The 50,852-nt window shown below is 70.8% G+C and carries 36 protein-coding genes, 5 tRNA genes and 1 pseudogene; 20 read left to right on the forward strand and 22 right to left on the reverse strand.

Features of this window, described 5'->3' with window-relative positions:
* On the forward strand, positions 1-940 hold a 940-nt coding region (locus IH45_RS0127235; protein ID WP_030673887.1), incomplete at its 5' end, for an AIR synthase related protein.
* On the opposite strand, the gene IH45_RS0127240 is transcribed toward IH45_RS0127235, so the two are convergent.
* Complete coding sequence (locus IH45_RS0127240) at positions 897-2,483, reverse strand: MFS transporter (RefSeq protein ID WP_030673890.1); 1,587 nt, start codon at positions 2,481-2,483, stop codon at positions 897-899. The two genes, IH45_RS0127235 and IH45_RS0127240, sit on opposite strands and share 44 nt — an antisense overlap.
* A 286-nt stretch (positions 2,484-2,769) precedes the next feature.
* On the opposite strand from IH45_RS0127240, the gene IH45_RS0127245 reads away from it, so the two are divergent.
* The 4 genes from IH45_RS0127245 to purM all read left to right on the forward strand — a co-directional run bounded on the left by IH45_RS0127245 (position 2,770) and on the right by purM (position 7,309).
* A complete protein-coding gene (locus tag IH45_RS0127245; RefSeq protein WP_030673892.1) occupies positions 2,770-3,417 on the forward strand; it encodes a TetR/AcrR family transcriptional regulator in 648 nt (215 codons plus the stop codon).
* A 10-nt stretch (positions 3,418-3,427) separates the two neighbouring features.
* The gene (locus IH45_RS0127250; RefSeq protein ID WP_030673896.1) at positions 3,428-4,234 is read left to right on the forward strand and encodes a maleylpyruvate isomerase family mycothiol-dependent enzyme; all 807 of its coding nucleotides are present in this window, start codon (positions 3,428-3,430) and stop codon (positions 4,232-4,234) included.
* Positions 4,235-4,619: 385 nt separating this feature from the next.
* Positions 4,620-6,179: an amidophosphoribosyltransferase gene (purF, locus tag IH45_RS0127255; protein WP_030673899.1), complete on the forward strand. Its 1,560-nt coding sequence runs from the start codon at positions 4,620-4,622 to the stop codon at positions 6,177-6,179.
* Between the two features lie 35 nt (positions 6,180-6,214).
* Positions 6,215-7,309 (forward strand): phosphoribosylformylglycinamidine cyclo-ligase, encoded by a 1,095-nt coding sequence (purM, locus tag IH45_RS0127260; RefSeq protein WP_030673902.1) that lies wholly within the window; start codon positions 6,215-6,217, stop codon positions 7,307-7,309.
* A 110-nt stretch (positions 7,310-7,419) separates the two neighbouring features.
* Here purM and IH45_RS0127265 read toward each other — a convergent pair whose 3' ends face one another.
* Together IH45_RS0127265 and IH45_RS0127270 are read right to left on the reverse strand one after the other, a co-directional pair.
* A complete protein-coding gene (locus IH45_RS0127265; protein ID WP_030673904.1) occupies positions 7,420-7,680 on the reverse strand; it encodes a DUF3073 domain-containing protein in 261 nt (86 codons plus the stop codon).
* 561 nt (positions 7,681-8,241) lie between these two features.
* The gene (locus tag IH45_RS0127270; RefSeq protein WP_030673907.1) at positions 8,242-9,357 is read right to left on the reverse strand and encodes a Leu/Phe/Val dehydrogenase; all 1,116 of its coding nucleotides are present in this window, start codon (positions 9,355-9,357) and stop codon (positions 8,242-8,244) included.
* A gap of 265 nt (positions 9,358-9,622) precedes the next feature.
* Here IH45_RS0127270 and IH45_RS0127275 point away from each other — a divergent pair, with 265 nt between their 5' ends.
* A complete protein-coding gene (locus IH45_RS0127275) occupies positions 9,623-10,459 on the forward strand; it encodes a hypothetical protein (RefSeq protein WP_030673910.1) in 837 nt (278 codons plus the stop codon).
* Between the two features lie 621 nt (positions 10,460-11,080).
* Positions 11,081-11,287: a developmental transcriptional regulator BldC gene (gene bldC / locus IH45_RS0127280; protein WP_003980577.1), complete on the forward strand. Its 207-nt coding sequence runs from the start codon at positions 11,081-11,083 to the stop codon at positions 11,285-11,287.
* 503 nt (positions 11,288-11,790) lie between these two features.
* On the opposite strand, the gene IH45_RS0127285 is transcribed toward bldC, so the two are convergent.
* The 3 genes from IH45_RS0127285 to hrpA all read right to left on the reverse strand — a co-directional run bounded on the left by IH45_RS0127285 (position 11,791) and on the right by hrpA (position 16,553).
* Positions 11,791-12,108, reverse strand: coding sequence for a DUF6274 family protein (locus IH45_RS0127285; RefSeq protein WP_030673912.1), 318 nt, complete (start codon positions 12,106-12,108; stop codon positions 11,791-11,793).
* A 192-nt stretch (positions 12,109-12,300) separates the two neighbouring features.
* A tRNA-Asp gene (locus IH45_RS0127290) sits at positions 12,301-12,375 on the reverse strand.
* Positions 12,376-12,485: 110 nt separating this feature from the next.
* On the reverse strand, positions 12,486-16,553 hold the full coding sequence (hrpA, locus tag IH45_RS0127295) for an ATP-dependent RNA helicase HrpA (protein ID WP_030673915.1): 4,068 nt from the start codon (positions 16,551-16,553) through the stop codon (positions 12,486-12,488).
* A 196-nt stretch (positions 16,554-16,749) separates the two neighbouring features.
* Here hrpA and IH45_RS0127300 point away from each other — a divergent pair, with 196 nt between their 5' ends.
* Positions 16,750-17,847 (forward strand): ABC-2 transporter permease, encoded by a 1,098-nt coding sequence (locus tag IH45_RS0127300; RefSeq protein WP_030673918.1) that lies wholly within the window; start codon positions 16,750-16,752, stop codon positions 17,845-17,847.
* A 145-nt stretch (positions 17,848-17,992) separates the two neighbouring features.
* Here IH45_RS0127300 and IH45_RS0127305 read toward each other — a convergent pair.
* The 4 genes from IH45_RS0127305 to IH45_RS0127320 form a co-directional block, all read right to left on the reverse strand.
* A tRNA-Phe gene (locus IH45_RS0127305) sits at positions 17,993-18,069 on the reverse strand.
* A 4-nt stretch (positions 18,070-18,073) separates the two neighbouring features.
* A tRNA-Asp gene (locus IH45_RS0127310) sits at positions 18,074-18,148 on the reverse strand.
* Positions 18,149-18,187: 39 nt separating this feature from the next.
* Positions 18,188-18,260 (reverse strand) — tRNA-Glu (locus IH45_RS0127315).
* Positions 18,261-18,457: 197 nt separating this feature from the next.
* On the reverse strand, positions 18,458-20,074 hold the full coding sequence (locus IH45_RS0127320) for a metallophosphoesterase family protein (RefSeq protein WP_032918527.1): 1,617 nt from the start codon (positions 20,072-20,074) through the stop codon (positions 18,458-18,460).
* A gap of 223 nt (positions 20,075-20,297) precedes the next feature.
* Between IH45_RS0127320 and IH45_RS0127325 the strand changes: the two genes are divergently transcribed.
* The 4 genes from IH45_RS0127325 (at position 20,298) to IH45_RS0127345 (ending at position 25,823) form a co-directional block, all read left to right on the forward strand.
* Positions 20,298-20,648, forward strand: coding sequence for a metallopeptidase family protein (locus IH45_RS0127325; protein ID WP_030673924.1), 351 nt, complete (start codon positions 20,298-20,300; stop codon positions 20,646-20,648).
* Between the two features lie 1,145 nt (positions 20,649-21,793).
* Complete coding sequence (locus tag IH45_RS0127335; RefSeq protein WP_030673929.1) at positions 21,794-24,064, forward strand: DEAD/DEAH box helicase; 2,271 nt, start codon at positions 21,794-21,796, stop codon at positions 24,062-24,064.
* Between the two features lie 230 nt (positions 24,065-24,294).
* Positions 24,295-24,370 (forward strand) — tRNA-Lys (locus tag IH45_RS0127340).
* A gap of 367 nt (positions 24,371-24,737) precedes the next feature.
* Positions 24,738-25,823 (forward strand): PP2C family protein-serine/threonine phosphatase, encoded by a 1,086-nt coding sequence (locus tag IH45_RS0127345; RefSeq protein WP_032918523.1) that lies wholly within the window; start codon positions 24,738-24,740, stop codon positions 25,821-25,823.
* Positions 25,824-25,950: 127 nt separating this feature from the next.
* Here the strand turns inward: IH45_RS0127345 and IH45_RS0127350 are convergent, their stop codons facing one another.
* The gene (locus IH45_RS0127350) at positions 25,951-26,991 is read right to left on the reverse strand and encodes a DUF2332 domain-containing protein (protein WP_030673933.1); all 1,041 of its coding nucleotides are present in this window, start codon (positions 26,989-26,991) and stop codon (positions 25,951-25,953) included.
* A 629-nt stretch (positions 26,992-27,620) separates the two neighbouring features.
* On the opposite strand from IH45_RS0127350, the gene IH45_RS0127355 reads away from it, so the two are divergent.
* The 3 genes from IH45_RS0127355 to IH45_RS0127365 all read left to right on the forward strand — a co-directional run bounded on the left by IH45_RS0127355 (position 27,621) and on the right by IH45_RS0127365 (position 31,782).
* Positions 27,621-28,835 (forward strand): M23 family metallopeptidase, encoded by a 1,215-nt coding sequence (locus tag IH45_RS0127355; protein ID WP_030673935.1) that lies wholly within the window; start codon positions 27,621-27,623, stop codon positions 28,833-28,835.
* Between the two features lie 281 nt (positions 28,836-29,116).
* The gene (locus IH45_RS0127360) at positions 29,117-30,730 is read left to right on the forward strand and encodes an MFS transporter (RefSeq protein ID WP_030673937.1); all 1,614 of its coding nucleotides are present in this window, start codon (positions 29,117-29,119) and stop codon (positions 30,728-30,730) included.
* Between the two features lie 110 nt (positions 30,731-30,840).
* On the forward strand, positions 30,841-31,782 hold the full coding sequence (locus tag IH45_RS0127365) for an aldo/keto reductase (protein ID WP_030673939.1): 942 nt from the start codon (positions 30,841-30,843) through the stop codon (positions 31,780-31,782).
* A gap of 80 nt (positions 31,783-31,862) precedes the next feature.
* On the opposite strand, the gene IH45_RS1000000150190 is transcribed toward IH45_RS0127365, so the two are convergent.
* The 4 genes and pseudogenes from IH45_RS1000000150190 to IH45_RS1000000151095 all read right to left on the reverse strand — a co-directional run.
* Complete coding sequence (locus tag IH45_RS1000000150190) at positions 31,863-32,168, reverse strand: hypothetical protein (RefSeq protein ID WP_078897802.1); 306 nt, start codon at positions 32,166-32,168, stop codon at positions 31,863-31,865.
* Between the two features lie 178 nt (positions 32,169-32,346).
* A complete protein-coding gene (locus IH45_RS0127370) occupies positions 32,347-32,547 on the reverse strand; it encodes a hypothetical protein (protein WP_030673941.1) in 201 nt (66 codons plus the stop codon).
* Between the two features lie 187 nt (positions 32,548-32,734).
* Positions 32,735-32,866, reverse strand: a complete 132-nt coding sequence (locus IH45_RS1000000150680) for a hypothetical protein (RefSeq protein WP_267885159.1) — start codon at positions 32,864-32,866, stop codon at positions 32,735-32,737.
* A 333-nt stretch (positions 32,867-33,199) separates the two neighbouring features.
* A pseudogene (locus tag IH45_RS1000000151095) lies at positions 33,200-33,430 on the reverse strand (helix-turn-helix domain-containing protein); the annotation flags it as partial.
* An 853-nt stretch (positions 33,431-34,283) separates the two neighbouring features.
* Here IH45_RS1000000151095 and IH45_RS0127380 point away from each other — a divergent pair.
* From IH45_RS0127380 to IH45_RS0127395, 4 genes are all read left to right on the forward strand, one after another.
* A complete protein-coding gene (locus tag IH45_RS0127380) occupies positions 34,284-34,973 on the forward strand; it encodes a hypothetical protein (protein WP_030673947.1) in 690 nt (229 codons plus the stop codon).
* Between the two features lie 54 nt (positions 34,974-35,027).
* Positions 35,028-36,440, forward strand: coding sequence for a ParB N-terminal domain-containing protein (locus tag IH45_RS0127385; protein WP_030673950.1), 1,413 nt, complete (start codon positions 35,028-35,030; stop codon positions 36,438-36,440).
* A gap of 6 nt (positions 36,441-36,446) precedes the next feature.
* Entirely contained in the window at positions 36,447-38,273 is a 1,827-nt protein-coding gene (locus IH45_RS0127390) for a DEAD/DEAH box helicase (RefSeq protein ID WP_030673953.1), read from the forward strand.
* 319 nt (positions 38,274-38,592) lie between these two features.
* Positions 38,593-39,813, forward strand: coding sequence for a DNA cytosine methyltransferase (locus IH45_RS0127395; protein ID WP_030673957.1), 1,221 nt, complete (start codon positions 38,593-38,595; stop codon positions 39,811-39,813).
* On the opposite strand, the gene IH45_RS1000000146960 is transcribed toward IH45_RS0127395, so the two are convergent.
* The 6 genes from IH45_RS1000000146960 to IH45_RS0127425 form a co-directional block, all read right to left on the reverse strand.
* A complete protein-coding gene (locus IH45_RS1000000146960; RefSeq protein ID WP_078897804.1) occupies positions 39,748-40,239 on the reverse strand; it encodes a very short patch repair endonuclease in 492 nt (163 codons plus the stop codon). The genes IH45_RS0127395 and IH45_RS1000000146960 overlap by 66 nt on opposite strands.
* A complete protein-coding gene (locus tag IH45_RS1000000146965; RefSeq protein ID WP_078897805.1) occupies positions 40,232-41,209 on the reverse strand; it encodes a NaeI family type II restriction endonuclease in 978 nt (325 codons plus the stop codon). Before IH45_RS1000000146965 ends, IH45_RS1000000146960 begins: the two co-directional genes overlap by 8 nt.
* Before the next feature lie 126 nt (positions 41,210-41,335).
* On the reverse strand, positions 41,336-42,688 hold the full coding sequence (locus IH45_RS0127410) for a PrsW family intramembrane metalloprotease (RefSeq protein ID WP_050515216.1): 1,353 nt from the start codon (positions 42,686-42,688) through the stop codon (positions 41,336-41,338).
* Positions 42,689-42,716: 28 nt separating this feature from the next.
* A complete protein-coding gene (gene trmB, locus IH45_RS0127415) occupies positions 42,717-43,661 on the reverse strand; it encodes a tRNA (guanosine(46)-N7)-methyltransferase TrmB (protein ID WP_030673966.1) in 945 nt (314 codons plus the stop codon).
* Positions 43,662-43,803: 142 nt separating this feature from the next.
* Positions 43,804-45,378 carry an L-2-hydroxyglutarate oxidase gene (lhgO, locus tag IH45_RS0127420; protein ID WP_030673968.1) on the reverse strand — a complete coding sequence of 525 codons (1,575 nt, stop codon included), beginning with the start codon at positions 45,376-45,378 and terminating at the stop codon, positions 43,804-43,806.
* A 225-nt stretch (positions 45,379-45,603) separates the two neighbouring features.
* The gene (locus tag IH45_RS0127425) at positions 45,604-47,076 is read right to left on the reverse strand and encodes a hypothetical protein (protein ID WP_030673971.1); all 1,473 of its coding nucleotides are present in this window, start codon (positions 47,074-47,076) and stop codon (positions 45,604-45,606) included.
* A gap of 1,103 nt (positions 47,077-48,179) precedes the next feature.
* On the opposite strand from IH45_RS0127425, the gene IH45_RS0127430 reads away from it, so the two are divergent.
* Positions 48,180-50,261, forward strand: coding sequence for an asparagine synthase-related protein (locus IH45_RS0127430; RefSeq protein WP_030673973.1), 2,082 nt, complete (start codon positions 48,180-48,182; stop codon positions 50,259-50,261).
* A 56-nt stretch (positions 50,262-50,317) separates the two neighbouring features.
* Here the strand turns inward: IH45_RS0127430 and IH45_RS0127435 are convergent.
* On the reverse strand, positions 50,318-50,852 hold a 535-nt coding region (locus IH45_RS0127435), incomplete at its 5' end, for an NPCBM/NEW2 domain-containing protein (RefSeq protein ID WP_199810730.1).

Below are 50,852 nucleotides of genomic sequence, written 5' to 3' on the forward strand. Positions count from 1 at the left end.
CGTCGATGTGGATCCGAAGACGGTCGCGCACGAGGGCCCGGTCTACGAGCGCCCCTACGCCCGCCCCGCGTGGCAGGACGCGCTGCAGGCCGACGACGCCAACCAGCTGGCGCGCCCGGCGAACGGGGCGGAGTTGCGTGAGCAGGTGCTGGCGCTGGTGGGCTCGCCCAATCAGGCGTCCAAGGCGTGGATCACCAGCCAGTACGACCACTTCGTGCAGGGCAACACGGTGCTGGCGCAGCCCGAGGACGCCGGCATGATCCGCATCGACGCGGACTCCGGCCTGGGCGTGGCCATCGCCACCGACGGCAACGGCCGCTACGCCAAACTCGACCCCTATGCGGGGGCGCAGCTGGCGCTGGCCGAGGCCTACCGCAACGTCGCCGCCACCGGCGCCAAGCCGCTGGCGGTCTCGGACTGCCTGAACTTCGGCTCGCCGGAGGATCCGGCGGTGATGTGGCAGTTCGCCGAGGCCGTCCGCGGCCTGGCCGACGGATGCCTGGAGCTGGGCACGCCGGTCACCGGCGGCAACGTCTCGCTGTACAACCAGACCGGCGAGGCCGCCATCCACCCCACCGACATCCTGATCTCGGCGTCCCGCGACGGCATGATCGACGCCGCGCACGACCTGTCCGACGGCGGCCTGGTGCAGGCGCTGGTCGAATCGTGCCTCAAGGGCGGCCGCGGCGCCCGCATCGTCGTCCCCGACGACCAGGACCCCTTCGTCCTGCTCTTCTCCGAGTCCGCGGGCCGCGCCATCGTCGCGGTGCCGCGCAGCGAGGAGCTGCGCTTCACCGACATGTGCGGCGCGCGGGGCCTGCCGGCCACCCGCATCGGCGTCATCGACGGCGACACCCTCGATGTCCAGGACCAGTTCACCATCTCGCTGAGCGACCTCAGGGAAGCTCATGAGGCGGCGATCCCGGCGCTGTTCGGCTGAGTCCGGTCCGGCCGGGCCGATCCGTTCGCGTGTGGTGGTCCGTCCCTTCCCGGGGGCGGGCCACCGCGTCGTCGGAAGGCCGTACGGACGTCCGCTCGGCGCCTGTCGGCGCGTCAGTCCGTATGCGCAACGACAGGAGCAGCGCCAGCACCAGCACCCCCGCCGAGCAGAGGAAGACCACGCCCGTGGATGAGCTGAAGGCATCCACGGCTCGGGTGTGGGCCTCACCCTTCAGGGCCGGTATGGCGCTGGTGGAGCCGCCGGGGCCGCGGTCGGCGTAGACGCGGGCGAGCACCGTACCGAAGAAGGCCGTGCCCAAGGAGCTGCCCAGCGTCTGGAAGAAGCGGACGCCCGTCGTCGCCACTCCGAGCTGGTGACGCGGCGCGGCCTGCTGCACCAGCACGATCAGCTGTCCCAGCGTCTGACCGAAGCCGGCGCCGAGCAGCAGGAGTTCGGCCCGCACCGCCCACAGGCCGGTGTCGGCGCCGTTGGTCGAGAGCAGCAGCGCGGCCACGGCGGCGCAGGCCGTGCCGCTGATCACGAATGCCTTCTCCGACCACCCGCGGGCGGCGAGCCTGCCCGTCAGCAGGCCCGAGCCGGCCATACCGAGCGCTACCGGGATCATGAACAGGCTCGCGGAGGTGGGGGCGATGCCGCGGGCCAGCTGGAGGTAGATCATCACGTAGACCAGCGAGCCCATCAGGGCCACACCGACCAGTCCCTGCACGGCGAAGCCGATACGCAGTGCGGGTATGCGGAACATGGTCAGGGGGAGCAGTGGCTCGGCGGCGGTGGCCTGCCGCCACAGGAACAGAACGAGCAGCGCCACGGCCCCGCCGGTCAGGCCGAGGATCACCGGCGAGCCCCAGCCGTACTCCCGGCCGCCCCACTCCGTCACCAGCAGCAGCGCGGTGGAAAAGGCCGCCGCCAGCGCCGCACCGAGGAAGTCGATCCGGTGCCGCTCGCCGTGGTGCGGGAGCTTGAGGACGAGCGCGGAGGTGACGAGGACGGCAATACCGACCGGCAGGTTGACGTAGAAGATCCAGCGCCAGTCGGCGTGATCGGCGAGCAGACCGCCGACCACCGGCCCCAAGGCCATGCCGGCCCCCGCGACCAGCCCGCCTATCCCGGCGCCCTTCCGCGTGCCCTGTCGGCCCGGCCCCTTGAGCTGGGCGATGACGACCATGGTGACGCTCATCAGCCCGCCGCCGCCCAGTCCCTGCACCGCGCGGAAGGCGATGAGCTGTTCCATCGACTGGGCGGCCCCGCACAGCGCAGAACCCAGCAGGAAGGTGGCGATGGCGCCGAGGAACACCTTCTTGGCGCCCAGGGAGTCGCAGAGCTTTCCGTACAGAGGCAGGGCCGCGGTGGCGGCCAGCGAGAACGCGCTGATGAGCCAGGGGATGCGGTCGACGCCGTGCAGCGGGTCCAGTTCGCGGGCGATCGGGACCGTCACGGCCGAGACGATGTTCGTGTCGAGGACGGCGAGCAGCATCGTCGCGAGGCAGACGGCGAAGCCGATGCGGAGCCGGGCCTGCGACATACCGCCGGGCGCGGCGGGGGAGCCCGCAACCCCCGGCAAACGCCCTGCCGCACCGGCCGCACTGGCCGAACCCGCCGCACCCGCCGTGCCGACCGCGGACACATCGTCGCCCGTGGCCGCACCGTCATCAGCGGCAGCACCGCCATCGGCAGCCGCACTGCCCGGCGAAGTCCGCGGAGAAGCGGTGGAAGTGGTGGAAGTGGTCATGGCAGCACCATGCCCGCGGAGCGTGGACCGAGTCAATGTTTAGTCCGGTATTATTTTTTGCCCTGGTACAGTGGTGGCCATGGTTGAGGAGATGGGGCTGCGCGAACGCAAGAAACTCCAGACCGAGCAGCGTGTCTGGCGGACCGCCGTCGAGCTGTTCCTGGAGCGGGGCTTCGAGAAGGTCTCCGTGCAGGAGATCGCCGCTGCCGCGGATGTGTCCAAGATGACCGTCTTCAACTACTACGGCTCCAAGGAGGACCTGGTCCTCAAGCCGATGGAGCACCACACCGGGGACGCGGCCCGGGCCGTCCGCAACCGCCTGCGGGGCGAGTCCGCGGTCGCCGCGGTCTGCCGCCAGTTCGTCGAGATGCTGGAGCTGCGGGACCCGTCCGTCGGCCTGTGCGACCAGGCGGAAGTGCTCAGCATCCGCCGGATGATCGTGGAGTCCCCGGCCCTGCTGCTCCGTGCGTACGCCAACCGGCTGCACGGCCTCCAGCAGCTCGCCGAGGTGCTGGAGGAGGAGGCCGGCGGCGACCGGATGGACGCCCAGGTCGCCGCGGGCCAGTTGATGGCCGCCCGTAACGCGCTCATCAACGAGAACCACCGCAGGCTGCTGGACGGCGAGTCCGCCGACGCCGTGTACCCGGACGCGGTCGTCGCCGCCCATCGCGCCTTCGAGCTGGTGGAACGCGGTCTGGGGAGCTACGCCACACGGCCTGCCGAGTAGCCTCGACGCCATGCCCAGTGCCCGCAAGCCGTCCGGCAGGTCCCGCGCCCGCAGCTACGACTCCGCCAAGACCCGTGCCGCGGTCGTCGCGCAGTTCGGCCACGTACGCGCCGCCGTGGAGCGTCTGGCCCCCGAGCAGTTCGCGCTGCCCACCCGCCTCGGCGACTGGACGGTCCGCGAACTGGTCGCCCACCTGGCCATGGCCGTCGAACAGGCCCCGGCGGCGCTGGCGCGGCCCGCGCCGCCTGCCCAGGAGGTCACCCTCGCCACCTGGCCGCCCGCGACCCGCGCGCTGGCCGGAAAGGTCGACGAGACCGCCCGCGCGACGGCGGCCGAGGCCACGCCGACGGACCTCATGGACCGCGCCGCGGCCCGTTACGCCGAAGCCGTCCCCATGGCTCCCGACGACCGGCTGCTGGACGTCCGTATAGGCGCGATGCGGCTGGCCGACTTCCTGGTGGTCCGGTGCGTCGAACTGGTCGTGCACACCGACGACCTGGCCGCCGCCACCGGCCTGGAGATCCCGTACGACCGCCAGGCCCTGGCCACCGCCACCCGGCTGCTGGCCGACGCGCTCGCCACCAAGGCGCCGGGCGGCTCGGTCGAGGTCCGGGTGCCGCCGTTCGCCGTCGTGCAGTGTGTCGAGGGCCCCCGGCACACCAGGGGCACCCCGCCGAACGTCGTCGAAACCGACCCGCTCACCTGGCTGCGCCTGGCCACCGGCCGTACGACCTGGCCGACGGCGGTCGAGGACGCGGCGGTGAACGCCAGCGGCGAACGGGCCGATCTGGCACCGTACTTGCCCCTTATGGGCTGATTGCGGCAGGCGGTCGGCCGGGCAGGGCGACAGCTGCCCCGCCGGAGGGTGAGCGCCGGCGAGCTGGTCCGTTACGTCCGGGAATCACCGGAAGCGTTCACCTGAACGTCACGCGCGGTCGCGCGAGTGGCGCATCTCACGCCGGGCCCGGGCGGCGGGGCGTACGGCACCGGACGCAGCGGGGGTGGTGCGTGCCCGCCCAAGGCCCGAATCGGGCGGGTCCCGAGTGCGAAGAGCATGGCCGCGAGCCCTCCGCGGAGCGCGATTCCGTCTGTGAGCGGGCGCTCACGCCCGGCATTCCTCCACCCGGACCAGGGCCCTCGGCGCCCGTCCGGGTTCGATCCCCGGTTCGGATGAATCGCGGACCTGCCCTAGACTCGGTGTCGTGCCACGTGGTGACGGACGACTCAGCCACGACCTGCTCCCCGGCGAGAAGGGCCCCCAGGACGCATGTGGCGTCTTCGGTGTCTGGGCTCCGGGTGAAGAGGTCGCCAAACTCACCTATTTCGGGCTGTATGCCCTGCAGCACCGCGGACAGGAGTCCGCGGGCATCGCAGTGAGCAACGGCTCCCAGATCCTGGTCTTCAAGGACATGGGCCTGGTTTCCCAGGTCTTCGACGAAACCTCCCTCGGCTCCCTCCAGGGCCACATCGCCGTGGGTCACGCCCGCTACTCCACCACCGGCGCCTCGGTGTGGGAGAACGCCCAGCCGACGTTCCGTGCCACCGCGCACGGCTCGATAGCCCTGGGCCACAACGGCAACCTGGTCAACACCGCCGAGCTGGCCGAGATGGTCGCCGCGCTCCCCAGGGAGAACGGCCGCGCGACCCAGGTGGCGGCGACCAACGACACCGACCTGGTAACGGCCCTGCTGGCCGGCCAGGTCGACGAGGACGGCAAGCCGCTGACCGTGGAGGAGGCCGCCCCGCGCGTCCTGCCCAAGGTCATGGGCGCCTTCTCGCTGTGCTTCATGGACGAGCACACGCTGTACGCGGCCCGTGACCCGCAGGGCATCCGCCCGCTGGTCCTCGGCCGCCTGGAGCGTGGCTGGGTGGTGGCCTCGGAGACGGCCGCCCTGGACATCTGCGGCGCCAGCTTCATCCGCGAGATCGAGCCCGGTGAGCTGATCGCCATCGACGAGGACGGCCTGCGCAGCTCCCGCTTCGCCGAGGTCAAGCCCAAGGGCTGCGTCTTCGAGTACGTCTACCTGGCGCGCCCGGACACCGACATCGCGGGCCGCAACGTGTACCTCTCCCGGGTGGAGATGGGCCGCAAGCTGGCCGCCGAGGCCCCCGCCGACGCCGACCTCGTCATAGCGACACCGGAGTCCGGGACCCCGGCCGCGGTCGGCTACGCGGAGGCCAGCGGCATCCCGTACGGCGTCGGCCTGGTCAAGAACTCCTACGTCGGCCGGACCTTCATCCAGCCCTCGCAGACCATCCGCCAGCTGGGCATCCGCCTCAAGCTCAACCCGCTCAGGGAAGTCATCCGCGGCAAGCGCCTGGTGGTCGTCGACGACTCGATCGTCCGCGGCAACACCCAGCGCGCCCTGGTCCGGATGCTGCGCGAGGCCGGCGCCGCCGAGGTCCACATCCGGATCTCCTCGCCGCCGATCAAGTGGCCGTGCTTCTACGGGATCGACTTCGCCACCCGCGCCGAGCTGATCGCCAACGGGCTGACCGTGGACGAGATCGGCACCTCGCTGGGCGCCGACTCCCTGGCGTACATCTCGATCGACGGCATGATCGAGTCCACGACGATCGCCAAGCCGAACCTGTGCCGCGCGTGCTTCGACGGTCAGTACCCGATCGAGCTGCCCGACCCGGAGCTGCTGGGCAAGCACCTCCTGGAGTCGGAGGCCGCGGGCCAGTCCAAGCCGGACCTGGACGGCGTCGAGACGCTGACGGCCGGGGTCGGCGGCGCCGACGCGCTGCGCCGCCCGTAGAGCTCGTACCCACCGACAGGAAAGATCTCAACGCCATGTCTGCCGAGTCTTTTGAGCGTGCCCCGCACGCGGGCACCAGCGCCAGCTACGCAGCAGCGGGCGTGGACATCGAAGCGGGCGACCGCGCCGTCGACCTCATGAAGCAGTGGGTCAAGAAGGCCACCCGGCCCGAGGTCGTCGGCGGCCTCGGCGGGTTCGCCGGCCTCTTCGACGCCTCGGCCCTCAAGAGGTACGAGCGTCCGCTGCTCGCCTCGGCCACCGACGGCGTCGGTACCAAGGTCGACATCGCCCGCCGGATGGGCGTCTACGACACCATCGGCCACGACCTGGTCGGCATGGTCGTGGACGACCTGGTCGTCTGCGGTGCCGAGCCGCTGTTCATGACCGACTACATCTGCGTCGGCAAGGTCTACCCGGAGCGGGTCGCGGCGATCGTCAAGGGCATCGCCGAGGGTTGTGTGCTGGCCGGCTGCGCGCTGGTCGGCGGCGAGACCGCCGAGCACCCCGGGCTGCTCGGGGCGGACGACTTCGACGTGGCGGGTGCCGGTACGGGCGTCGTCGAGGCGGACCGGGTGCTGGGCGCGGATCGTATCCGTACGGGTGACGTCGTCCTCGCGATGGCCTCCTCCGGCCTTCACTCGAACGGGTACTCACTCGTTCGCCATGTGCTGTTCGACCGGGCCGGGATGTCCCTGGACCAGCGGGTCGAGGAGCTCGGCCGCACCGTCGGCGAAGAGCTGCTGGAGCCCACGAAGATCTACTCGCTGGACTGCCTGGCGCTGACCCGCACCGCCGAGGTGCACGCCTTCTCGCACATCACCGGCGGCGGCCTGGCCAACAACCTGGCCCGCGTCATCCCGGACCACCTGCACGCCACGGTCGACCGGTCCACCTGGACGCCGGGCGCGGTCTTCGACCTGGTCGGAAAGGCCGGCGACGTCGAGCGGCTGGAGCTGGAGAAGACGCTGAACATGGGCGTCGGCATGATCGCCGTCGTCCCGCAGGAGTCGGTGGACGTGGCGCTGGCCACCCTCGCGGACCGCGGCGTGGAGGCCTGGGTCAGCGGCGAGATCGTCGAGCGTGGTGACCACACCGAGGCAGTGACCCTGACCGGTGACTACTCCGCCTGACCCGGCCGCCCACAGGGCAGCACAGAACCCGGTCCGAGGTGACTACCCCGGACCGGGTCCGTGGAAATGCTGTGCACACCGTGCACGTACGACAGAGGAGACGTCGTACGTCAGGCGCGACGACGCTGCTGGGACGAGTTGCCCTCGTCCTCGTCATCGTCGTCGTGGTTGTAAAGGTCGGCGTACCGCGCGTACGGGTCGTCGTCCTCGTCATCCTCGAACGGCTCGCCGTTCGGCGGCTGCTGCTGTGCCGGCTGTTGCGGCGATGCACCCAGCTCTTCGGCCAGGCGTGAGAGATCAGTCCCACCGCTGTTGTACTTCAGCTGGCGGGCGACCTTCGTCTGCTTGGCCTTGGCCCGGCCGCGCCCCATGGCTCGACCCCCTCAACGACGGGGCTCGACGGCCCCAGAGTCTTGACACGCGTTCATGATTCAGAGCGGACTCTCGACGGAGAGACCGGCCCGTAGGGCTTTAACGGTACCTGCTTCCGCGGCCATACGGTACGTCGCCCGCACCACCGACCGCTCGGCACGACCGGCAGGACGCCCCGTCCCTGCTGGTCAGCTGCGATTTTAACCTGTTCGGTCCGGCGACCCGCCGACGGGTGGTGAGCGATGTCTCCTTCACGACCCGTGATCCCTTACGCAGCGCTCAGAGATCGTTACGCGAACGACCCGGCTCCGCTTCCCGCACCCTGCGTCACGCGGCCCGGCACGGTCCGTGACCGGTGCCGCGTTCGCAGGGGCATATGGGCCATCCCGGGACCGTCCGACAGCGTGATCGGATCGCGAATAGCTTCGGTCGGACCCGAGCATTGATGGGCATTGACGGTCGGAAACGGTCGACATCGCTCGCTCGACCGGCCGGAAAAATGGCCTGAATTCGTTGTTCCGGGCCGACGGGCGCTGCCGTCCGCCGGCCCGGCGTACGGGTCAGGACCGCCGGGCATCCGCCATGCGCTGCTCGGCCAGCCGGTCCGCGGCGGCGGCCGGCGGAATGCCGTCCTCCTTCGCACGAGCGAATATCGCCAGCGTGGTGTCGAAGATCTTTGCCGCCTTGGTCTTGCAGCGGTCGAAATCGAAACCGTGCAGCTCATCGGCGACCTGGATCACACCACCGGCGTTCACGACGTAGTCCGGCGCGTAGAGGATGCCCCGGTCGGCGAGGTCCTTCTCGACGCCCGGGTGCGCCAGCTGGTTGTTGGCCGCGCCGCAGACCACCTTCGCGGTCAGCGCCGGCACCGTCCCGTCGTTCAGGGCGCCGCCGAGGGCGCACGGCGCGTACACGTCCAGGCCCTCCGTCCGGATCAGCGAACCGGTGTCGGCGGCCACACCGACCTGCGGGTGCCGGGAGCGGATGCGCTCGATCGACTCGGCGCGCACATCGGTGATCACGACCTCCGCGCCGTCCTGGAGGAGGTGCTCGACGAGGTGGTGGCCCACCTTGCCGACGCCCGCGACGCCGACCTTGCGGCCGCGCAGCGTCGGGTCGCCCCACAGGTGCTGGGCGGAAGCGCGCATTCCCTGGAAGACGCCGAAGGCGGTCAGGACCGAGGAGTCGCCGGCGCCGCCGTTCTCGGGGGAGCGGCCGGTGGTCCACCGGTTCGTACGGGCGACGACGTCCATGTCCGCGACGTACGTGCCGACGTCGCACGCGGTCACGTAACGCCCTCCGAGGGACGCCACGAACCGGCCGTACGCGAGCAGAAGTTCCTCAGTCTTGATCAGCTCGGGGTCACCGATGATCACGGCCTTGCCGCCGCCGTGGTCGAGACCGGCGAGGGCGTTCTTGTACGACATGCCACGGGAGAGGTTCAGGGCGTCCAGCACGGCCTCGTCTTCGGAGGCGTACGCGTGGAAGCGGGTGCCGCCGAGGGCCGGGCCCAGGGCGGTGTCGTGGATGGCGATGACGGCCCGCAGGCCGCTGGCGCGGTCCTGGCACAGGACGACTTGCTCGTGGCCACCCTGTTCGGAACGGAACAGGGTGTGCAGGACGCCGCCGTCGGCGCTGACGGGAAGACGTACGTCGGTCACGGTGGTGACTCCCATAAGTCGCGGAGGACGCCCTCCGGTGGCTCCCACTTACTTGTGGCAGGGGGGAGGGCGGGAGGGCCGGTCGGGAAGAGAGTAAGACCTGAAGGGGGCGCTGATCGGTGCAGTGCGGAGGATCACCCTCTCCTGGGGGACGGGCGTGGGACGATTTGCCGTACCTCGGGCCGGGCGGCGTGAGCCAACTCCCGGCACTTTGCACCTCTTTGCCATTCTTTGCTGTTGTTTCCGTGGGCGGCATCGTGAAGGAATCGAAGGAGCGGGCGTGGCCCTGGCGTCGTCGGTGATGGTCCCGTACGCGGCATATCTACGGGTCTACGAGCCGCTGGCAGCGTTCCCCGAACCGGAGCGTGCCTACTGGGCGCGCTACGCCCGGCGCACCGGGACCCCTACGGTTCAGGACGAACTTCGGCGGTCTCTGGCCGATTTGCTGCCCACTCCGCCCGTTCCGGTGCCGGTCCACGAGAGCCGCGACGCCTTCGTCACGGTCGTGGACGGCGTGACCTGCGTCTGCCCCTGGCGGACGCGGCTGCGCGGCTGGCAGGCCCTGGAGGAGCTGTCCGAACTGCTGCCGGCGCCGGTGCTGGACGCGGCGCTGCCGCCGGTGGTACGGCGGCAGGCGGCCGCGGACTACGAGGAGTGGCTGGAGCGCAACCCGGACGCCCGGCCGTGGATCCGTACCGCCACCTGGCACGTTCCGGTGCGCTGGTTCGCGCTCTTCAACGACGACGAGCGGGAGTACACCAAGAGCGAGCAGGGCCCGGTGCTGCGCTACCGCACGCCCATGGTGCAGGCGCGGCGCCGGGTGGCGCGGGGGCTGCGGACGCTGCGGGACTCCCTGGAGGAGGGCCCGCTGATCGACGGCCTGGTGGACGTGGGCCGCTGGCTGGAGGAGTTCCACCCGCGGGCGCTGGTGGAACTGGACTACGGCGGGCTGGTGCACGCGGTGCCCGAGGGGCAGCTCGCCGAGGACCGGTCGGCCGCCGAGGTGGCGGAGGGGCTGGCGGCGCTGCGCGAGGGTGACAGCGACCGGGCGGGCGAGGCGTACGAGAAGTTGTCGGACCGGTGGCGTGAGGTGCGCGAGCGGCAGTTCGCCAGCTGAGACGGCGGGTGCGGGAGGGGTGCGCGGGGCCGCTGCGCTGCGTACGGTCTTGCGATGCGGTCCGTAGGGTGTCCCGACGCGGCCCGTACGGGCTCCGGCCGGCCCCGCCGTTCCCGCGGAACGACAAAATGATCAGCGGCCGACGAGGTTCGTGCACACTACTGAGACGAAGGTGTGGGACGTAGGTCCCGATCCGGACGATTACCTCAAGCGTGACCTAAAGCACTGACTTCGGGCCTTGCGGCCAAGCCATACCCTCGTGCCAAAATAGGACAAGGAGCCCGACAAGGGCCCCTTCCGCCCTACTAAGGGCGGATAGTTCGGTATTGCGCTCCTTGGTGGGTCTGATGGCGGGTGGTCACTGTGTGACTGATCGTCACGGTGGGGTGACTGTCCGCTATGGCATGGTCCATCGGCTTCCGCCGAGGTTGAACACCTGAGAGGGCAATTCCATCGGTTTGGCCGACGTGGCTGGACAGATGGTGTAGTTGTAGTGCCGAGGACAAGCCGTTCGTCCTATAACCGACTCGGCCCGCGTCCGCCATTTCGGGCAACGCGGGTCAAGGTGCAGAATTTAGAGGAAAGAACCGTGATGGTTCGGTTCTCGCGAGGAGGCCGCTCATGACCGCTCGCACCCCTGACGCCGAGCCGCTGCTTACCCCCGCCGAGGTCGCCACGATGTTCCGCGTGGACCCGAAGACGGTGACCCGCTGGGCCAAAGCAGGCAAGCTCACGTCCATCCGCACGCTCGGAGGGCACCGGCGCTACCGCGAGGCCGAGGTTCGCGCACTGCTCGCGGGCATTCCGCAGCAGCGCAGCGAATCCTGAACAACCGCATGACCGGGCTGTTTTCGGGCCCCCCAACCCGATCCCGGCCCATGGAGCCGCAGCCGGCTCCGCTCAGCACCACCTAGCACCACAAAGCTCCATATGACGCGGTGTCTGCCCCAACAGGCGCCTCACCCGCACCATCTGGGTACGTCAATGATCGCGCTGGACTCCGCCGGGTCCAGCGCGATTTTTTTTGCGCGCGCCGAGCCCCGCCCGGTGCCGGTCCGGCCGGCTGGGCACCGCCCGCGGGGGCCGCCGGGAGCGGGCCCCCGCCGTTCTCCGGTCCAGTCCGCGGACTGCCGGGCGGGCGGTGCAATTGCACATATTAAATTGACCAGGTGTAGGGCGGCCGTAAGCTTCCCGGTTCCCGAAAGTCGTCCGGTGACACCCGTCACAGGCCCGGACGCTTGTGGCGTCAACGCCGCTGCGATAAAGGGCCGGTGCGCCGCTCTCTCCTCAACAGCCTCCCACCGTGGGGCCGGTGGGAAAGCCGCCGTTGGTCACCGGGCGGAGGGACTTTCGTCCCAGGCCGATGCGCCCGGGAGTGCGTCGTCCGCCCCCGTCGTCGCCCCGGGGGACGCCGGGTCCGTACGCGGCGGGGCGTCGGAGGCCGTGGAGGGGGCCGTGGCGGACCTGGCGGGCGGTCGAGCGGCGGAGTCGGCGGCAGGGGCGTCGGCGGCGCGGCTGCGGGGCTCCATGGCGAGCCGCAGGAGGCGGGCGCACACGGGGCAGTGGCGGGTCAGGTGGCGATAGCCCGTGGCGGCCGAAAGATGGGCCCGCAGCAGTGCTCTGGTCTCGTGCCTGGCGGCTGTCGACATCGCACACTCCTCCCGGCCCCGCGCTTTGCCTCGTGACTATCGGTGGTGCGTGCGCCAGTCAATACGCGGAAAGGCCCCGGTCCGTACGCCCCCGGCCTTCAGGCCACGGGGAGACGGCACTCCCGTCCACACTCCCCGGCCCGGGGGCAACGCAAACGGCCCGCATCCGGAAGGATGCGGGCCGATCAACTGCGGTCCTGACGGGATTTGAACCCGCGGCCTCCACCTTGACAGGGTGGCGAGCACTCCAAACTGCTCCACAGGACCTTGGTGCGGCTTCCGCTTGCGCGGTGCTGCGAAGCAAGACTCTACAGCAGGTCAGGGGGTGCGGTCGAACCCGGTCCCGGTGGCCCGCCCGGGAGGGGCCCCGGGACCGGTCATGCCTTGGGCACCGCCGCGTCGACGGCCTTCACGATCCGCTTGTCGGAGACCGGGTACGCCGTGCCGAGCGCGTGCGCGAAGTAGCTCACCCGCAGCTCCTCGATCATCCAGCGGATCTCCCGGGCCTCGGCGGGCACCGGCCGCCCCTGCGGGAACTGCTCCAGCAGCCAGGCGTACTCGTCCTGCATCTCCTTGACCTTGGCCATGCGGGAGCGGTCCCGCTCGGCGTTGTTCGGGAGCTGCTGGAGCCGGCGGTCGACGGCAACCAGGTAGCGCATGAGGTCCGGCAGCCGCTTCGTGCCGTGCGCGGTCACGAAGCCGGGCTTGATCAGGGCGGCCAGCTGCTCCTTGATGTCGGTGAGGGAGGGGAGCAGGGAGGGGAAGGCGGTGGTTTTGAGACGGCGCTCACACGCCTGCCAGGCCGCCAGCACCTCCCGGGTCTGCTGGACCGTCCGCATCGTCGCGTCCACCAGGTCGGCGCGCACCGCGTCGAAGAGCTTGCGGAAGGACTCCTCGTCCCAGGCCGGCCCGCCGTGGGCGGCGATCAGCCGGTCCGTGGCGGCGGTCACACAGTCGTCGAAGAGGGCCTGGATGGAGCCGTGGGGGTTGGCCGACAGTGCGAGCTTCTGTTGATTGGTGAGCTTTCCCTGCGCGAACTTGGCTGGGTTGCTCGAAATATTCAGCAGAATCAGACGGCGGGTGCCGACCCACATTGCGGCCTGCTGCTCCGCCTCGGTGTCGAAGAGGCGTACGGCCACGCTCGTGCCCTCGTCCACCAGCGCCGGGTACGCCTTCAGCGGCTGTCCGCCGCGCCGGGTCTCGAAGGTGCGCGGCAGCGTGCCGAGCGTCCAGGACGTCAGCCCGGTGCGCTGTTCGAGGGCGGTGGTCGCCCCGGCCCCGGGACCCTTGCCGTCCTTGGCGGGCCGTTCGGCGGCCTGCGTGAACGCCTTGGTCAGGGCCGCCTGCGTCTTCGGCTTCAGCTTCAGCCGCAGCGCTTCGAGGTCCTTGGCCTCGGCCAGCTTGCGGCGCCGCTCGTCCACCACCCGGAACGTGATCTTCAGATGGTCGGGGACCCTGGCCGGGTCGAAGTCGGCCGGGTCGACCGGGACGCCGACCATCCGCTGGAGCCCGGCCGCCAGGGACGTGGTCAGCGAGCCCTGGAGGGGCACCGTCGTGTCCAGGAAGCGGGCGGCGAAGTTCGGCGCCGGTACGTAGTTGCGGCGGATCGGTTTGGGCAGCGAACGGATCAGTTCGGTCACCAACTGCTCGCGCAGGCCCGGAATCTGCCAGTCGAAGCCTTCGGAAGAGACCTGGTTGAGCACCTGGAGGGGGATGTGGACGGTCACGCCGTCCGCGTCGGCACCCGGCTCGAACTGGTACGTGACGCGGAACTTCAGCTTTCCCTGCCGCCAGGAGTCCGGGTAGTCGTCCTTGGTGACGGCTTCGGCGGACTCGTTGATGAGCATGGAGTGCTCGAAGTTGAGCAACTCCGGCTCCTCGTGGCGCTTCTTCTTCCACCACGAGTCGAAGTGCGCACCCGATACGACATCTTCGGGCAGCCGCTGGTCGTAGAAGTCGAAGAGCGTCTCGTCGTCCACGAGGATGTCGCGCCGGCGCGCCCGGTGCTCCAGCTCCTCGACCTCGCCGAGCAGTTTGCGGTTGTCGTGGAAGAACCGGTGGTGGGTGCGCCAGTCGCCCTCGACCAGGGCGTTGCGGATGAACAGGTCACGGGAGGTCTCCGGGTCGATCCGCCCGTAGTTCACCTTCCGCTGGGCGACGATCGGTACGCCGTACAGCGTGACCCGCTCGTACGCCATCACCGCGGCCATCTTCTGTTCCCAGTGCGGCTCGCTGTACGTCCGCTTCACCAGGTGCTGGGCCAGCGGCTCGATCCACTCGGGCTCGATCTTCGCGTTCACCCGCGCCCACAGGCGGGACGTTTCGACCAGCTCCGCCGACATGATCCAGCGCGGCGGCTTCTTGAAGAGCGCCGAGCCGGGGAAGACCGCGAATTTCGCGCTGCGGGCGCCGAGGTATTCGTTCTTGGCGTCCGTGTCCTTCAACCCGATGTGCGAAAGCAAACCGGAGAGGAGGGACGTGTGAATGGGGTCGGGCGCCGCGTCCTGCTCGCTGAGGTGGACGCCCATCGTCTTGGCGACCGTACGCAGCTGCGAGTAGATGTCCTGCCACTCGCGTATCCGCAGGTAGTTCAGGTACTCGTTGCGGCACATCCGGCGGAACGCCGAGGACGACAGCGCCTTCTGCTGTTCGCGGACGTACCGCCACAGGTTCAGATACGCCAGGAAGTCGCTGGTCTCGTCCTTGAAACGGGCGTGCTGCTGATCGGCCTGCTGCTGTTTCTCGGCGGGCCGCTCGCGCGGGTCCTGGATCGACAGCGCCGCCGCGATCACCATGACTTCGCGTACGCACCCGTTGCGATCGGCCTCCAGCACCATCCGGGCCAGCCGCGGGTCCACCGGCAGCTGGGACAGCTTGCGCCCCAGCTGGGTGAGCCGCTTCTTCGGATCCTTCTGCTTCGGGTCGAGCGCGCCCAGCTCGTGCAGCAGGTCGACGCCGTCCTTGATGTTGCGGCGGTCCGGCGGATCGATGAACGGGAACTTCTCGATGTCGCCGAGGCCGGCCGCGGTCATCTGGAGGATGACGGAGGCCAGGTTCGTCCGCAGGATCTCCGCGTCGGTGAATTCCGGGCGGGTGAGGAAGTCGTCCTCGGAATACAGCCGGATGCAGATGCCGTCGCTGGTCCGGCCGCAGCGGCCCTTGCGCTGATTGGCGCTGGCCTGCGAAATCGGCTCGATCGGCAGCCGCTGGACCTTGGTGCGGTAGCTGTAGCGGGAGATCCGGGCCATACCGGGGTCGATCACGTACCGGATGCCCGGCACGGTCAGCGAGGTCTCCGCGACGTTGGTGGCCAGAACGATCCTGCGGCCGGTGTGGCGCTGGAAGACGCGGTGCTGCTCGGCGTGCGACAGGCGCGCGTACAGCGGCAGCACCTCGGTCTGCGGCAGGTTCTTCTTGTTGAGCGCGTCCGCCGTGTCGCGGATCTCGCGTTCGCCGGAGAGGAAGACCAGGATGTCGCCGGGGCCCTCGGCCTGCAGCTCGTCCACCGCGTCGCAGATCGCGGTGATCTGGTCGCGGTCGCTGTCGGTGCCGCCCTCCTCCAGGAGCGGGCGGTAGCGCACCTCGACCGGGTACGTACGGCCGGAGACCTCGATGATCGGCGCGCTGGAGGCCTCGTCCCCGTCCCCGTCACCGACCCCATTCCCGTCCCCGGCCGCCGGTACGGAGGCGAAGGAGCCGAAGTGCCGGGCGAAGCGCTCCGGGTCGATGGTCGCGGAGGTGATGACGACCTTCAGGTCGGGCCGCCGGGGCAGCAGCTGCGCCAGGTAGCCCAGGATGAAGTCGATGTTGAGGCTGCGCTCGTGGGCCTCGTCGATGATGATCGTGTCGTACTGGCGCAGCTCGCGGTCGGTCTGGATCTCCGCGAGCAGGATGCCGTCGGTCATCAGCTTCACGAGGGTGTCCTGGCCGACCTGGTCGGTGAAGCGCACCTTCCAGCCGACCGCCTCGCCCAGCGGCGTCCGCAGCTCCTCGGCGACCCGCTCGGCGACCGTACGGGCGGCGATCCGGCGGGGCTGGGTGTGCCCGATCAGGCCCCGTACGCCGCGGCCCAGCTCCAGACAGATCTTGGGGATCTGGGTGGTCTTGCCGGAGCCGGTCTCGCCCGCGACGATCACGACCTGATGGTCGCGGATCGCTTCGAGGATCTCGTCCTTCTTCTGGCTGACCGGCAGCTGCTCCGGATACGTGATCACGGGCAGCGCGGCGCGGCGCTGCTCGACCCGCAGCTCCGCCTCCTCGATCCCGTCGGCGATCTCGGCGAGCACGGCCGCGCGGGCCTCGGGCTTGCGGATCCGGCGCGCGCCGTCGAGCCGGCGCCCCAGCCGCTGCTGGTCGCGCAGCATCAGCTCGGGCAGCCGCTCCAGGAGAGCGGGCAGGGTGGGGGCGGCACCGTCGGGCCGGGCGGAGGCAGGCTGACTGGACATACGCGTCCCAGGATCTCACCTCCGCGAATACGGTGGCGAACGAATTGCGGCCGGTACGGGGACGGGAGGGCCCGCGTGCCTGCCCGTACGGGCCTTCCGGGCACGTTCCGGCCCGCCCGCCGTCCTCCTCGCGGCCCCTCCCACCGTGGGCCGACCACCAGGGGAATGTCCGGGATAGGTGCTTTAGCGTGGCCTTATGGATGATCAGCACGGTGACCTCCCCCAACCGCACGGCGCCCATGGACGGCCTCCCACCAAGGCCGAGAGATGGGCCGCGTTCAAGAAGTCGCCGTTCCTGCCCGCCACCGTGCTGGTCTTCATCCTCGCCGTCGCCGCCGGCCTCTTCGCGGGCTCGTACACGTACACCATGGCCAACCCGACCCCGCGGCACATCCCGACCGCCGTGGTCGGCCCGCCGGACTCCCCGCACGGCAAGGCGTTCGTCGGCGGCATGGAGAAGGCGCTGAACGCCTCGCTCCAACTGCACGAGTACGACTCGTACGCCGCGGCCGAGGAGGGCATCGAGGAGCAGGAGGTCTTCGCGATCCTGCGGGTGCGGGAGCGGAGCATGGAGCTGGACGTGGCCGGGGCGGCGGGCGCCCAGGTGGCGCAGGTCCTCGAACAGGCGGGGCCCAAGGTGGGCAAGGCGGTCGGCGTACCGGTCGAGGTCAAGGACCTCAAACCGCTGCAGAAGGGCGACCCGCGCGGGCTCGCCCTCTTCTACATCTCGCTCGCCGCGGTGATCATCGGATTCGTCGGCGCGATCCAGCTGAGCGTGCACGCGCGCGGGCTCAATCCGCTGGAGCGGATCGCCTTCACCGTGCTGTACGCGCTGCTGGGCGCCTTCGCGATCGCCGCGGTCGTGGACTGGCTGCTGGGCGCGCTGGACCTGCCCTTCGTGGAGTCCTGGCTGATCCTGGCGCTGACGATGTTCACGTCCGGCATGGTCTTCACGATGTTCAACACGCTGATCGGGCGCTGGGCCATGATCCCGACCTGGGGCCTGATGGTGCTGCTGGGCAACCCGTCCTCGGGTGGCGCGGTCTCCTGGCCGCTGCTGCCGTCCGTCCTCGGGCACATCGGCCGCTGGCTGCCGCCGGGCGCCTCGGTCAACGCGCAGCACACCGCCGTCTACTTCGGCGGCTCGCAGCACGCCTTCCCGTTCCTGGTGCTGGCGGGCTGGGCGCTGGTCTCGTGCGCGGTCTTCTGGACCTGGCGGCACCGGCACCCGGGCGGCCGCGAGGTGGGGGCGCTCACGTCGGGCGTGCACCGGGCGGGGGCGCCGGGGGCCTGACACCCGGTGCCGGTACGCGTACGAGCAGGGCAACGGAGCCAGGCGTACGGGTACGGAGCGGCCGTCCTTCGGGGCGGCCCCCGGCCGGCCCCACGCGGCGGACGAAAAAGGCCCCGATCCGAAGATCGGGGCCTCTTCCCACTGCTGGTGGCTGGGGCCGGGGTCGAACCGGCGACCTATCGCTTTTCAGGCGATCGCTCGTACCAACTGAGCTACCCAGCCACAGCGGTCCTGACGGGATTTGAACCCGCGGCCTCCACCTTGACAGGGTGGCGAGCACTCCAAACTGCTCCACAGGACCTTGCACTGTGCGAGAACAAGTCTCGCACACGGTAATGCGTGCCCCCAACGGGATTCGAACCCGTGCTACCGCCTTGAAAGGGCGGCGTCCTGGGCCACTAGACGATGAGGGCTGATGGCCCGCCTTGGTGCCTTGTGGGGCGCCGTCGGGGACGTGAGAAGCATATGGGATGCAGGGACCGTTCGCCAAAACGGTTTGTTCGAACCCGGCGGCGGGGGCCGCGGCGGGTCGGCCGGACGGGTGGTCCGGCCGACCCTTGAGCCGTGTCCCGGCCGGGCCGGGGGCCGTGCCCCGACTGGGCCGAGTGGCTCAAGGGGAGCCAGGGGATGGAGTGCCGGATGGGGTGGCAGACGGGGCGGCGGAGGCGCCCGGGGAACGGGTGCCGGACGGCCCGGGGCTCGGCGATGGCGAGGCGCCCGGCCGGTTCTCCTGCGGCAGATGGCGGCTGACCTCGGCCTTCGACAGGCCGAGCCCGCCGAGCGTGATCTCGTCCCACGCCTGGAGGTGCCGGGTCCGGCGGTCCAGGTAGAGGACGGACGCCTGTACGGGCGCGGGTTTCTTGCCCTGCACCGCGCGCAGCCCGCCGCCGCCCGTGGAGCCCTCGATCATCAGCCGGGTGCCCCCGGGGAGCACGCTGTTCTCCCGGTGGTGGATATGGCCGGCCAGGGCCAGCGGGGCCAGGCCGTCCGCCTCGGCCGCCGCGACCGGATTGTGCGCCAGCGCGATGTCCACGGGGGTGCCGGTCAGCCGCTGCGTACGGAGCGAGTCGGCCAGCTTGCCGCCCGCCGTGCGTTCGGCGAAGTCGCCTTCCGCGACGACCGAGCGGTCCGGCGTGAACTGCGGATCGCCGACGCCCGCGATGCGCAGCCCGCCGACGCTCACGGCCCGACCGTCGTCGAGGACCGTGGCGTTCTTACGGGTTCCCAGGTACTTCTGCGTGGTGGCGGAGTCGTGATTGCCGCGTACCCATACGTACGGCGCGCCGAGCGTGGCGACCGGGTCCAGGAACGCGTTCTCGGCGGCCGAGCCGTGGTCCATGGTGTCGCCGGTGTCGATGATGACGTCGATCTTGTACTGCTTCACCAGCGACTTGATGATCTGCCAGGCCGCCGGGTTCAGATGGATGTCGGAGACGTGCAGGACGCGGATGGTGGTGGGGTCGGGCTGGTACGCGGGCAGCGTCGAGGTCGCCTCGTACAGCTTGGTGACGTTCGTCACCAGGCGTGCCAATTCCCGCTGGTACACGTCGAATTCGCTGACGATGTTGCGGGCGTTGCCGACCACCGAGGGTGCCGAGGACAGCAGTCCGGAGAACTTCGGCTCCAGGACGGACTTGGGGTTCCAGGTGGCGTACGCGGCGGCGCCGGACGAGGCCAGCAGGGCGAGCGCCAGCCCGCCGGCCGCCAGCGCGCGGCGCGGCCTGCGGTAGACCGCCAGGCCCAGCGCGGTGGCGCCGGAGACGACCGCGACGCAGGAGCGGAAGGCGAGGGTGCCGGTGCCGCTGATGACGTCGCGGGTCACCTGCTCCTGGAGGCCGGCGAACCGTTCCGGGTGGTCGACCAGGGCCTGGGACCGTACGGGATCCAGCCGGTCGACGTCGACATCGAGACGGATCGGCGCGTAGTGGCTGCGCAGTTCCAGGGCGCCCAGCGGCGAGACGTTGATCTTCGTGCCGCCGGTGAGCGACGGGCGCAGTGTCATGTTCGTGTCCACCGGCCCGACCGGCGCGTGGATGCTGCCGACGATCAGCAGCCCCAGCCAGGCGCCGAGCAGGGTGACGGCGATCAGCCCGAGGGCGCGGGCGTAGGGGTGTGGTGTGTGGGTGAGGGTGCTGGTGGGGGCGGTGTGGTGGGAGCGGTAGTCGCGGAGGACGGCGGCGGGAAGGCCCCGTACCCGGGCGAGCGCGGCACGGAGCAGCCGGAGCATGGAGGAACCGGGAGAGCCGGGGGAGCCGGAGGAACCGGGGGAACCGGGGAAGTCGCCCCCGGGCGGCGCGACGCGGGCCATTGGGCGCGTATTCCCGGGCGCCGCGCCCGTCATGCCCGCGCAGCGGCCCGTGGAGGGCGCCGCGGGCGAGCGTGCGACGGGCCCGTCGGCGCGGGGCCGGGCGTACCGCTGCGGTGCGGTGGCGTGGCGGACAATGGGCGGTGTGCTGGAGATGACGCGCGAGGAGTTCGAGGAACTGGTCGCCGAGGCGCTGGACCGGATTCCGCCGGAGCTGACACGGCTGATGGACAACGTGGCGGTGTTCGTCGAGGACGAACCACCGGCCGGGGACCCCGATCTCCTGGGGCTGTACGAGGGCACGCCGCTGACCGACCGCGGCGAGTGGTACGCGGGCGTGCTGCCCGACCGGATCACCGTCTACCGCAACCCGACCCTGCGGATGTGCGAGACGCGCGAGGACGTGGTGGCGGAGACGGAGGTGACCGTCGTCCATGAGATCGCGCACCACTTCGGGATCGATGACGAGCGGCTGCATGCGTTGGGGTACGGGTGAGGCGGCCAGGTCGGCGGCGGGTGGCGGTGGTCGGTCGGGACCGGCCGGTCGTCGGTAGGGACCGGCCGGCCGGCGGTTCGCGGCATTCGTGGCGTTCGGGGGGATGCCGGTGGCCTCCGGGGCGGTGATCAGGGGAAAACGGTCCGGATCTCGTGCGTACGGCGCGTGTCCTCCGGCCGTCGGCGGGAGTTGGGCAGGGCGTTCATCTCCGCAGTCTCCGCGCCCCGGATCCGGAGGTCCCGCCCGTGCGCCCGATCGCTTCCCCCCTTACCGGCCCGGCCCTGACCCGGCTCGCCGCCGCCGTGGCCGCAGCCTCCGCCCTGACCGCCTCGCTGAGTGGCTGCATGGCCGTGAGCGACGCGGCGCCGCCCAAGCCCTCGGGCTCGGCCGCGCGGCACGACGGCGGGCCCGCGCCGGACGGCGGGGCGGTGGACGGCCGTACGGAGAGTGCACGGCGTACGACGGGGCGTGCGGGCGGCGGGCACGGTGCGGAGGGGCACGCGGGGGCGCCCGCGAAGGGGCGCACGCCGTCGGGGCGCTCGGCGGAGCCGCAGCCCGAGCCCGCGTCGGGTGACGTTCCCGGGCCTTCGCAGGCCGGGCCGTCGCGTTCCCGTTCCGCGGCGCCCCCGCCGTCGCGGCCCGGCAGCAGCCGGCCTTCGGCGCCTTCCCCGCCGCCCCGTACGTCTCCGACCGTGAAGCCGACGCCGAGCGCGAGCCCGGACCCGGAGCCGAGCTCCCCCGCGCCGTCCCCGACGTCCATGCCGCCCGGCCCCTCGCAGCCGGAGAGCTCGGGCTGACGGGTGGGCCGAGGCCGTGTGCGGACGGGGCCGGGCTGCGTACGAAGGCGAGGCCGTAACCGGGGCTGACGGGGAGCGGCGTACGAGCGGGGAGGCGGGGCGCACGGGGCGGGCAGGGCCCCGGGGACAGGGGTGGCGAACGGGGGTTCGGAAGGGCATTTGCCTTTCGGGGGCCGGGGTGAGTATGGTGGTAGATCGTTTGATCCCATTTGCCCGGCGCGTGAAGCAGCGCCGTGTGGCGCGTTCTCTCCCTTGCCGTGGCTGACCGCATTGAGGCGGTCGTTTTCGAAGTCTCACGGAGTTTGGGCGCGTGCCTGTGCCGAGACTCCGGAAGGTTTCGCATTTCGCATGTCTGTTTCCACTGATCAGTCCGTCCTGCCCGCGGCCGACGAGCAGGCCCCCCAGCAGGACCAGCCGCAGGACCAGGCCGTCACCGAGGCGGTGACCGAAGCGGTCGCGCAGGACGTGACCGCCGAGGCCCCTGAGGCCCCCGAGGCCGACGTCGTCGAGGACGCCGAGGACGCCGAGCCGCAGATCACGTTCGCCGACCTCGGCCTGGACGACAAGATCGTCCGCAAGCTGGCCCAGAACGGTGTCACCACCCCGTTCCCCATCCAGGCCGCCACGATCCCGGACGCCATCGCCGGGCGCGACATCCTCGGCCGCGGCCGCACCGGCTCCGGCAAGACCCTCTCCTTCGGTCTGCCGCTGCTGACCCGCCTGGCCGGCGGCCACACCGCGAAGAAGCGCCCGCGCGGCGTCATCCTCACCCCGACCCGTGAGCTGGCCATGCAGGTCAGCGACGCGCTCCAGCCGTACGGCGACGTCCTGGGCCTCAAGCTCAAGGTCGTCTGCGGCGGTACGTCCATGGGCAACCAGATCTACGCCCTGGAGCGCGGCGTCGACATCCTCGTCGCCACCCCGGGCCGTCTGCGCGACATCATCAACCGCGGCGCCTGCTCGCTGGACGACGTCGAGGTCGCCGTCCTGGACGAGGCCGACCAGATGGCCGACCTGGGCTTCCTGCCCGAGGTCACCGAGCTGCTCGACCTGGTGCCGACCGGCGGCCAGCGGATGCTGTTCTCCGCGACGCTGGAGAACGAGATCGACACCCTGGTCAAGCGCTACCTGGTCGAGCCGGTCAGCCACGAGGTCGACGCGGCGCAGGGCGCGGTCACGACCATGACCCACCACGTCCTGGTCGTGAAGCCCAAGGACAAGGCGCCGGTCACCGCCGCCATCGCCGCCCGCAAGGGCCGCACCATCATCTTCGTGCGCACCCAGCTCGGCGCCGACCGCGTCGCCGAGCAGCTCTGCGACGCCGGGGTGCGCGCCGACGCGCTGCACGGCGGCATGACGCAGGGCGCCCGTACGCGCACGCTGGCCGACTTCAAGGACGGCTACGTCAACGTCCTGGTCGCCACCGACGTCGCCGCCCGCGGCATCCACGTCGACGGCATCGACCTGGTCCTGAACGTGGACCCGGCCGGAGACCACAAGGACTACCTGCACCGTTCCGGCCGTACCGCCCGCGCGGGCCAGTCCGGCACGGTCGTCTCGCTGGCCCTGCCGCACCAGCGCCGCCAGATCTTCCGCCTCATGGAGGACGCGGGCGTGGACGCCTCGCGTCACATCGTCGGCGGCGCCGGCGCCTTCGACGAGGACGTGGCCCGGATCACCGGCGCCCGCTCGCTCACCGAGGTGCAGGCCGACTCCGCGACCAACTCCGCCAAGCAGGCCGAGCGCGAGGCCCAGGAGCTGTCCCGCGAGCTGGAGCGCGCGCAGCGCCGCGCCGCCGAGCTGCGCGAGGAGGCCAACCGGCTGACCGCGCGTGCCGCGCGCGAGCGGGGCGAGGACCCGGCGGAGGCGCTGGCCGCCGCCGAGGCGGCGGTGGAGGAGGCCGCGGCGGCCGTCGTGCCGGCCCAGGCCGAGCCCGAGGCCGACGAGGCGCCGCGCCGCTCGACGTACCGCGACGAGCGGGGCAACTACGAGCGCCGGGACCGCCGGGACAACGACCGCGGTGAGCGCGGCGGCGACCGTGGCGGTTTCCGTCGCGACGACCGTTCCGGTGGCGGTTTCAACCGCGACCGTCGGGACGACCGTGGCGACCGCGGTGACCGTGGCGGCTTCGGCCGTGACCGCCGTGACGACCGCTCGGGTGGCGGTTTCCGCCGTGACGACCGTTCCGGTGGCGGTTTCAACCGCGACCGTCGGGACGACCGCGGTGACCGTGGCGACCGCGGTGGCTTCCGCCGGGACGACCGTGGCGAGCGGGGCGGCGACCGTGGCGGTTTCCGTCGCGACGACCGTTCCGGTGGCGGTTTCAACCGCGACCGCCGGGACGACCGCTCCGGTGGCGGCTTCAACCGCGACCGCAGCGACCGCCCGAACCGTTCCTTCAACCGTGACGACCGCGCCGGCGGCCGCTCGGGCGGCGGCTACCGCTCCGGTGGCGGCGACCGTCCGTACAACCGCGACCGCCGCGACGACCGCCCCTCGGGCGGCTACCGCTCGGGCGGCGGCGACCGTCCGTACGGCCGCCGTGACGACCACCGCGGCCACGGCACCGGCTCCTTCGGCCGCCGTGAGGACAAGCCGCGCTGGAAGCGCAACGGCTGACGCGGATCTCTGACATCGCGGGGCCCGCACCGTACTTCCGTACATCGTTACGGGAGCCGGTGCGGGCCCCGCGCCGTAACTGCGGCCTGCGTACGGCCCGTTGGCCCTACGCCGCACCGCACACCGAGCCGGCCCGCCGCGTCCGCCCCCAAGCGGACGCATCCGCTCCGGCCCTCCGATGGCTAATGCCTTCGGGCTGCGGCGGGTACGCGGGCTATGCTGCTCGGTGCGGGCCATTAGCTCAATTGGCAGAGCAGTGGACTTTTAATCCATTGGTTCAGGGTTCGAGCCCCTGATGGCCCACCAGCTGCGAGCCGGAGGCGAGCCCTCCGGTCCGCCGCACGACGCCCCCGCCGGGATCTTTCCGGGCGGGGGCGTCGTCGTGTGCGCGGGGGGCGCGGGCCGGGCGTGCGCGCTGTCATGTCAGCGGGGGCGTGCGAGGCGGAGCGGGCGCCGTCGGGGCGCGCTGCGGGCCCTCCGCCCGCCTCCGGTCCGGTTGACCCGTACGGCCCAATCTGATTCGCCGCCCGGCGCGGCAGCGGAAAACCTTGGGACGGCGACGGTGTTCGGACGGGCGGACGGGCGCGCGGGAGTGGGAGGCAGGCCGGTGCGGGTGCGTCGAGGCGGCAGGGTCCGTACGGGCGAACGGGAACGGCGGCGGCGCCGCTCCGGCATGTCGCCGTTCGGGCAGCGGATCGTCTGCTGGCTGCCGCTGATCCTGCTGGTGGCGGGGCTGATCTTCGACAGCGGCACGCCCGAGCGCTACACGGCCGCGCCGTTCTTCTCCGCCGCGCCCCTGGTGGCGGCGCCGCTGTACTCGCTGCACAGTACGGCCGTGACCGCGGTGGCCGCCGTCGCCGCCGAGACGTGGGTCGTGACGTACCACGGGGGACGGGACACCAACCAGTCCTTCACCGAGGGACTGACCGTTCTGGTGGTCGCCATCCTGGCGCTCGGCATCAACCAGGTCGTACGGATGAGCGACGCCCGGCTGGCCTCCGTACGGGACGTCGCGGAGGCCGCCCAGCGGGCCGTGCTGCCGACACCCGCCGAGCGGATCGGCGGGCTGGCGGTCGCGGCGCGCTACGTGGCGGCGCAGGCGGACGCCCGGATCGGCGGCGACCTGTACGCGGTCCAGGACACTCCGCACGGCGTACGGCTGATCGTCGGCGACGTACGGGGCAAGGGCCTGGAGGCCGTAGAGGCCGCGGTGATCGTCATCGGGGCCTTCCGGGAGGCCGCCGAACAGGAGGCCAGTCTGGAGGCGGTGGCAGGGCGGCTGGAGCGCGCGCTGCAACGCGAGGGCAGTCGGCGGGAGGGCCTCGACCAGTTCGAAGGGTTCACCACGGCCGTACTGGCGGAACTGCCCTCGGACGAACACGCTGCCCTGAGGGTCCTCAACCGCGGCCATCCAGCGCCGCTGCTGCTCGCGCCCGACGGCGAGCTGTGCGAGCTGACGCCTAAGTCGCCCGCGCTCCCGCTCGGCATGAGCGAGGTGGCCGGCTGGCCGGACCGGGCGGACGAGACGGCCTTCCCGGCCGGCTCCATCCTGCTGCTCTTCACGGATGGCGTGACCGAGGCCCGCGACCGCGACGGCGTCTTCTACGACCCGGCGGCGCGGCTGGGAGGCCGGGTCTGGTCCGGTCACGGGCCAGAGGCGCTACTGGACGCGCTGGTGGAGGACGTGGCGGCGCACACAGGCGGGGAGACGGCGGACGACATGGCGCTGCTGGCGGTGCAGCGGCCGGTGCGGGGGTGAGGGGGCCGTCAGGGCGGCTGGCGTGGCTGCCGGTGTGGTTGCCGGTGTGGCTGCCGTGACGGCCTAGTGGTCCTCGTAGCCCCCATAGCCCTCGTAGCCCTTGTAGTTCCCGTAGCCCCCGTAGCTCTTATAGCCACTGCACGCTCTGACCGTGCTGGCCGGTCAGGGCGACCGGCCGCTCGTCGAGGGCCAGGGTCAGCAGCCGCTCCGTCGTCGGCAGGGGGTGCGCGAGCCGGGGCGTGGTGATCCACGGGAGGACGGGGCCGTGCTCGTTGGAGACCCAGTGCCCGGGGCCGTGCCCGAGGCGGTCGCGCTCCTGTAGCACGGACCGTACGAGCCGGGCGAACTCCTCGCGGCGCTCCAGAGGGAGGTACGCCAGTACGGAGGTGTGGAAGACGACGAGTGTCGCCCCGGGCGGCGCCTCGGCCGCCAGCGCGGGCAGCGTGTCGATCAGGTCGCCGCGCACCATATGGGGGCGCGGCACGGACCGTACCGCCTCTCTGGCGGCCCGCTGGCGCCGTACGCGCTCGTCGGTGGCGCCCGGCCACACGAGCGCCTCCAGCCAGCGGACGTCGTCGGGTTCGGCCGGGTCGAGGGGATTGAGGTCGATGCCCGCCCGCCAGGCGATGTCCGGGACGCGGTCGGGTACGGGGGTGCCCGGACCCGTACGGCAGGGGAGGACCGCCGCGCTGTCCGGCGCGCCGAACTCCGGCCGGTCGTCGTAGCGGTAGCGATAGCGGTCCGGATAGAGGCACAGGCCCGCCGACGCGCCGACCTCCAGGAGGGCGAGCGGCTGCGGCAGCCGGGCCAGGAGGGGGAGCAGGGACGCGCAGCGGGCCGGCTCGTTGGTCTGCGTCCGGCGCCACGTGATGACGGCGCTCACCTCGTCCCAGTGGCGCAGGGTCCACTCGCGCCAGCCGCGGTACGCCGCGTCGCCGCGCGGGCCGTGCTCCGCGTACGGGCCGTCGAGGTAGCGGACGGCGGCCAGCAGGAGGTTGGGCTGCTGCTTCTCGCCGGCGGGCAGGCAGCGCGCGAGGTGGGCGCAGAACTCGGGATCGTGGCCGATCCGCGCGGCCAGCTCCTCGTGGGCGTCGGACTGCCCGCGCGCCTGATACCAGGCGAAGTCCACATATCGATCCGCCAGTGCCCGCGCGCTGTTGACGACCATGATCAGACGTTACTGCCCGCACGGAGCGTCATCATCTGGCCCCCTCACGCATAACGACTCCCGCACAATCGGGGATTTCAGGTTTGAAGATCATTTTTCAAGTTGCCCCGATTTGGGGCTTGATGGGGCATAAGCTCGGGCCAAAGCCACCACAAAATGACCTCGGATTCGCCCGAACGCTTGGTGTCCGGCCGCGATGTCTATTACAGTCCGATAACGGAGCGCGGTCGTCCCAGCCGTCGCAAGAGGCGGCACCGTGCGCCGACGCCGAATCCCGTCAGCAGGTTCACAACTGAATCACCGTTGGACCACCGCTGGACCGGCCTGCGCCCCGGTGCCGGACCGGCGCGTGTCCTGGGAACCGGGCAACCACCACCTCGGGGTGTGCCGGACGGCCGCCGGTCCATGCCCACCGGCACCGCCCGTCGAAGGCCTCCACAGGAGACCTTCCTGCTCCGCACGTCCCAGCGCCCGAACGCTCTGGTCCCGAACGCCTTGGGCCCGGATGCTCTGGTCCGGGATGCTCTGGTCCCGAATGCTCTGGGAGGGCCACCGCCCGGCGCCGCACCGGCCCGGGAGGCGGCCCCCGCTGACCCGGTAGGCGAGAGGAAGGAAAGGAGTGCGCCCCCGTGGCGTCCAACAGCCCTGCCGGCTCCGTCCCCGAGGTCCCTTTCGGCGCCGCCGGCGCGCCATCCACCCCCGCCTCGCACGCCTCCGGCCTACGCATCGTCCCCCAAGCGACCGCCGACCCCGGCGCGTTCGAGGTCGACGCGGTGGGCGCCAGCGGTACGGCCGACGCCCCCTTCGGTACGGCTGACGCCCCCTTCGACTTCTTCGAGGAGTGGAACCCGACCGAGGAATCGCTGCGCCCCGTACGCGGCAAGCACCGCGTTGTCGGCAAGCAGCGCGGCGGTTTCACCCGCGGCGGTACGGTTCTGGGCGTCGGCGTCATCGCCGCGGTGGGCGCCGGCGGCATGGCGTCCGCCGAGGACAAGCCTCCGGTGCCGGTGTCGGTGCCGGACCTCGGCGGGTTCGTGGACGACCTCGCCGCCCAGCTGCCGGACGTCGAATCCCTGCCGGGCATCGGCGACCTGATATCCGACGCGCCGGGCTCCTCGGGCGCCGGCGGCGTCCCCGAGGTGTCCGCAGCTCCCCTCACCCAGGCCGGTCTCAGCCGTAGCGAGGCGGAGCAGGGCAGAGGCACGGGCGATTCGCTGCGCGACCGTATCCTCCAGCAGGCCGACCGGCAGCAGAGCGCCGCGGAGGACGAGGCGCGCGCGGCAGCCGAGCAGGCGGCCGGCAAGCAGGCCGCGCAGGACGCGGCGGCGAGTCGGCAGGCTGCCGGGAAGGCCGCGGCCGCCAAGGAGGCCGCGGAGCGCGAGGCCCGGCGCGAGGCGGAGGCGGCGGCCCGCGCGAAGGCGGAGGCCGAGCGCCGCGCCGAACTGGCCCGCAGCTATGTCTCCCCCCTCACCTCCTACACCCTCACCGCCGGTTTCGGGCAGGCGGGCGACCGCTGGGTGGCCAACCACACCGGGCTGGACTTCGCCGCCCCCACCGGCACCCCGGTCAAGGCGGTCCACGGCGGCACGATCACTCAGGCGGGCTGGTCCGGCGCGTACGGCTACCGCATCGTCCTCACCACGGACGACGGTACGGAGCTGTGGTTCTGCCACCTCTCGTCGATCGTGCGCGCCTCCGGCAAGGTCGCCGCCGGCGATGTCATCGGCCGGGTCGGCGCCACCGGCAATGTCACCGGCCCGCACCTGCACCTGGAAGTACGGCCGGGCGGCGGCGCGCCGGTCGACCCGAAACCGTGGCTGCGGGAGCACGGGCTCGACGTCTGAGGCAGCCGTGTGGAGGCGCGGTGGGGACTCACTGCCCCCGCCCCGTCCGGCCTTCGGTCTCCTCTCCACTCCCACTCCCACTCCCACTCCCACTCCCGCTCCCCCTCCGCCACGCCGTCACTTGGCGGTACCCCGCGCCCGGCGGGCCGCCCTGCCGTAAGAGAACCCCTCCACATTCCCCTCAACCTGGGCATTCCGTTTGCTTTGGACGTCGTCCTCCGGGCACTCGGATGGATGCGCCGCCGGGGTGAACCGGCCCCGGCCCGGTTCAGGAGGGTGCGATGAAACGGAACGGCAAGGCGGGGGCGGAGCACGGTGGAGGGGCCGCAGCCGGGGCCACCGCGGACCGGATCGCCGAGAACCGGCCGACCGCGGACCGGCGTACATCGGCGCCCGCAGGCACAACCACGGACAAGGTCACCACCTCTGACGCCACCACCTCCAACGCCACCTCCAACACCCCCACCATCACCACCGACGTCCCCGCCCGCCTCGACCGGCTGCCCTGGTCACGCTGGCACTGGATGGTGGTGATCGGCCTCGGCACGGTGTGGATCCTGGACGGTCTGGAAGTGACCGTCGTCGGCAACATCGCCGGCCGCCTCTCCGAGCACGGCAGTGGACTGCCCATCTCGTCCGCCCAGGTCACGGGCATCGCCGCGGCCCTGTACGTGGCGGGGGCCTGCTCCGGCGCGCTGTTCTTCGGACGGCTCACCGACCTCTTCGGCCGCAAGAAGCTCTTCCTGATCACGCTGGCCGTCTACCTGGCCGCCACCGCCCTGACCGCGGTCTCCTTCTCCTCCTGGTGGTTCTTCGCCTTCCGCTTCCTGACCGGCTTCGGCATCGGCGGCGAGTACGCGGCGATCAACTCGGCCGTCGACGAACTGATCCCGTCCGCCTACCGGGGGCGCGTCGACCTCGTCATCAACGGCAGCTTCTGGCTCGGTGCGATCGGCGGGTCCCTGCTGTCCATCGTGATGCTGAACACCGCGATCTTCCCGATGAACGTCGGCTGGCGGCTGACCTTCGCGCTCGGCGTCGTCCTCGGCCTCGTCATCCTCCTCGTACGCCGCCACGTGCCGGAGAGCCCACGGTGGCTGTTCATCCACGGACGGGGGGAGGAGGCGGACCGGCTCGTCGCCTCCATCGAGAAGCAGATCACCGACGAGAAGGGCAAACCCCTCCCCGAGCCCGAGGGCGAGATCACCATCCACCCCCGCAAGAGCATCGGCTTCACCGAGATCGCCCGCACCGTCTTCTCGCGCTACCGACGGCGCGCCATCCTCGGCCTCGCCCTCTTCATCGGCCAGGCGTTCCTCTACAACGCCGTCACCTTCGGCTTCGGCGCCATCCTGACCACGTTCTTCGACGTGCCGACGGCGAGCACCGGCTACTACTTCGCCGTGATGGCGGCCGGGAACTTCCTGGGCCCGCTGATCCTCGGCAAGCTCTTCGACACGGTCGGCCGCCGCATCATGATCTCCGGCACCTACCTGCTCTCCGGCGCCCTCCTCTTCGCCACCGCCTGGCTCTTCGCCGCGGGTCACCTGACCGCCACCACGCTCACCGCCTGCTGGTGCGTGGTCCTCTTCTTCGCCTCGGCCGGCGCCAGCAGCGCGTACCTCACCGTCTCGGAGATCTTCCCCATGGAGACCCGGGCGATGGCCATCGCCTTCTTCTACGCGGTCGGTACGGCCGCGGGCGGCATCAGCGGCCCCCTGGTCTTCGCCGGCCTGACCGAGTCCGGCGTGGTCGCCGACACGGCACTCGCCTTCTGCATCGGCGCCACCCTGATGTGCCTGGCCGGCCTCACCGCCGCCCTCCTGGCCGTACGCGCCGAACGCCGCTCCCTGGAAAGCATCGCGAGCCCACTGTCTTCGGCCCCCAGCACCTGACCTCGACCTCACGCCGACGCCACCCACCGAACCAAGCCGCCCCTTCCCTTCGCGACATCTTCCCCGCCCCGGCTGCGGCGCCGCGCTTCCCCGCCTACGTTTGGAAGATCATGACCAGAACACAGAAGACCCTCGGCTCCCTGTCCGTCTCCCCGCTCTCCCTCGGCGGCAACGTCTTCGGCTGGTCCGCGGACGAGGCCCAATCCTTCGCCGTACTGGACGCCTACGTAGCTGCCGGCGGCAACTTCATCGACACCGCCGACGTCTACTCGGCCTGGGTACCGGGCAACAAGGGCGGCGAATCCGAGACCGTCATCGGCAACTGGCTCGCTTCCCGCGGCGCCCGCGACCAGGTCGTCATCGCCACCAAGGTGGGCGCCCACCCGGACCACAAGGGCCTGGCCCCGACGACGATCAAGGCGGCCATCGACGCCTCCCTCACCCGCCTGCGCACCGACTACATCGACCTCTACTACACCCACTACGACGACGAATCCCTCGACGTCTCCGACTTCCTCCCGGCCCTCGACGACCTGGTCAAGGCCGGCAAGGTCCGCGAGATCGCCGCCTCCAACATCTCGGCCCAGCGCCTGGAAGCGGCCCTGGCCTTCTCCACCGAGGAGAATCTGGCCCGCTATGTGGCCATCCAGCCCCACTACAACTTGGTTTCCCGTGAAACATACGAGGGTGAGCTGGCCGACACCGCAGCCCGCCACGGCCTCGGCGCCGTCCCGTACTACGCCCTCGCGTCCGGCTTCCTCACCGGCAAGTACCGCCCGGACACCGACGTGAACAGCGTCCGCTCCGAAACAGCAGCCAAGCACCTGTCCACCGACCGCGGCCGCAAGGTCCTCGCCGCCCTGGACACCGTGGCCGCCGCCCACCAGGCCGAACACGCCACAGTGGCCCTCGCCTGGCTCGCCGCCCAGCCCACGGTCACGGCACCCATCGCCAGCGCCCGCACGGTAGACCAACTCGCGGCCCTGACAGCCCTCTCCGACCTCCGCCTCACCACCGACGAACTGACCCTCCTCAACGAGGCGTCGGCCTGACTACTCGCCCCAAGTAACAGGGACAAGCAAGCGGGTGGGCACGTACCCAGTACGTGCCCACCCGTTCGCTTGCCCCCGGCCTACTTCCCACCCCGATCAGCAACCACCCAAGAAGCAACCCCCACAACCCCCGCCACCGCAAACACCGAAGGCCAGGCCCCCACCTTCTTCGCCAACGGATGCGACCCGGCAAACGCCGCCACATAAGCCCCACTCAACGCAGCCGCAGCCTTCTTCCCAGCCTTCCGCTCCCACTCCCGAGCCGCCACCGCCCCCGCAGCAGCCAGAGCCACCCCACCCAGGGGCCGCTTCTTGGTCCAGCGGGCTACGCCGTAGCCACCGACCAGCCCTGCAGTAGCTATCGCTGCCGACGGTACCTGCGCCATGTCCGGAACCTCCCTGTTAGAGAACCATCGCGCGCGACTCTACGCTGGCAGGCCGGCGTAGGCCGACAGCCGGGGAAGCATGACAGCGCGGCCGGCAGATGGGTGTCTCTGCCGGCCGCGCTGCCGTACTGCTACATGAGGTGACCCGCCAAACGGATCATGAGGACGGGCCCTGCCGTCATGACCGCCTGGAGGCAGCCACCTGGTACCAGGTCTGGCAGATCATCGCCACGGAGACCAGGGTGACCAGGGCCCAGATGTGCGCCGGGTCCTGGAGCCGGCCCGAGAGCACCAGGCTGCTGACCGGGGTCGAGCAGACGTACAGGGTGAACAGCACCAGAGAGGCGCCGCTCTGCGGGTTCGTGGGATTGTGGTTCATGCGTTCACTTCCTTGTTTGACGGCTTGGCGGTGACGTGGCGCCCGTCGCTCCCCTCGGCAAAGTCGGAGCGGCGGGCTGTCTCGTGGTAGGAGGGGCACGAGGCCGAGAGCTGTCAGTAGCGTGAGCTGTGTCCCTAGCGATGGTCTTCTCCTGTCGGTGCAGCTGATGTGGACGGTCGGGCAGTGGTCAGCCAGGGTGGTGGGTGAGGGCGGCTTTGACGAGCGTGGCGGCGTCCTCGATCTGCCGGGCTTCGAGAAGGGTGTCGACGATGCTCAGAACAGCCCGGAGGTCACGGGCCGCGGCACTGTTCAGCATCACGTCGGCCGCGTCTGTCCGGGCCGCAGCCCGGTACGTAGTGACCGCGTCCCGGATTTCCGCCGGAGCATGAGTCCGGCCGGCGTGCCACAGGAAGGTAGCCGCGTCAGCGTCCCGCCCCGCGCGGAGGTGAGCGAGAGCCTCATCGTCCGCGAGGGGAGCTGGCGGCACCATCGTGGTTCGGTGAGTGCGGGCTCTGGGGACCGGTGCCTCCGGCTGACCGGGCGCACTGTCCCCGTGCGACGGGAGGCCCTGCCGGGCCAGAACGGCATTTCGGTACGTCTCCAGTACCTGCGCCAGTGGCGGGGGCGGCTGCCCCGTCGTGGCCTGCGAAGCCTCAGCGAGGCTCCAGAGCTTCCGTAGGACGTCTTCTGACGGGGCTCGGCGACCGGTTGTGTAATCCGTGAGTGTGGACGGGGATACGAAGACTGCCTTCGCGACGGCCCGCTGACTTTTCCCCGTACCACGCACCAGCGTGGCCAGGGCTGCAACGGTGGTTGCCAAGTTCCGTGCCTCAGGCGCCAGGTCGGCGCGGGGACTGGCACTCACCTGCCCTTTCGGCGGCACGGTGCGGATTCCTTTCTGCGAGTGCGACGGGGTAACCGGTGACTGGTCATGGAAGCGATATCCGAGATTCCTCGACTGGGTTTCCTGCGATGGGCGTGATTCTTGCGCTGGCAGCTGAAGGTAAGGCAACGCTGATTCGGCGTCCCGGCTGAGCGTCCCCTCCCGGCCTCTGGGCCATCTGATTATCAGGTTATCTGACGGTACCTCATGCGGCGGGCTGGACGGCCTTGTCGCTGAGATGATGCGCCGCGGACTTGTTTGTGTGGCGATGTTAGGAGATTCGCCCTTTTGTACCCGGTGGCGATGGCGTTATCGTAAAACTGGAATGCTTCACTCCGGTTTCCTCGCGAACGCCGCGACGTTGAGGCCGGTCCTGCGAAGTGTCGCCGCCGGGGAAGGTGATGAGCGGAGACCTGCAGGTCACCGGCCAGTAGGTGCGCTCCTCGTGTTCGCGTCGTGTTCGCGCCCGCAGTTCCTCTCCGGCGCCTCCAGCGAAAAAAGTTCCCGCCGGTCGGTCGCGGCAAGGGGACCGGCAAGCGGGCGGCGGCAGAGGCAGAACAGTGAGTTTTTCTTCGCGCGGTACCAGTCGCGGGGTATTTGTGTGATGCGGGTCACAGCGACTTCGTCAAATGCCCCTTTGCTTACTTCAGGAGGGATGGAAAGTCAATAGTTTCGTATTCGCAATTCTGCGAATACGGGAGGGGGCTGGCGCGTTGAAATGCGGCGTCCGGTGTGGATCCTTGGAGGGAACCTTCGGGCTGTAGCTAGTCGCCCTGCATGCCTGACGGCAGGGAGAAGCGGCTGGCGAATCCGTTCTGTCAAGCGCGCTTACGGAAAGTGAAAGGTGACCCCTGTGGTACTGCCGTCCTGGGAGGACAAGAAGCTCGGCACGATGAAGCGCGCCGCCCTGTGGCTCGTCACCGTTGTCGGCGAAGGAAACGTCTTCACCAAGGGTGAGCTGAGGGCCGCCTTCCCCGAGACGTCGCAGATCGACCGGCGTATGCGCGACTTGCGGGACCACGGCTGGCGGCTAGACACAAATCGAGAGGAGGCCGGTCTTGAGCCGCACCAGCAGCGCTTCGTCCGCCAAGGAGAAGCGGTCTGGGAGCCCGGCAAGGGCCGGGTCAAGGCCGCGGCGACCATCACAGCTACCCAGCGGCGCGAGATCTTTGCCAGGGACGGGCACTTCTGCCGCTCGTGTGGCATCTCGGGAGGCCAGACGTACCCCGGTACGTACGAGGCTGCCCAGCTGGACATTGCCCGGCGCCCAGTGCAGGGGCCGGGAGGCGCGGCCGACGTGCAGCTGGTGACTGAATGCAACCGGTGCCGGGTGGGCGGGCGGGAACTGACCGCGGACCTCTCGAGCGTCCTCGGCGCTGTGCGGCGGATCGGTCCGATGGAGCGGAAGATTCTGGCCGGCTGGATGGAGAAGGACCGCCGCGAGTTCAGCGAACTCGAGCGGATCTGGGCCAGCTACCGGACCCTGCCCGAGGAGTCGCGGGCTCAGGTACGCGAGCAGCTCGGTCTTGAGAGCAGCCTCTAGCCGGGCCGGCTGGAGCGCCCTGTGATTGTTGAGAGCCAGGAGAACGGAACACACGTGAGCATGGACTTCGGACGCCCGCCGAAGGCGGAGGCCAACCAGGAGCTTGTCCGGAAGCGGCTGAAGGACGCCGAATCAGCGGCCGGCACCAGGGAGAGCCTCACCGTTGAGTGGCGGGGCCAGCCCCTGCACGTCGAGGTCATCGACATGCCGGTGGCTGACCTTTACTACAATCCGGGCACGCACCGCATCAGGGCTCAGCGCGACCACGACCCGGAGCTGGATGCTGAGCTGCACAGCGATCCATGGAGCGACCGGAGCCAGGACTACCTGCACCACCTCTTGATGGCGCTGCCGGCTGATCCGTCAAAGGATGACCCGGACTTCATCGAGCTGATGGACAGCCTGCGTGACTTCCGCCAGAACGATCCCGGCCTTATTACACGTGATGGTGTGCTGGTCAACGGCAACACTAGGCGGGCCGCGCTCAAGGAGCTGGCTGTCACGCACATTCGCGTCGGCGTGCTTCCGGAGTCGTGCACCTGGGACGACGTCAACGCGGTAGAGCTGTCGTTGCAGCTCCGCAAGGACCACCGCCGCGAGTACTCGTACATCAACCGGCTGCTGGCTATCGATGAGCAGGCTGAGCTCGGCCGCTCCGCGAAGGACATCGCGCGGGACTTCCGTATCAGAGAAGAAACCTGCAAGCAGGACCAGTGGATCCTGACCTGTCTGCGCGATCTCATCGAGCGGAGCAAGAGCGAGGGCACCGGGCTGCGGCTGCTTGACTTTGAGCAGCACCAGGAAAAGCTGCGTGAACTGCACCGCAAGTACGTCAAAGACGCGAGGGTTAGCAAGACTAACGCTGATGTGATGAAGGAGAACCGGCTGGCGGCCATGGTCCTTGGCTTCTCCAAGACGGACGTGCGGCTGATCGAGGCGGACTTCACGCGCCGGTACCTCGACCAGCGTCTGCCGGATGAGCTGAAGGCCGGAGCCTCCGCCGCCGGCTCGGTGGCGATCCCTGGCCTCGGCCGGTCGATGAAGTCCGTGGACGCCAGCGTGACGGTGGCCAGGGCCCTGACCGACACAGTTCTCCGGGCGAAGGCGGTCAGCCCGACGGCGAGAGGTGTATCCGCCGAGCGTGTGGAGGTGGCGACGCGCACCTTCGCGACCGCCCGCGAGGTATTCGAAGCGGCTCTGGTACCGGCAGGCAGCGACGCGCGTATCCGTAAGCGCAAGCAGGCCGCTCCAGGACGTATCACCGACGCATGCCAGGACATCGAGCAGTGCGTCACCGACCTGGTGATGGCCAGGGCGTCCCGGAGCCTCGACGAGGAGGCGTTCGACGAAGCCGTGCTGAAGCTGCGGGACAGCCTCGGGAAACTGGCCGTCGAGTCTGCCCGTAGCATCGAGGTTCCCGGAGACGGGGTTGAGTGGCTGCTGGGTGCGGTGAAACAGGAGGAGTGACGGCCGATGGCAGATGTGCAGGAGCCGTCGTTGCGCATCGGGTTCGATGTCACCCGTACCAAGGCGGCCCTGCGCGTCAGCCCGGCCCATCAGAGCGCCCTGACGCAGCTGGCGGGCTGGTTTCCTGCCAGCACCCGGAGCGGCCCGCTGGCCGTGGAAGTCGAACTTGATGACTTCCTCGTCGGTCTGGAAGCGCTGGGAAACTGGCCGGCACCGGAAAGCGTCGAGTGGGAAGAGGCGCTGGCCGACCTCGTCGGCAGCGTGCTCGACGATGCAGAGGCAGCTGAGCAGGCACTGGCCGGCGAGGCCGGTGCGGCAGTCACCGCGGACGACGTTGCTTTCCTGCTGGGTGATGACTGGAAGGCTGACCTCACATCCTTCCAGCGACGCGATATCGCACACCTGCTGTCCATGCGGCACGGCGCGAACTTCAGCGTCCCAGGAGCCGGGAAGACCCGCGTCGGACTGGCGGTCTACGCGGCCATGCGCGCACGGGGCGAAGTCAGGCGGCTTCTCGTGGTCAGTCCGAAGTCAGCGTACGAGTCGTGGCTCTTCGAGAGTGCGACCTGCTTCGAGGAGCCGATGGCTGCCGAGGTCATGTCGAAGAGCCCCGACCTTGGTACGGAACTGCTGCTGGTGAACTACGAACGGCTGGACCGCTCGCAGGCTCAGCTCGCGGCCTGGCTTCGGGCGGCTCCGTCGATGGTGATCCTGGACGAAGCGCACAGGATGAAGCTGGGCGCGAACGGCGTGTACGGAAGCACCTGCATGTTCCTCGGGCCGCTCAGCCGCCGTCGGCTCATCCTGACCGGTACGCCGGCTCCCAATGGCGCCCGGGACCTGGAGAACCTGCTGTCTTTCGTCTGGCCGGGGCATGGCCGACGCGTGGTGACCGGCGCCGTGAACGGCGGAGACCTGGCGTACGCCAGCAAGATTCTGCGTCCGCTCTTCACCCGTACCACCAAGCACGAACTCGGTCTGCCCCCCTATGAGACCAAGATCCGGTACGTGGATCTCCCGGACCTGCACCGTGAGATCTACGATGCGATGATCGGACGCTTTACGGCCAGAGCAGAGGCTTCGCGCGACGACTTCGACGCGCTGGGCAAGGCGCTGATGCGGCTCCTCATGGCGGCCACCAGCCCCGCGCTGCTGCGGGAGGGCAGCAGCAAATATGAGCCCCTCGCCTACCAGGTGCCGCCACTGGACGTTCCAGAAGGCGATTCGCTGTACGAGCTGATGCAGGGCCTGCCCAGCTACGAGGTGTCACCGAAGTACTCGGAGGCCCTGAGTCTGCTGGCTGAGAACGCGGCCGCAGGCCGGAAGACGCTCGTATGGTCAACGTTCGTACGCAGCCTGACCACGATGGAGCACCTGTTCGCCGACTACGGGCCAGCCGTGGTCCACGGAGGCACCGCTGACCGCGAGGAGCAGATCCACCGCTTCCGAAACGACCCGGACTGCATGGTGCTGCTGTCCAACCCGGCGACTTTGGGTGAAGGCATCAGCCTTCACCAGGTGTGCCACGACGCGGTCTACGTGGACCGCGATTTCATGGCCGGACGGTTCCTGCAGAGCTTGGACCGCATTCACCGGCTGGGCCTCGCGCCCGGCACTGAGACGCGCGTCACTGTGCTCGCTGCCACCGGCACGGTCGATGAGGTCGTGGCCCGCCGTATGGAGGAGAAGCTGGAGTTCATGGGCGGCATCCTCGATGACCCCTCCGTCCGCCAGCTTGCTGACCTGCAAGAAGAGCCCTCTGTGGCCGGCGGCATGGACGCGGCCGACGTACAGGCGCTGCTGCGGCACATGGGTGTTGCCGGGCACGTGTAATCAGGCGTGATGTCTCCGTATCGCGGTGGCGGCTTCCGCGAAGCGATGAAGTGTGCTGACTGAGTGCACCATGATGGCCTTCGGCACATCACTCCGGCCCTGTGCCACCGGCTGCCTGAAGGCGCCGCCATGCGGTGGGGGCAATATTGAGAGGCGTTTGCCGTGTTGTCTGTGCTGACAGCAGCGGCGCGAAACGAGTGCCGCACACTAGTGGAGGCCGAGTTCTAGTGGAGGCCGGGTTGTTGTCAGTGGCGTCTGTCACCCTCTGTGAGGGCGGACTGCAAGGTGTGTCCGCCGTGGCACGTAGGAAGGAGGGTGCATGACCCGCACTGAGTCCAAGTTCACCTCTGTGGAGATCTGTGCTGGGGCCGGGGGACAGGCACTCGGGCTGCACCAGGCAGGGTTCCGGCACCACGCACTGATCGAGATCGACAAGCACGCGTGCGAGACACTCGAACTCAACGTCACGAAGGAGAACGGCTGGGGCGACTGCAGAGTCATCCCAGCTGACCTGACGAAGTTCGACGCCGCTGATCTCAAGCTTGAACCCGGCACACTCGACCTGCTGGCCGGCGGCGTGCCGTGCCCGCCCTTCTCGGCCGCGGGCAAGCAACTGGGCCGGGAGGACGAGCGTGATCTGTTCCCGGTCATGCTTGACCTGGTGAGCTACCTGAAGCCCAATGCCGTCATGATCGAGAATGTGCGGGGTCTTCTCCAGCCTCCGCAGAAGTTCGAGTCCTACCGCAGTGAGATCCAGGCGCGCCTCCGGGAGGAGGGCTACGTCATCTGCGGCTGGGAGGTCCTTGAGGCTTGCGACTACGGGGTGCCGCAGCTCAGGCCGCGGGCCATCCTCGTAGCGATGCGGCCGGAGTTCGCTGACTACTTCACCTGGCCGGATCCCGAGAAGATCGAGCTCGTAACGGTGGCGAAGGCGCTCGCGCCGACGATGAAGAAGCGCTTCGGGGACTCCGAGGAAGGCAGAGCCGCGTTCAAGCGCTGGCATGACAAAGCCGTCACCGGCGTAGCTCCGACACTGGTTGGCGGGTCCAAGAAACATGGCGGCGCCGACCTTGGGCCTACGCGGGCGAAGAAAGCCTGGCTCAAGCTGGGTGTCGACGCCATGGGCGTCGCTAACGATCCTGAACTGATGAAGGACCCGGTCCGCGATCTCTACAGCACAGGCAAGAAGGGTGAATCGCTCGGCCCGAAGCTGACCGTCACCCAAGCCGCGATCATCCAGGGCTTCCCCGCGGAGTGGAAGTTCTCCGGCCGCAAGACGGCGGCTTACCGGCAGGTTGGGAATGCTTTCCCTCCGCCGGTCGCCCGAGCCGTCGGCGAGCAGATCATCGGTGCGCTGGAGAAGGGACTGAAAGCCCCGTTCCCCGTCGAGGAGACGCTGCAGCGCGAAGCGGCAAAGGAAGCGGAAGCCGCGAGGGAAGCACGGGACGCGGCTCTGTTCGAGCTTCCGGGCCAGTCAGCGCTGATCTCTGCGGAGCCTGCTGACCGTACTAGCGATCTTGAGGGCGCAGTCGCCCGGTGACTCGTGCTCCCAGAACCGGAGGATCGTCCATCCTGCCTCGATGAGCTGCTGGTCGGTGTCCCGGTCGCGCGCCATGTTCCGTGCGACCTTGTCTGACCAGTAGCCGGGGTTGGTCTTCGGCGGCACGTAGTGCTCCGGGCACCCGTGCCAGTAACAGCCGTCGATGAAGACCGCGACCTTCGCCGGACGGAAGACCATGTCCGCTGTCCGGCGAAGGTCCGCGAGAGGCCTGGCTGCTACGCGGTACCGGAGACCTTGGGCGTGCACGAGCCGCCGGATGAGCTGCTCCGGCTTGGTGTCCCGGCTCCGGATGGCCTGCATGTTGCGCCGCCGGGCGGCGGACGATGCCCAGGAGCCGTCTGGCGGCGTCCATGCTTTGCTGTCGGGCGGCTCCTGCCCCTGATCAGAGCTGTTCTTGTCAGTCACGGTTCTTCTCAGTGTGCTTCGGAAGGAAGGGCGCTGCCTGGGGCGGGTCCTCCGGCGTCGCAAGGACCCATGCCCGGTTATCGAGGATTACACGCGGGAGGCCTTCGTGGCGGGCGGCTGCTTCAGCTACCCGGAAGCTGACGAGCTCGCCGACCCGGGGCACGGGGGCGCCGAGAGCGCGTGCGACGGCCTGATGGCTGCTGTAGTGCCCCGGGATGAGGATTCCTTCTTCGCGGAGGACTGTCCGCGCGCGGCCCTTCGCTTCACGTACCCGGGCCATGTAGTCGCTCTGCTGGGCTACGGTGCGTACAACGCCTCTGCCGATGGGGCGGAGCTGAACGCGGCGGAAGAGTTCGATGACTCTCGCCTGGCCCGAAGGAAGCCCGAGAATCTTGTCGCGAGTTGCCGGGCCCAAATGCAGCAGAACATTTTCTGGTAGTGAAGCGTCCCGCCACAGCCAGTAGATTCTGTTGCGGTGCTCAGCCTTAATGGTCAGCTTGCGGTCTCGGTTATTCCCTTTATTGAGCAGCTCTGGACGGATGCGGAGCAGACCGGCGCTCCAGCGGCTTTTCTCGTCGTCGGCCCAGACCAGCAGGCAGATGTGGTTCTCGGCTTCGGGTGGAATCATCCACCCTCCGAACTGCTGGGAGTATTTGCAGTCGACCTGAATGCCTGCTATCCGGTAGTCCGTGGCGTCCCCGTCATCGAAAGCGAACTCGCGCTGCAAATTGATCTCAACAATCGACCCAGCGTGTGTCTTCTCTGTCTTGGACAGCGTCTTCCAGTCGTAACGGCCGGTGACTTCGCCATTGAGCAGCTGGTCAATAGTGTCGCGCAGTACTCGGGCGAATCGCTCGCCTAGAGGATCGAGCTGCTGAAGATGCTCGCGTACAGCGACGAGTTCGCTGTCCGATTCGGCCAGGGCTACGGCCACGGTGTTGGAAGCGGCCGAAAGGTCCAGCGGAAGCATGACGTCACCTCATCAACCAGCTGGCACCACACCAGCGTCAGGCCCACGAGCCTGCCATAACCGGGGACTTGGAGTGTGCCGCTGTCCGGCTGCAGACAGCCTGCCCGCACTTCTGGGCGTGGTGGATCACTGACCGTAGGGGGGCATATGCGGCGTGTGTCTTCCATGTGCGGTTGATGGCTTCGGGCTGGGTGCCGGTCGGTGCGTCACATGGAGTGCTTGGAGCAGGGCTGGGTGGGCCAGGGGTTTGTGGTGCCACAGGTGGTGGAGGAGGTCCCGTTCCTGAATGTGGAAAGTGGGGGTGGGGCCGGTGCGGTGGGCTTGGCGGCGTAGGAAGGCGAGGGTGGTGGCTGTGGCGGCGTATTCGGTTACGGCGCGGGCGGCGGTGGGGCCGAGGGTGCGGCGGGCTATGTCGCGGGCCACCGAGCGGGTTTTGAGGGAGGAGAGGGAGATGGGCTCGGTGGGGGAGAGCCAGCCGGTGGTGACGTACGGGGGGAGGTAGGTGCGCAGGGCGAGGAGTTCGCGGTGGCGCGCCCAGACGGCGAGCCAGGTCAGGGCCGCGAAGACGGGCAGCATGAAGAGGCCGTAGACGGTGAGGAAGCCGAGGTCGCCGAGGGTGGTGGCGGCGTTCCAGATGGAGTGCAGGAGGACGGCGGTGGCCAGGCCGAGGAAGGGCAGGGCCAGGCGCAGCGGCCGGCGGCGCGGGTAGCTGGTGGCGGCTATGCCGAAGGCCAGGCCCGTGAGCATGGTGAAGAGCGGGTGGGCGAACGGCGACATGATGATGCGGACGAAGAACGTGCCCGCGGTGAGGGAGTCGAGCCCGGTGTGGCCGAGGGACTGGTCCTGGCCGAAGGCGTTGCCCAGGTAGAGGATGTTCTCGGTGAAGGCGAAGCCGGTGGCGGTGATGCCGGCGAGGACGAGGCCGTCCGTGACGCCGTCGAAGTTCTGGCGGCGGAAGAGGAAGAGCAGGACGATCGCGGCGGCCTTGACGGTCTCCTCTATGACCGGGGCGAAGACGGTCGCGCCCCAGGTCCGGGCGTCCTCGGGGGAGAGGGTGGAGAGGTTGTTCTCCAGCCAGTCGGTCGCGAAACCGTTGGCCAGGAGCGCGACGAGGGTGGCGGCACAGGCCCCCCAGGCGAAGGCGAAGACCAGGTTGCGGCGGGGCTCGGGGTCTATCCGGTCCAGCCAGCAGAAGCCGGCTATGAGGACGGGTACGGGGAAGACGGCGAGGCCGAGGCCGACGAGGAAGCCCTGTGTACCGGTCTGCTGGCGGACCATCGCCAGGATGATCACGCCGGAGAGCGCCAGGAGGGAGAAGAGGGCGACGGCGCGCGCTGTTCTGCTGTGCCAGGGCGCCGGGCGGCGGTGCGGTGCGTAGTGCCACTGCGCCGCCACGGGCGACGCGGCGGGGGCGGCGTAGCGCGGATCGGGCGCGTACGCCGGTTTCGGCGGAAGCGGAGGCGGCTGCGGCGGATTCACCCATCGACCCTAACCACCGCGGGGCGGGCTATGCCGGGCGCCGCCGGAAGAGGAGGTCGTGGACGACGTGGCCCTTGTCCAGACCCTGCCCCTCGAATTTGGTCAGGGGGCGGAAGTCCGGGCGCGGGGCATAGCCGGAGTGCAGGTTTTCGAGTGCCGGCTCGGCGGAGAGGACGTCCAGCATCTGTTCCGCGTACGGCTCCCAGTCGGTCGCGCAGTGGACGAGGGCGCCGGGGGCGAGGCGGGTCGAGGCCAGGGCGATGAACTCGGGCTGGATCAGTCGGCGCTTGTGATGGCGCTTCTTGGGCCAGGGGTCCGGGAAGTACACGCGCAGGCCGGCCAGGGAGGCGGGGGCGATCATCTCGCGGAGCAGGATGATCGCGTCGCCGTTGGCCACGCGGATGTTGGACAGGCCGTTGCGTTCCGCGAGGCCGAGCAGGTTGCCCTGGCCGGGGGTGTGGACGTCGCAGGCGAGGATGCCGGTGTCCGGGTCGGCGGCGGCCATCTGCGCCGTGGCCTCGCCCATGCCGAAGCCGATTTCCAGGATGACCGGACGGCCCTCGAAGAGCTCGTTCAGGTCGATCCTGGAGAGGCCGTCGATGTCCAGGCCCCACTTCGGCCACAGGCGCCGCAGCGCGTCGGCCTGCCCCGGCGAGACCCGGCTGCGCCGGGGCTGGAAGGAACGGATCCGCCGCTCGTGGTGCGAACCGGCCGGGTCGGCCGCGGGGCCGGTGCCGTCGGGGAACATCGGCTCGGTGCGGGGGCGCGGGTGGGGGCCCTCGCGGAAGGTGCGGGGCTGGGCCGCGTCGGTGAGGCGGCCGGAATTCGTGGCGGGACCGGGCCCGGCGGCGGTACCGGGCTCGGCACCATGGCCCGCCTCGACAGCAGCGTCGGCTTCGGTAGCGCTGGGCTCGGCTGCCGCAGCGGCCTCGGCGGCAGGGCTGGACTCGGGGGTGGCGGGGTTCTCGGACACAGTGGGTCGATTCTACGGGCGCGGTGCTGTGCGGGACGGGCGGCGGCGGCCGGAGGTGGTAGAGGTCGGGGCTGGTAGAGGGCGGAGGGAGCGGCCGGGGCAGCCCTGGACGATGGCGGCCGGAGGTGGTGGCGGCGCCTTCTCAGCCGGACGCCCCCTCCAGCATCGTCAGGGCCCGCCCGGCTATCTCCCGGCCGATGGGGAGGGAGGCCGTGGCGGCGGGGGACGGGGCGTTGAGGACGTGGACGATGGACGGGGTTTCCGTGATGAGGAAGTCGTCGGCGAGGGTGCCATCGGGCAGGACGGCCTGGGCGCGTACGCCGGCGGGGGACGGCTGTATGTCCTCCTCGCGGACCGCCGGCAGCAGGCGGCGGACGGCCTCGGTGAAGGCGCGGCGGGAGAGGGAGCGGCGCAGCTCGCCCGCGCCGTAGCGCCAGTGGCGGCGGGCTATGTGCCAGGAGCCGGGGTACGCCAGGGTGCCGGCCAGGTCGGCGGGGCGGACGGTGCGCCAGTCGTATCCCTCGCGGGCGAGGGCCGGGACGGCGTTCGGGCCGACGTGGACGGAGCCGTCGATCCCACGGGTGAGGTGGACACCGAGGAACGGGAACGCGGGGTCGGGCACCGGGTAGACCAGGCCGCGCACCAGGGAGGCACGGTCCGGGGCGAGGGTGTAGTACTCGCCGCGGAAGGGGACGATGCGCATGCCCGGCGTGTCGCCCGCCAGGCGCGCTATCCGGTCGCAGTGCAGCCCGGCGCAGTTGATCAGGACGCGGGCACGGAAGACCGTGTCCGCGTCGGAAGAGGCGTGGGGCGCGTCGATGGGCGTACGGGGCGCGTCGGCGAGCGCGCGGTCCGTATTGGTGGGTGTACGGGGCGCGTCGGCCTCGGCGCGGTCCATATCGGTGGGTGTACGGAGGAGGGCGTCGGCCTGGGCGTGGCCCGTATCGGTAGGCGTACGGGTCACATCAGCGAGGGCCGCTTCCTCATCAGCGAGGGCCGCACCCTTATCGGCGAGGGCCGCACCCTTATCGGCGGGCGTACGCCCCGTACCGGCCACGTGCCCCGTAGCCACGTACCCCGTACCGGCCACGTACCCCGTACCAGCAGGCCGGCTTCCCCCGCCACCGGCCACGCCACGCCCCCTACCCCCCGAAACCCGCACCGCCACCCGCCCCGGCCGCCGTCCGATCCCGGTGACCTCACTGCCGTACACAACGCGCGCACCCCCCTCCGTCGCCAGGGCGGCAAGGCGTCGGGCGACCGCGCCGAAGTCGGCGATGCCGGTGGTGCCGACGTGGATGGCGGCCAGGCCGCTGACCTCGGGTTCGTACGCCGCGATCTGGGCGGGGCCCAGCTCGCGCACCGGGATGCCGTGTTCCCGGCCGCGCTGGATCAGGCTGTGCAGGCGGGGCAGCTCGGCGCGGTCGGTGGCGACGATCAGCTTGCCGGTGACCTGGTGCGGGATGGCGTGCTCGTGGCAGAACTCGACCATCTCCGCCGAGCCCTGGAGCGCGAAGCGGGCCTTGAGGGAGCCGGGCGGGTAGTAGATGCCGCTGTGGATCACGCCGCTGTTCCGGCCGGTCTGGTGGCGGGCGGGGCCGGGCTCCTTCTCCAGGACCACCACACGCGTGCCGGGGGCGGCGCGCGTGATCGCGTAGGCCGTCGAGAGCCCCACGATCCCGGCACCGATCACCAGCACATCGCAGTCGTACGCCATCACAGCACCTCCCCTGCAACCCGTTGGGACCAGACGTATCCCATCATGACCGGGGGGTCTGACAACGGCCCGGGAGCGGGAAGTGCCGAGGCCGCGGCCCGGCCCCGGCACTACCCCCGCGCGCCCCCGCTCCCACGCCGGCGCAACCGGCCACACCCGCCCTGCGCCGACACCACCGGCGACGGGCCCCGCCCTACGCCGACACCACCAGCGACGAGCCCCGCCCTACGCCGGCGCCACCAACAACGGCCGTGCCCGTTCGCGCAGCTCCACCACGCGGGGCTCGTCCCCGTAAGGCTCCAGGCGGTGCAGGAGGTCGCGTACGTACTCGGTCGTACGGGCCGAGGAGATGCGGCCCGCCACCTCGACCGCCCGGGTCCCGGCCGCGCAGGCCGCGTCCAGGTTGCCGGACTCCAGCTCGGCCACCGCCGAGACGACCAGCCGCAGGCCGTGCGAGCGGACGTACTCCTCCGTCGGGCGGGAGAGCGCCTGCTCCGTGAAGCGGCGCACCTGGCGGGGCAGCCGCAGGTCGCGGTAGCACTCGGCGGCGTCGGCGGCGAAGCGCTCGTACGAGTAGAAGTCCAGCCAGGACGGGTCGGGGTCGCCCTCGCGGGAGCGCTCCAGCCAGCCCTCGGCGGCCTTGAGGGCCACCTCGCAGGCGCGCGACTCGTTGGCCTTGGCCTGCGCCCGCGCCTCGACCAGGCGGAAGAAGCTCATCGTGCGGGCCGTGGCCAGGCCGCGGTTGCGTTCCAGAGCCGCCTGCGCCAGGTCGACGCCCTCGTCGGCGAAGCCTCTGTAGGTGGCCTGGAGCGACATCGAGGCCAGGACGTAGCCGCCCAGCGGGACGTCGGCGGCGGCGCGTGCCAGGCGCAGGGCCTGGATGTAGTACCGCTGGGCGGCCTCCTGCTGGCCGGTGTCGAAGGCCATCCAGCCCGCGAGCCTGGTCAGTTCGGCGGTCGCCCCGAAGAGGGCTCTGCCGACCTCGTCGCTGTACGAGGCGAGGAGCAGCGGCGCGGCGTCCACCCGCAGGCACTCGGGCACCATCGAGGAGCGCCAGTCCCCGCCGCCGTACTTGGAGTCCCAGCGGCGCGCGTCCTCGGCGGCCTCCCGCAGCTTGGTGACGTCGCTGTGGCCGACGTGCAGCGGGACGGTGTCGGTCCCGGGGGCGCCGTCCTTGACACCGGTCGAGCCATTGCCGTCCCGGACTTCCCGCAGTTCGGTCGCTTCCCGGGCGACCGAGCTGTCGGCCGGGGATATGAGCCAGCGGGACGCGGGGGTCGCGTACGCGCTGACCGAGAAGGATCCGGCCAGGCTCTGCCAGATGCCTCCGCCGCCGCGGCGTCCGGCCAGGTCGAGGCGGTACAGCTCGGTTGCGGAGCGTACGGCGGCGCCCACGTCGCGCGGGAAGGCCAGGCCCACCTCCGGGGCCGGGTCGGCGTCGGCCAGCCCGATCTCGTGGAGCGGCACCGGCCGGCCGAGCTTGCCGGCTATCGCGGCCGCGATCAGATGGGGCGCGGCGCCCTGCGGCACCATGCCCTTGGACACCCACCGGGCGACCGACGTCTTGTCGTAGCGAAGCGTCAACCCGCGCTGCGCCCCGAGGTCGTTGACCCGGCGGGCGAGCCCGGCATTGCTGATCCCCGCGAGGGCGAGAACGGTGCCGAGCTTCTCATTCGGCCCGCGTATATCCCTTGACATGCGCACCCCTCGACACAGCGACGGCCGCCCCGCGCTACCCCGGGGCATGCGTCCACCCAGAGTAGTTCGCCGAATCCCGACCGTTAAGTACCGATGTCCCGGATGGCGGGTTTCAAGTCCAAGCGGGTGTAGGGGGTTTGGCATGTGCTCCGGGTACGTGTTGCCGTGCGCCCGTGTGTGCGCGCTGGCCGCCGCGGGACGGGAGCGCTTCCATGGGATCTGCGTGGGTCGGCCCGCTGCACTGGATCCAGTGGGCTGGGGGACACCGCCGCCTCATTCCCCGCGGGTGGCGGTCCGGTCCGGGGGGCGAGTCCCGCCTCCCGGACTGTCGCATGTGCGGGACGGGCCCGTCGACTCGGCCTGAAGGGCGTCCGCTTGGCTGTGGCGGTCGGGAGGGCGCCCGGCCGTTCGGTAGGGGATGCGTGGGGCGCCCGGCCGCTCGGTACGGGGTGCGTGGGGCGTTCGGCCGCTAGGTGCGAGGTACGTGGGGTGTTCGGCCCGGGGTGTGTGGGGCGTCCGTGGCCGTACGGGGCGCAGGGCCGGAGGCTGGTCGGCCGGTCCCGGGGGCGGGGCGGCCGGTGGTCGGCCGGTATCGGGCCAACCACGGTGCCCGTCGCAGATTTTGGCCGAAAATCGACGCACGGGAGTCTCCCGGCGGAACGAGGCGATCGCCCGGAGTGGAGCGCCGGGGAGTTGCCGCACTCCCGCCGCCGTCCGCCGCCGCCCGCCACCTCCCAGCCTTCGGGCGAGAGACCGCGAGGGGCCGAGCGGGGCCGCGAAGCGCCCTTCATACACCACCGTGGCCCCCTCCCGGCACCGCGCGCCCGGAACACGGCCCGAACCCGCGCCGGACCCAGCCCGCCGGGCTCGGTAACGTCTTCCGAACACCCCCGTACACAGGCTCTCTTTGGCGCCTCCCGAAGGCCCCGGTCGTGGCAGCATGGTCCGCGCAACAGCTTGGCAACGGCTTGGCAATCCGCTGTGCGGGGCGGCGGTCCGGTCCACCCTGCCGTCCACCAGGGGCGCTCTCCCGGGTGGACCGGCTTCCGCGGCGGCGGGCGGACGGGGGCCGCCCGGCGGCGGCGAACAGGGTGGAGGCGGCGATGCGCTGGTTGGTCGGGTGGAGCAGTACCGCCACGGGACCGGCCACCACCGAGGAGGCCCGCACGCTCGTCCCTGTGGGCGCGCAGCTTCTGTGGGGCGACCCCGACCCGCTGTGGGCGGTCGGCGACTGGCGCCCCGACGAGGTGCGCGTGGTCCAGGCCGACGCGCAGACCCGGCTCGCCGTCTTCGGGGTCTGCGGCGCCACCGACGACCAGCTGCGCGTCGGTCTCTTCGCGGCCCGTGGCGGCGCGCTGCGCCACCTCACCGCCTGGCCCGGCAGCTACACGGCCGTCGTCCAGGTCGGCCGGCGCGTGACGGTCACCGGCGACCTGGCGGGTGCCCGGCCGGTCTTCCACACCCCGTGGGCGGGCGGTACGGCGTACGCGACCGCCGCCCTCCCGCTCGCCGACCTGATCGAGGCGGGCCTCGACATCGGGCATCTGGCCGCCCTGCTGGCCTGCCCGGACGCGCCCGAGGCGCTGGGCGCGGGCACGCCGTACGAGGGCGTACGGCGCGTACCGCCCGGCCACGCGCTCGTCCTGCGCGGCGGCAGCAGCGACATCACCTCGTACGAGCCGACGACCTCGCTGGCGGTGGCGGCGCCCCAACTGCCGCCCGAGCAGGCCGTCGACGGGGTGCGGGACGCGCTGATCGAGGCCGTACGGGCGCGGCTGGCCGGGGTCCGGCACGCCCCGGACCCGGACGGCCCGAACGGGCTGGACCCGGGCCCGGTGCCGGGCATGGGGCCGGCCGAGCGGCGGGCCGCGCGCGGCGCACCGGCCCCCGGCGTCGGTGCCGACCTTTCCGGAGGGAGCGCTTCCGCCACGCTGGCACTGCTCGCGGCCGGGCTGCCCGGGGTGCCGGGCACGGTCAACGGGCGTGGTGAGCGCCTGCTGGCCGTCACGTTCAACGACCGCGCCACCCACGGAGGACAGTCGTACCGGGAGGCCGAGTTGGAGCGGGCCCGCACCATGGCCGCCAATCCGCGCCTCCACCACGTCGTCGTCGCGGCGGGCGAGGAGGCCCTCCCGTACGCGGACCTGGAGGGCGGGCCGCTCACGGACGAGCCGGGCCCGTCGCTGATCACGGCCGGACGCCATCGGCGGCGCCTGCTGGCGGGCAGCGCGGACCACTTCGTGGGCGCCGGCGCGCGGCAGGTCCTGGACGCGCACCCGGCGCGCCTGGCCGATCTGCTCATGGACCGCCGCAGGCGCCATCTGCTGAGGCCGGTCACGGCGCTGGCCAGGGCCGACGGGCCGCTGTCGCAGTCCGCCCTGGTCCCGTTCACCGTCTACCGCGCGGCCCGGAAGCTGGCCCGTACGCCCTACGCGACGGGCATCGCCGAGACGGCGACGCGCCTGAGGGAGCGGCAGTTTTCCGACGAGGTGGTGGGCGGCGGAGCGGTGGACGCCTCGCTGGCCGCGCTCTCCTGGTGCCGGCCCGGGCCCGCGGCGCGGTGGCTCACGGGGGAGGCGCTGGCCGAAGTATCGGTTCGCCTCACTTCCGCGGCCGACCGGACGCCTGCCGTGGGGCGGCCCGGGGAGCGCCGGGCGCGCGCCGCGCTGGCCCGGCACGCCGCCGACCACCGGATCTTCGAGCAGGCAGCCGAGGTACGGAACCAGCGGCTGCACGCGCCTTTCCTGGACAACCAGGTGGTGCTGGCCTGCCGCGCGCTGCCGGACACGCTGCGCGTGCAACCGGGGGCGCGGGCGGCCGTGCTGCGCGCCGTCCTGTCGGGCGCGGGCGTCCGCGACCTGCCGCCCGGCTGGGGCGCCACTTCGCACCTCACCCACGCCGCGGCCGTACGGGCGGGCCTGCGCACCTCGATCGGGGACGTGGTCGGCCTCTTCGACACCCCGCTGCTCGCCGACGCGGGCCTGGTCGAGGCACGCGTCGTACGCAAGGCCCTGCGAGCGGCGGCCGAGGGCGCCCCACTGCCCCTGGACGGCCTCGCCGAAATCGTCTCCACCGAGCTGTGGCTCCGCCGTCTGCTCGCCCGGCGCGGCACGTGCTGGACCGGTACGGCCGCGCCCCGGCGGCGCGCGGTGGCGGGCGGGGTGACGCCCCGGCCGAGTATCTGAGGGGATGGGTATCTGAGGGAGATGAGTATCTGAGGGGAGGGGGCGGGCGGGGGCCTTCACCTGCACGTGATCTGTGACTGCGCCCAGTCGCCCAGGAACATCACGGCGTTGGACGAGGCGGGCTCGACGACCAGCCGCACCGTCTTGTGGCCGGTCAGCGGCACATGCACGGGTACGGCGGGCTGCCCGCCGCGCAGCACCCCCGAGCGCCAGAGCCGCTGACCGTCCGCGTACACGGAGAAGCGCAGCACCCCCAGGCCCAACCCGAGATCGTCCACGCCCGCGTAGGCGTCGTAGGCCGTGCACTGCCGGTGCAGGTCGATGGTCACGGAGGACGGCGCGTGCACGGTCACGCCGTGTCGATAAGTTTTTCCGCCGATGCGCAGCCCCTGCCGCTGCCACAGCCAGCTGCTGTTCGCCATGCGCACCTCGGGCTTTGTGCCGTCGCCCAGGAGGTCCCACGTCAACTGGTTGATCCGGTACGGGGACGGAGCGGGCGCCGGCGGGGTCGGCCGCGGCCGCGGCGTGTGCGTCGGCGGCCGGGACGGCGGGGCGGAGTGCGGCGGCTCGGGCGCCGGCGCGGGGGACGAC

It is taken from the genome of Streptomyces rimosus subsp. rimosus, from assembly GCF_000720725.1.
In the GTDB taxonomy this organism is placed as follows: Bacteria; Actinomycetota; Actinomycetes; order Streptomycetales; family Streptomycetaceae; genus Streptomyces; species Streptomyces rimosus_A.

Excerpts from the sequence above, each read along its gene's own strand:
- IH45_RS0127240 (WP_030673890.1), bottom strand. The coding sequence starts at position 2,483 with ATGTCGCAGGCCCGGCTCCGCATCGGCTTCGCCGTCTGCCTCGCGACG.
- IH45_RS0127245 (WP_030673892.1), top strand. The coding sequence starts at position 2,770 with ATGGTTGAGGAGATGGGGCTGCGCGAACGCAAGAAACTCCAGACCGAG.
- IH45_RS0127250 (WP_030673896.1), top strand. The coding sequence starts at position 3,428 with ATGCCCAGTGCCCGCAAGCCGTCCGGCAGGTCCCGCGCCCGCAGCTAC.
- purM (WP_030673902.1), top strand. The coding sequence starts at position 6,215 with ATGTCTGCCGAGTCTTTTGAGCGTGCCCCGCACGCGGGCACCAGCGCC.
- IH45_RS0127265 (WP_030673904.1), bottom strand. The coding sequence starts at position 7,680 with ATGGGGCGCGGCCGGGCCAAGGCCAAGCAGACGAAGGTCGCCCGCCAG.
- IH45_RS0127270 (WP_030673907.1), bottom strand. The coding sequence starts at position 9,357 with ATGGGAGTCACCACCGTGACCGACGTACGTCTTCCCGTCAGCGCCGAC.
- bldC (WP_003980577.1), top strand. The coding sequence starts at position 11,081 with ATGACCGCTCGCACCCCTGACGCCGAGCCGCTGCTTACCCCCGCCGAG.
- IH45_RS0127285 (WP_030673912.1), bottom strand. The coding sequence starts at position 12,108 with ATGTCGACAGCCGCCAGGCACGAGACCAGAGCACTGCTGCGGGCCCAT.
- hrpA (WP_030673915.1), bottom strand. The coding sequence starts at position 16,553 with ATGTCCAGTCAGCCTGCCTCCGCCCGGCCCGACGGTGCCGCCCCCACC.
- IH45_RS0127300 (WP_030673918.1), top strand. The coding sequence starts at position 16,750 with ATGGATGATCAGCACGGTGACCTCCCCCAACCGCACGGCGCCCATGGA.
- IH45_RS0127320 (WP_032918527.1), bottom strand. The coding sequence starts at position 20,074 with ATGCTCCGGCTGCTCCGTGCCGCGCTCGCCCGGGTACGGGGCCTTCCC.
- IH45_RS0127335 (WP_030673929.1), top strand. The coding sequence starts at position 21,794 with ATGTCTGTTTCCACTGATCAGTCCGTCCTGCCCGCGGCCGACGAGCAG.
- IH45_RS0127345 (WP_032918523.1), top strand. The coding sequence starts at position 24,738 with ATGTCGCCGTTCGGGCAGCGGATCGTCTGCTGGCTGCCGCTGATCCTG.
- IH45_RS0127350 (WP_030673933.1), bottom strand. The coding sequence starts at position 26,991 with ATGGTCGTCAACAGCGCGCGGGCACTGGCGGATCGATATGTGGACTTC.
- IH45_RS0127360 (WP_030673937.1), top strand. The coding sequence starts at position 29,117 with ATGAAACGGAACGGCAAGGCGGGGGCGGAGCACGGTGGAGGGGCCGCA.
- IH45_RS0127365 (WP_030673939.1), top strand. The coding sequence starts at position 30,841 with ATGACCAGAACACAGAAGACCCTCGGCTCCCTGTCCGTCTCCCCGCTC.
- IH45_RS1000000150190 (WP_078897802.1), bottom strand. The coding sequence starts at position 32,168 with ATGGCGCAGGTACCGTCGGCAGCGATAGCTACTGCAGGGCTGGTCGGT.
- IH45_RS0127370 (WP_030673941.1), bottom strand. The coding sequence starts at position 32,547 with ATGAACCACAATCCCACGAACCCGCAGAGCGGCGCCTCTCTGGTGCTG.
- IH45_RS0127390 (WP_030673953.1), top strand. The coding sequence starts at position 36,447 with ATGGCAGATGTGCAGGAGCCGTCGTTGCGCATCGGGTTCGATGTCACC.
- IH45_RS0127395 (WP_030673957.1), top strand. The coding sequence starts at position 38,593 with ATGACCCGCACTGAGTCCAAGTTCACCTCTGTGGAGATCTGTGCTGGG.
- IH45_RS1000000146965 (WP_078897805.1), bottom strand. The coding sequence starts at position 41,209 with ATGCTTCCGCTGGACCTTTCGGCCGCTTCCAACACCGTGGCCGTAGCC.
- lhgO (WP_030673968.1), bottom strand. The coding sequence starts at position 45,378 with ATGGCGTACGACTGCGATGTGCTGGTGATCGGTGCCGGGATCGTGGGG.
- IH45_RS0127425 (WP_030673971.1), bottom strand. The coding sequence starts at position 47,076 with ATGTCAAGGGATATACGCGGGCCGAATGAGAAGCTCGGCACCGTTCTC.
- IH45_RS0127430 (WP_030673973.1), top strand. The coding sequence starts at position 48,180 with ATGCGCTGGTTGGTCGGGTGGAGCAGTACCGCCACGGGACCGGCCACC.